At 39.2% G+C, this 57,671-nt stretch carries 54 protein-coding genes (2 of these 54 cut by a window edge); 31 read left to right on the top strand and 23 right to left on the bottom strand.

From position 1 onward, the window contains the following. The 3 genes from A923_RS0102525 to A923_RS0102515 form a co-directional block, all read left to right on the top strand. On the top strand, positions 1-902 hold the final stretch of the coding sequence (locus tag A923_RS0102525; RefSeq protein WP_017220073.1) for a 3-hydroxyacyl-CoA dehydrogenase NAD-binding domain-containing protein. Its footprint begins 1,249 nt before the window's first position; the window shows 902 of its 2,151 coding nt (coding positions 1,250-2,151); its start codon lies off the left edge, out of view; it ends in the stop codon at positions 900-902. Positions 903-1,129: 227 nt separating this feature from the next. Then, complete coding sequence (locus A923_RS22700) at positions 1,130-1,246, top strand: PEP-CTERM sorting domain-containing protein (RefSeq protein ID WP_083849947.1); 117 nt, start codon at positions 1,130-1,132, stop codon at positions 1,244-1,246. 114 nt (positions 1,247-1,360) lie between these two features. After that, complete coding sequence (locus A923_RS0102515; RefSeq protein WP_017220071.1) at positions 1,361-2,218, top strand: PA4780 family RIO1-like protein kinase; 858 nt, start codon at positions 1,361-1,363, stop codon at positions 2,216-2,218. Positions 2,219-2,351: 133 nt separating this feature from the next. On the opposite strand, the gene A923_RS0102510 is transcribed toward A923_RS0102515, so the two are convergent. Next, positions 2,352-2,735, bottom strand: a complete 384-nt coding sequence (locus A923_RS0102510) for a hypothetical protein (RefSeq protein ID WP_017220070.1) — start codon at positions 2,733-2,735, stop codon at positions 2,352-2,354. Between the two features lie 108 nt (positions 2,736-2,843). Next, positions 2,844-3,749 carry a LysR family transcriptional regulator gene (locus A923_RS0102505; protein WP_017220069.1) on the bottom strand — a complete coding sequence of 302 codons (906 nt, stop codon included), beginning with the start codon at positions 3,747-3,749 and terminating at the stop codon, positions 2,844-2,846. Positions 3,750-3,964: 215 nt separating this feature from the next. Between A923_RS0102505 and A923_RS0102500 the strand changes: the two genes are divergently transcribed. The 3 genes from A923_RS0102500 to A923_RS0102490 all read left to right on the top strand — a co-directional run bounded on the left by A923_RS0102500 (position 3,965) and on the right by A923_RS0102490 (position 6,332). Further along, the gene (locus tag A923_RS0102500) at positions 3,965-4,645 is read left to right on the top strand and encodes a type 1 glutamine amidotransferase domain-containing protein (RefSeq protein WP_017220068.1); all 681 of its coding nucleotides are present in this window, start codon (positions 3,965-3,967) and stop codon (positions 4,643-4,645) included. 15 nt (positions 4,646-4,660) lie between these two features. After that, positions 4,661-5,818, top strand: coding sequence for an iron-containing alcohol dehydrogenase (locus A923_RS0102495; protein WP_017220067.1), 1,158 nt, complete (start codon positions 4,661-4,663; stop codon positions 5,816-5,818). A 247-nt stretch (positions 5,819-6,065) separates the two neighbouring features. Beyond that, positions 6,066-6,332: a hypothetical protein gene (locus tag A923_RS0102490; protein ID WP_017220066.1), complete on the top strand. Its 267-nt coding sequence runs from the start codon at positions 6,066-6,068 to the stop codon at positions 6,330-6,332. A gap of 42 nt (positions 6,333-6,374) precedes the next feature. Here the strand turns inward: A923_RS0102490 and A923_RS23060 are convergent, their stop codons facing one another. From A923_RS23060 to dcuC, 3 genes are all read right to left on the bottom strand, one after another. Further along, the gene (locus A923_RS23060) at positions 6,375-6,539 is read right to left on the bottom strand and encodes a hypothetical protein (protein WP_017220065.1); all 165 of its coding nucleotides are present in this window, start codon (positions 6,537-6,539) and stop codon (positions 6,375-6,377) included. A gap of 97 nt (positions 6,540-6,636) precedes the next feature. Then, positions 6,637-7,290: an HAD family hydrolase gene (locus A923_RS0102480; protein WP_017220064.1), complete on the bottom strand. Its 654-nt coding sequence runs from the start codon at positions 7,288-7,290 to the stop codon at positions 6,637-6,639. A 264-nt stretch (positions 7,291-7,554) separates the two neighbouring features. Then, on the bottom strand, positions 7,555-8,922 hold the full coding sequence (dcuC, locus tag A923_RS0102475) for an anaerobic C4-dicarboxylate transporter DcuC (RefSeq protein ID WP_017220063.1): 1,368 nt from the start codon (positions 8,920-8,922) through the stop codon (positions 7,555-7,557). A gap of 245 nt (positions 8,923-9,167) precedes the next feature. On the opposite strand from dcuC, the gene mog reads away from it, so the two are divergent. After that, complete coding sequence (mog, locus tag A923_RS0102470; protein ID WP_017220062.1) at positions 9,168-9,701, top strand: molybdopterin adenylyltransferase; 534 nt, start codon at positions 9,168-9,170, stop codon at positions 9,699-9,701. A 112-nt stretch (positions 9,702-9,813) separates the two neighbouring features. Here the strand turns inward: mog and A923_RS0102465 are convergent, their stop codons facing one another. From A923_RS0102465 to A923_RS0102450, 4 genes are all read right to left on the bottom strand, one after another. Continuing rightward, positions 9,814-10,095 carry a hypothetical protein gene (locus A923_RS0102465; protein WP_017220061.1) on the bottom strand — a complete coding sequence of 94 codons (282 nt, stop codon included), beginning with the start codon at positions 10,093-10,095 and terminating at the stop codon, positions 9,814-9,816. 44 nt (positions 10,096-10,139) lie between these two features. After that, positions 10,140-10,652 carry an aminoacyl-tRNA deacylase gene (locus tag A923_RS0102460; protein WP_017220060.1) on the bottom strand — a complete coding sequence of 171 codons (513 nt, stop codon included), beginning with the start codon at positions 10,650-10,652 and terminating at the stop codon, positions 10,140-10,142. Positions 10,653-10,862: 210 nt separating this feature from the next. Continuing rightward, positions 10,863-13,304, bottom strand: a complete 2,442-nt coding sequence (locus A923_RS0102455) for a YgiQ family radical SAM protein (protein ID WP_017220059.1) — start codon at positions 13,302-13,304, stop codon at positions 10,863-10,865. 155 nt (positions 13,305-13,459) lie between these two features. Further along, positions 13,460-14,116, bottom strand: coding sequence for a pyrimidine 5'-nucleotidase (locus tag A923_RS0102450; protein ID WP_017220058.1), 657 nt, complete (start codon positions 14,114-14,116; stop codon positions 13,460-13,462). 315 nt (positions 14,117-14,431) lie between these two features. Between A923_RS0102450 and fabV the strand changes: the two genes are divergently transcribed. Further along, positions 14,432-15,637 (top strand): enoyl-ACP reductase FabV, encoded by a 1,206-nt coding sequence (gene fabV / locus A923_RS0102445; RefSeq protein ID WP_026006026.1) that lies wholly within the window; start codon positions 14,432-14,434, stop codon positions 15,635-15,637. 209 nt (positions 15,638-15,846) lie between these two features. Beyond that, complete coding sequence (locus tag A923_RS0102440; protein WP_017220056.1) at positions 15,847-16,608, top strand: Nif3-like dinuclear metal center hexameric protein; 762 nt, start codon at positions 15,847-15,849, stop codon at positions 16,606-16,608. A gap of 66 nt (positions 16,609-16,674) precedes the next feature. Here A923_RS0102440 and A923_RS0102435 read toward each other — a convergent pair whose 3' ends face one another. Further along, positions 16,675-17,625: a glycosyltransferase family 2 protein gene (locus A923_RS0102435; protein ID WP_017220055.1), complete on the bottom strand. Its 951-nt coding sequence runs from the start codon at positions 17,623-17,625 to the stop codon at positions 16,675-16,677. 206 nt (positions 17,626-17,831) lie between these two features. Here A923_RS0102435 and A923_RS23305 point away from each other — a divergent pair, with 206 nt between their 5' ends. Genes A923_RS23305 through A923_RS0102405 form a run of 6 tightly spaced genes read left to right on the top strand, consistent with a single transcriptional unit; the run spans position 17,832 to position 24,621 of the window. Continuing rightward, positions 17,832-18,536, top strand: coding sequence for an acyltransferase (locus A923_RS23305; RefSeq protein ID WP_017220054.1), 705 nt, complete (start codon positions 17,832-17,834; stop codon positions 18,534-18,536). Then, on the top strand, positions 18,533-19,717 hold the full coding sequence (locus A923_RS0102425) for a glycosyltransferase family protein (protein WP_017220053.1): 1,185 nt from the start codon (positions 18,533-18,535) through the stop codon (positions 19,715-19,717). Before A923_RS23305 ends, A923_RS0102425 begins: the two co-directional genes overlap by 4 nt. A gap of 49 nt (positions 19,718-19,766) precedes the next feature. Next, entirely contained in the window at positions 19,767-20,249 is a 483-nt protein-coding gene (locus A923_RS0102420; protein ID WP_017220052.1) for a hypothetical protein, read from the top strand. A gap of 2 nt (positions 20,250-20,251) precedes the next feature. Then, on the top strand, positions 20,252-21,703 hold the full coding sequence (locus tag A923_RS21920; RefSeq protein ID WP_237716158.1) for a GumC family protein: 1,452 nt from the start codon (positions 20,252-20,254) through the stop codon (positions 21,701-21,703). Further along, a complete protein-coding gene (locus tag A923_RS0102410) occupies positions 21,704-22,765 on the top strand; it encodes a glycosyltransferase (RefSeq protein ID WP_017220050.1) in 1,062 nt (353 codons plus the stop codon). A gap of 2 nt (positions 22,766-22,767) precedes the next feature. Beyond that, complete coding sequence (locus tag A923_RS0102405; protein ID WP_017220049.1) at positions 22,768-24,621, top strand: sugar transferase; 1,854 nt, start codon at positions 22,768-22,770, stop codon at positions 24,619-24,621. A gap of 21 nt (positions 24,622-24,642) precedes the next feature. Here A923_RS0102405 and A923_RS0102400 read toward each other — a convergent pair whose 3' ends face one another. Genes A923_RS0102400 through A923_RS0102390 form a run of 3 tightly spaced genes read right to left on the bottom strand, consistent with a single transcriptional unit; the run spans position 24,643 to position 30,103 of the window. Then, the gene (locus A923_RS0102400) at positions 24,643-26,010 is read right to left on the bottom strand and encodes a CsiV family protein (protein ID WP_017220048.1); all 1,368 of its coding nucleotides are present in this window, start codon (positions 26,008-26,010) and stop codon (positions 24,643-24,645) included. Then, entirely contained in the window at positions 26,007-29,483 is a 3,477-nt protein-coding gene (gene mfd, locus A923_RS0102395) for a transcription-repair coupling factor (protein ID WP_017220047.1), read from the bottom strand. Before mfd ends, A923_RS0102400 begins: the two co-directional genes overlap by 4 nt. Before the next feature lie 38 nt (positions 29,484-29,521). Then, entirely contained in the window at positions 29,522-30,103 is a 582-nt protein-coding gene (locus A923_RS0102390; protein WP_017220046.1) for a hypothetical protein, read from the bottom strand. Between the two features lie 218 nt (positions 30,104-30,321). Between A923_RS0102390 and A923_RS0102385 the strand changes: the two genes are divergently transcribed. From A923_RS0102385 to lolE, 3 genes are read left to right on the top strand one after another with little or no spacing between them, the layout of a single operon-like run. Continuing rightward, a complete protein-coding gene (locus tag A923_RS0102385) occupies positions 30,322-31,554 on the top strand; it encodes a lipoprotein-releasing ABC transporter permease subunit (protein ID WP_017220045.1) in 1,233 nt (410 codons plus the stop codon). After that, entirely contained in the window at positions 31,547-32,266 is a 720-nt protein-coding gene (gene lolD, locus A923_RS0102380) for a lipoprotein-releasing ABC transporter ATP-binding protein LolD (RefSeq protein ID WP_017220044.1), read from the top strand. The genes A923_RS0102385 and lolD overlap by 8 nt, the downstream gene beginning before the upstream one ends. Beyond that, complete coding sequence (gene lolE, locus A923_RS0102375; protein ID WP_017220043.1) at positions 32,266-33,513, top strand: lipoprotein-releasing ABC transporter permease subunit LolE; 1,248 nt, start codon at positions 32,266-32,268, stop codon at positions 33,511-33,513. Before lolD ends, lolE begins: the two co-directional genes overlap by 1 nt. An 80-nt stretch (positions 33,514-33,593) precedes the next feature. Here lolE and A923_RS0102370 read toward each other — a convergent pair whose 3' ends face one another. Continuing rightward, the gene (locus A923_RS0102370) at positions 33,594-34,112 is read right to left on the bottom strand and encodes a DUF2062 domain-containing protein (protein WP_017220042.1); all 519 of its coding nucleotides are present in this window, start codon (positions 34,110-34,112) and stop codon (positions 33,594-33,596) included. A gap of 28 nt (positions 34,113-34,140) precedes the next feature. On the opposite strand from A923_RS0102370, the gene A923_RS0102365 reads away from it, so the two are divergent. Together A923_RS0102365 and A923_RS0102360 are read left to right on the top strand one after the other, a co-directional pair. After that, a complete protein-coding gene (locus tag A923_RS0102365; protein ID WP_237716157.1) occupies positions 34,141-35,733 on the top strand; it encodes a ComEC/Rec2 family competence protein in 1,593 nt (530 codons plus the stop codon). A gap of 13 nt (positions 35,734-35,746) precedes the next feature. Next, positions 35,747-36,088: a hypothetical protein gene (locus A923_RS0102360; RefSeq protein WP_017220040.1), complete on the top strand. Its 342-nt coding sequence runs from the start codon at positions 35,747-35,749 to the stop codon at positions 36,086-36,088. A 60-nt stretch (positions 36,089-36,148) separates the two neighbouring features. Here the strand turns inward: A923_RS0102360 and A923_RS0102355 are convergent, their stop codons facing one another. The 3 genes from A923_RS0102355 to A923_RS0102345 all read right to left on the bottom strand — a co-directional run bounded on the left by A923_RS0102355 (position 36,149) and on the right by A923_RS0102345 (position 39,826). Then, entirely contained in the window at positions 36,149-37,060 is a 912-nt protein-coding gene (locus A923_RS0102355; RefSeq protein ID WP_017220039.1) for a TIGR01777 family oxidoreductase, read from the bottom strand. A gap of 194 nt (positions 37,061-37,254) precedes the next feature. Continuing rightward, the gene (locus A923_RS0102350; protein ID WP_017220038.1) at positions 37,255-38,748 is read right to left on the bottom strand and encodes an ArnT family glycosyltransferase; all 1,494 of its coding nucleotides are present in this window, start codon (positions 38,746-38,748) and stop codon (positions 37,255-37,257) included. A 7-nt stretch (positions 38,749-38,755) separates the two neighbouring features. Next, complete coding sequence (locus A923_RS0102345; protein WP_017220037.1) at positions 38,756-39,826, bottom strand: glycosyltransferase family 2 protein; 1,071 nt, start codon at positions 39,824-39,826, stop codon at positions 38,756-38,758. 147 nt (positions 39,827-39,973) lie between these two features. Between A923_RS0102345 and A923_RS0102340 the strand changes: the two genes are divergently transcribed. Both A923_RS0102340 and A923_RS0102335 read left to right on the top strand, forming a co-directional pair. Beyond that, positions 39,974-40,651 (top strand): response regulator transcription factor, encoded by a 678-nt coding sequence (locus A923_RS0102340; protein ID WP_017220036.1) that lies wholly within the window; start codon positions 39,974-39,976, stop codon positions 40,649-40,651. Positions 40,652-40,666: 15 nt separating this feature from the next. Further along, positions 40,667-41,920: a sensor histidine kinase gene (locus tag A923_RS0102335; RefSeq protein WP_017220035.1), complete on the top strand. Its 1,254-nt coding sequence runs from the start codon at positions 40,667-40,669 to the stop codon at positions 41,918-41,920. Positions 41,921-41,953: 33 nt separating this feature from the next. Here the strand turns inward: A923_RS0102335 and A923_RS0102330 are convergent, their stop codons facing one another. The 3 genes from A923_RS0102330 to A923_RS0102320 form a co-directional block, all read right to left on the bottom strand. Beyond that, positions 41,954-42,343 (bottom strand): GtrA family protein, encoded by a 390-nt coding sequence (locus tag A923_RS0102330; RefSeq protein WP_017220034.1) that lies wholly within the window; start codon positions 42,341-42,343, stop codon positions 41,954-41,956. Positions 42,344-42,471: 128 nt separating this feature from the next. Beyond that, entirely contained in the window at positions 42,472-42,945 is a 474-nt protein-coding gene (locus A923_RS0102325; protein ID WP_017220033.1) for a LabA-like NYN domain-containing protein, read from the bottom strand. A 50-nt stretch (positions 42,946-42,995) separates the two neighbouring features. Next, positions 42,996-43,451: a YaiI/YqxD family protein gene (locus A923_RS0102320; RefSeq protein ID WP_026006025.1), complete on the bottom strand. Its 456-nt coding sequence runs from the start codon at positions 43,449-43,451 to the stop codon at positions 42,996-42,998. A 123-nt stretch (positions 43,452-43,574) separates the two neighbouring features. Here A923_RS0102320 and A923_RS0102315 point away from each other — a divergent pair, with 123 nt between their 5' ends. Then, on the top strand, positions 43,575-44,888 hold the full coding sequence (locus A923_RS0102315; RefSeq protein WP_017220031.1) for a L,D-transpeptidase family protein: 1,314 nt from the start codon (positions 43,575-43,577) through the stop codon (positions 44,886-44,888). 70 nt (positions 44,889-44,958) lie between these two features. Beyond that, a complete protein-coding gene (gene mepK / locus A923_RS0102310) occupies positions 44,959-45,501 on the top strand; it encodes a peptidoglycan L,D-endopeptidase MepK (RefSeq protein WP_026006024.1) in 543 nt (180 codons plus the stop codon). A gap of 145 nt (positions 45,502-45,646) precedes the next feature. Here the strand turns inward: mepK and A923_RS0102305 are convergent, their stop codons facing one another. Further along, the gene (locus A923_RS0102305; RefSeq protein ID WP_017220029.1) at positions 45,647-46,750 is read right to left on the bottom strand and encodes a right-handed parallel beta-helix repeat-containing protein; all 1,104 of its coding nucleotides are present in this window, start codon (positions 46,748-46,750) and stop codon (positions 45,647-45,649) included. Between the two features lie 191 nt (positions 46,751-46,941). Between A923_RS0102305 and A923_RS0102300 the strand changes: the two genes are divergently transcribed. Beyond that, on the top strand, positions 46,942-48,192 hold the full coding sequence (locus A923_RS0102300) for an O-antigen ligase family protein (protein WP_017220028.1): 1,251 nt from the start codon (positions 46,942-46,944) through the stop codon (positions 48,190-48,192). A 30-nt stretch (positions 48,193-48,222) separates the two neighbouring features. Continuing rightward, the gene (locus A923_RS0102295) at positions 48,223-49,662 is read left to right on the top strand and encodes an oligosaccharide flippase family protein (protein WP_017220027.1); all 1,440 of its coding nucleotides are present in this window, start codon (positions 48,223-48,225) and stop codon (positions 49,660-49,662) included. Between the two features lie 52 nt (positions 49,663-49,714). On the opposite strand, the gene A923_RS0102290 is transcribed toward A923_RS0102295, so the two are convergent. Continuing rightward, on the bottom strand, positions 49,715-50,731 hold the full coding sequence (locus A923_RS0102290; protein ID WP_017220026.1) for an acyltransferase family protein: 1,017 nt from the start codon (positions 50,729-50,731) through the stop codon (positions 49,715-49,717). Positions 50,732-51,019: 288 nt separating this feature from the next. On the opposite strand from A923_RS0102290, the gene A923_RS0102285 reads away from it, so the two are divergent. The 5 genes from A923_RS0102285 (at position 51,020) to A923_RS0102265 (ending at position 57,074) form a co-directional block, all read left to right on the top strand. Continuing rightward, a complete protein-coding gene (locus tag A923_RS0102285) occupies positions 51,020-52,414 on the top strand; it encodes an undecaprenyl-phosphate glucose phosphotransferase (protein WP_017220025.1) in 1,395 nt (464 codons plus the stop codon). A 38-nt stretch (positions 52,415-52,452) separates the two neighbouring features. Then, on the top strand, positions 52,453-53,664 hold the full coding sequence (locus tag A923_RS0102280; RefSeq protein WP_237716156.1) for an outer membrane beta-barrel protein: 1,212 nt from the start codon (positions 52,453-52,455) through the stop codon (positions 53,662-53,664). A gap of 9 nt (positions 53,665-53,673) precedes the next feature. Next, a complete protein-coding gene (locus tag A923_RS0102275; RefSeq protein WP_017220023.1) occupies positions 53,674-54,192 on the top strand; it encodes a polysaccharide biosynthesis/export family protein in 519 nt (172 codons plus the stop codon). Beyond that, positions 54,192-56,495, top strand: coding sequence for a GumC family protein (locus tag A923_RS0102270; protein ID WP_017220022.1), 2,304 nt, complete (start codon positions 54,192-54,194; stop codon positions 56,493-56,495). The genes A923_RS0102275 and A923_RS0102270 overlap by 1 nt, the downstream gene beginning before the upstream one ends. 99 nt (positions 56,496-56,594) lie before the next feature. Continuing rightward, positions 56,595-57,074 carry a DUF1499 domain-containing protein gene (locus tag A923_RS0102265; protein WP_017220021.1) on the top strand — a complete coding sequence of 160 codons (480 nt, stop codon included), beginning with the start codon at positions 56,595-56,597 and terminating at the stop codon, positions 57,072-57,074. Between the two features lie 185 nt (positions 57,075-57,259). Here A923_RS0102265 and cydC read toward each other — a convergent pair whose 3' ends face one another. Further along, a protein-coding gene (gene cydC, locus A923_RS0102260; protein WP_017220020.1) for a thiol reductant ABC exporter subunit CydC crosses the window boundary here: on the bottom strand, positions 57,260-57,671 show its end. Its footprint extends 1,352 nt past the window's final position; only the last 412 of its 1,764 coding nucleotides appear in the window; its start codon lies beyond the right edge, outside the window — the gene reads right to left on this strand; its stop codon occupies positions 57,260-57,262.

Here is a 57,671-nt window from a genome sequence, read left to right as displayed (position 1 = left end):
TCATTGAGGCTGTATTTGAAGACCGTAAAGTAAAGTCTCAAGCTATCACTGAGATATTAGCCGCCGTTGGTGATGATCTAATCATGGCATCCAACACATCGACATTACCGATTTCAAGTTTAGCAACCGCCTCAACAAAACCTGAAAACTTTATTGGTTTACACTTCTTTTCTCCGGTAGATAAAATGCCGTTGGTCGAGATTATTAAAGGCGATAGGACATCAACAGCGACATTGGCTGCCGCTTATGACTTAGTATTGCAAATTGGTAAAGTACCTATTGTCGTTAACGATTGCCGAGGATTTTTTACCTCGCGAATATTCTTTACCTATGTCTCGGAAGGTATGCGTATGTTAAGTGAGGGTATTCCTGCTGAAGTGATTGAGAATGCGGCCATTCAAGCTGGATTACCAGTAGGGCCGTTAGCTATCATCGATGAAGTGAGCTTGTCATTGATTGATAATGTCCGCAATCAAGCTCGCTTAGATTTTAAAGCCGAAGGAAAATTGCGAGTTGATAACCCAGCTGATGCTGTTTTAGATAAGCTTTTGGCATTAAAACGCTTTGGTAAGTTAGCGGGTGCAGGCTTCTATGATTACAGTGGGCAAGGGCCGAAGCAACTATGGCCTGGGTTAGTTGATGTATTTCCAACTCAAGATAATTGGGATATAGACACAGTGAAAGACCGTTTGCTGTTTGTGCAGTCTATCGAAGCACTCAGGGCTTATAAAGAAGGGGTCGTGACAAGTACACGCGATGCTAATATTGGTTCTATTTTTGGATTAGGGTTTCCTGCTTGGACCGGTGGCGTTTTACAATTTATTGAGCATTATGGAACATATAATTTTAAGTGTCGCGCACAACAGTTTTGTGACCAGTTTGGTGATCAATTTAGACTCTAGAATTGGTAACTCATTAGTGGTTTAAAAGGGTGTCATATAAAACAATGTCGATAATATTTACACATAGGTAAAGGTAAATTTATAATCATTAAATTATTATATGAATTTCAATCTATTGGCATCTTGGATCGTTATTAATGGTATATAGCGGTTAGCGCAACGATGGCATGGGTTGACGTTGGTTTTATGGATGTATCATACCTTGATAATACGCGTGGTGGTTTACGGTGGATGACTTCAGTATTAACTCAACGTTAGTCTCTGTGCCTGCGCCAGCAAGCATTGCTATTTTAGCGCTAGGGCTCGCTGGTTTACGCCTTTCTAGAAAAAATAATAATGTTTAACTTCTAAACAATTATAGCGCTAATCATTGGCGCTATTCCAAAACCATTTAACTTAATGTTATCATCCAGTATTCAAATATTTCAGCTAACAGTGAACTAGGGGATAGCGACTGAATGAAAGTACCTCAAAGAATACAACCTCTGGTTGATGACGGGCTCGTTGACGAAGTTATGCGTCAATTAATGAGTGGTAAAGAAGCTACGGTTTATGTAGTGCGTTGTGGCCAGTCTATTCGTTGCGCTAAAGTATATAAAGAAGCAGACAAACGCAGTTTTAAACAAGCTGTGCAATATCGAGAAGGTCGTAAAGTCCGCAATAGTCGACGTGCTCGAGCGATGGAAAAAGGTTCTAACTTTGGTCGAAACGAGCAAGAGAAGGTCTGGCAGAATGCAGAAGTTGATGCTTTATATCGCTTAGATAACGCTGGCGTTCGTGTACCAGAACCTTACGGTTGTTTTGATGGTGTATTGCTCATGGAGTTAATCACCGATGTAAATGGCTTTGCTGCACCCCGTTTAGGTGATGTTGCATTAAGCGCAGAACAAGCTGTGATAGACCATGATAAAGTGATCCATTATGTAAGATTAATGCTTTGCGATGGTCTTATTCATGGTGATTTATCAGAATTCAATGTCCTTGTTGATGAACATGGGCCTGTTATTATTGATTTACCCCAAGCCGTTGATGCATCAGCAAACAATAATGCCAAGTGGATGCTCGAACGTGATGTTGATAATATGACACAATATTATGGACAATATGCTCCAGAGCTACTTGAAACAAAGTATGCTAAAGAAATGTGGGCGCTGTACGAATTAGGTGAACTGACTACGGACGTTAAATTGACCGGTGAGTTTGTTGAAGACACTGAATCTGCAGATGTAGAGGGTATTTTAGAAGAGATTAATGCTGCTCGTGAAGAAGAGCTTGACCGTTTAGCACGGATTCAACTTGCTGATGAGCCTGAATAGTAAATATGAATAGTAAATAACGTTTATTAAACGATGAACCCCTTAGCGATGTTAATTTCTAAGGGGTTTTTTATGATGTTGGAATAAGGATCTTATTATTATCCATGTTTATTAGTAACCTCTCACTTAGGGTCTAACGTGAGGTAACGATATCTTGCTCCATAGTTGTTGAATTTTCTTCTGAAACTAATCTGTTTGGTCGTAAACCAATACAATGCTTAGGTAATTCTTGTTCACGTTCTAAATACAATGCGCAGGCATATAAATTTTTACGTAACTCAGTATCACTCTCTAACTTTTCTTCTCCCCAATAATGTAATTCAAAAATGAGAAACCAAAAGGTCTGCTCTTTTTCACTTGAGACTTTTTCGTCAACGACATCCAGAGATTGCCAATCCTGTAAAACATCCCATACCAAGTTACTTAATACGTTGTAACTTATTTTATGCATGAGAAATTGATTTACGTTGTCAGTTAATAGGGCTGATTTCTCATCAATAAATGCGACTGCTTGCATTGGTTTATCTCCATTTGTTTAAACTAATTTTAAGTCTAGCCTCAAACTTTGCTTTGGAGAGGTTTAGACTTGATTAATAATGCCTAAAAAGTAATAGTTCGATCTCGGTCACATAGTTTTCGCTAAGTGATTGAAATGTTCCTTTAAGAAAGCCAGTAACACCCTATGTTTTTTCGAACCCGCGCTTCCCGGCGGAAAAACACCGTATAGCTCAATGTTTGTTAATTCATAATCAGACAGTAGTCGTTCGAGTTTGTTTGAGGAAATCCTCGGTGCTGCGTCGTAAAGCGGAATTCGCGCAATACCATGACCACCTTCAACAAATGCGGTACGTGCTGCTGCATTATTGGTACTGATGCTCCCTTTGGGTTTAACACTATAAGCACGGGTCCCTTTGGTGAGCGTTAAGGTACTCGAGCTTAATTTATATAATACCCAATTATGTTCGACAAGTTCAGTTGGGGAAACCGGTCTACCATATTTGTTTAAGTAATCAGGCGATGCACATAAGCAGGTTCTCATTGAAATTAGTTTTCGTGCTTGCAATCCGGAATCAACTAATGGAGCGCCCCTGATCGCCAGATCAATTCCTTCTTGCATAATGTTGACGATATCATCGGTCAGCATTATGTCCAATTCAATCTTCGGAAATTGGATCTTGAACATGTTTAAGGCCGGAACAATGATCTGTAATCCAACATTGACCGGACACGTTATCTTTAATAACCCTTCGGGTTCGTGTTTAAAGTTTTCTATTTGTTGATTTGCGGCTTCAGCCTGATGGGCAATTTCTTGGCAATGCTGGTAGTACTGTTGCCCAGCTTCGGTGAGGGTAAAGCTACGTGTGGTTCGGTTAAGTAATTTTAACCCTAACTGTGTTTCTAGTTTTTTAAGATGGTAACTGACCACTGCACGAGAAAGGCTTAAATGCTTTGCTGCAGCAGAAAGTGTACCTTGTTCGACAATCTGTGCGTAAACAACCATACTTTTTAGTTGCTCAAAAGAAACATTCATAAATAGACGCCATATAGATGCAGATACGAAAACCTATTGTATCAAAAAACTGAACAGTGTAGTCAGTTTACTCTGCATTGTTAGGTTTTACTTTGGAGTATAGACTGTCTCCATTCGCTGTTACCAAGTAACGGCAGTTGTTTTAATTACACAGCTATTCATTACACAGCTATCTAGTCACTAGATTCAGCTCACTTAAAGTCAAAGGAATTATCATGATTAAAAATATTTTAGTTGTATTAACATCACATGCAGATTTAGGTAACACAGGCAAGAAAACGGGTTTTTGGGTTGAAGAACTAGCCGCACCTTATTATGTATTTCTTGATGCTGGCATGAAGGTTACCCTAGCTTCACCTGCTGGTGGCCAACCACCGATTGATCCAGCAAGTGCCGATGAAAGCATGCAAACAGATGCAACTCGTCGTTTTGATGCGGATAAAGTCGCACAACAAGTACTTGCAACAACGGTTAAACTTGTTGACGTAAAAGAACAAGACTTTGATGCGGTATTCTACCCAGGCGGTCACGGTCCACTTTGGGATTTAACGAATAACGAAACATCAATTGATTTACTTTCTGCATTCCTTGCCAACAACAAACCTGTATCAGCGGTTTGTCATGCAACAGCGGCACTGCTAAATGTGAAGACAGCTGAAGGTGAGTATGTAATTAAGGGTAAAGCTGTTACAGGATTTTCAAATACTGAAGAAGATGCGGTACAATTGACTGATATCGTACCATTTTTGCTAGAAGATGAGCTTGTAAAGCGTGGCGGTGACTATCAGAAAGTTGCTGATTGGACACCGTTTGCTGTACAAGATGGTTTAATCATTACAGGTCAAAACCCAGCGTCTTCAGCTCTAGTGGCTGAAAAACTAATCGCACACGCTTAATATTAGGAAATAAACATGTTGAATTTCACGTTTCAAAACCCAACTCGCATTCATTTCGGTGATGACCAAATTAAAGCGATAAGCAAAGAAATTCCATTAGATGCTAAAGTACTAGTAACTTATGGTGGTGGTTCGATTAAATCAAACGGTGTTTATGATCAGGTTGTTGCTGCATTATCTGAACATAACTGGGTTGAATTTTCAGGTATCGAACCTAACCCAACATATGACCAATTAATTAAAGCTGTCGATGTTATTAATGAGCATAATGTGGATTACATTCTTGCTGTCGGTGGTGGTTCTGTTGTAGATGGTAGCAAGTTTATTGCTGCAGCGGCTGTATTTGCAGGCGATGATGCTTGGGACATTCTTAGCAAACACGCACCGATTACTAAAGCCTTGCCATTGGGCGCTGTTTTAACCTTGCCTGCAACTGGCTCTGAGTCAAATGGCGGCGCTGTTATTACCCGTAATGGCAGTAAGTTGTCATTTGGTAGTCCACTAGTGCGTCCTAGTTTTGCGGTCCTTGATCCTGCTGTTAGCTTGAGTCTATCTGATCGTCAAATCAGTAATGGTGTTGTTGATGCCTTTGTTCATACGATGGAACAATACATGACTTATAGCATCAACGCTAAAGTACAAGACCGTTTTTCTGAAGGTCTATTATTGACGCTTATTGAAGAAGGGCCAAAAGCATTAAAGCCTGAAACCAAAGATGACTTAGATATCCGCGGTAACATTATGTGGTCTGCAACAATGGCGCTAAATGGTCTTATCGGTGCAGGTGTACCACATGATTGGGCTACGCACATGATTGGTCACGAACTGACTGCCGCACATGGTGTTGATCACGCACGTAGTTTATCTATTGTGTTACCTGCAGTAATGAAAGTCATGCGCGAAGACAAACGCAGTAAATTACTACAATATGCAGAGCGTGTTTGGAACATTACTGTTACTGATGAAGATCAAAAAATCGACCTGGCGATAGCTAAAACAGAAGCATTCTTTAAAGTAATGCAAGTTCCTACAACGCTTACTGATGCGGGTATCACATCTGCTGATATTGATAATTTAATGGCTAAGTTAGAGAAGCACGGCATGGTAGCATTGGGTGAACGTAAAAATATCACTTTGGAAGTAAGCCGTCAGATTTTAGAGACAGCACTGTAAATATTGAGTATAACGTCTTTATTTAAAAAGATAACTAGCAGTAAATAGCATATTGACAGTGAAGGCCAGAATGATTATTCATTCTGGCCTTTTTATTTATTATAAAATGATTATTAGTTAAATATTAACTCTTGCTTAACACTTTTTTAATGCAATGATGTTATAACTTAATGATACTGTTTTTGTAAATAAAAGAGTTTTGAATAAACTATATTATTGTTTTGTTATCTATACTTAAGGAAAAGTTATGGCTGATTTTGACTGGATGCTGGGCGTCATTATGTTATCGGGTTTTTTGTTTGCAGCAATTGCGAGGTTTAATTTACACCGATATGTACAATATAAAAGAGTGCCGGCAGATTTTGATAATCAGCAGTACTTGGAGGCATTAGAATCAAGCTGTCCAAAAACAATTTTAGATGATGGACTTCATCAATTATTCAAATATGTAATGGCTGGTATAATTATTTTTCTTGTCGCTAGTACAACATTAGTCTCTATTATTTTTGATTAAATACGGTTTTCGGTTAAATACTCTGTGAGCGAGCGCTAAACGCTAACGCTCATAACCTGGATCCGTTGGTACTTTCTCTGGTATGTTTTGTTGAGCTTCATCGTATTTTTTGTGTAGTTCGGCAATCAACTCCAGATCTAACTTTGCAAAGAAGATGTCTTCTTCGGCTTGACCTTTTCGACGTACTGTTTCGTTGAATACAGACATGGCATTCACCTCTAATAACCTACTATTGATAATCTTAGTTTATTTTAAGCAGAAGTGTTATTAGAGGGGGATGATTGAGCGATTATACCGCGACGAATTACGCTTGCTTTAATGTTGCTAAGACGTTTGATAAAGAACTGGTTACCGTATGGCCTAATGTTAATATTTCTGCACTGGGTTGTACTAGATCGGGTATTTGAAATGTTTGCATATTGGCACTGACGGCTGCAAGCACACCATTATTGGAATCTTCAAAAGCCAAGCAATACTCAGGTTTAATATTTAAACGGTTTGCGGCAAGTAAGTAAATTTCAGGATCTGGCTTACCGTTTTTAACTTCACAACCAGTCGTAAGGTTATCAAAGAAATGATCGAGACCTGCAAATTTAAGCTTTATTTTAGCTACATCATTTTGCGTTGATGTGGCGACAGCTGTCGGTATATTTTTGTCTTTTAGCCAGGTTAATAACTCAACAACCCCTTCTTTTACCGGGATTGCTTGGTGCTTAACCACTGCGTTGTAGCGTACACGCCATGCTTCATGAAGGACTGGGTAGTCAAGATCGCTACCGTAACCCGCGCGAAGAACTTGTTCAATACCTTGGGCATTTCGACCGATAATATCTAAGTAGACATCTTCTAAAAAAGGAATAGATAATGAGGCGCACGCTTCTTCGAACACACCTTTACACACGCGTTCAGTGTCGAGAAGTAGTCCGTCCATATCAAAAATAGCTGCTTGATAATTCACTTTTTGTTTATCCTCTATTCGCTTCAACTTAATTAATGAGTCAGTATAACAAATCCTATCGAGATAATTAATTTAAGATTGCTTTGACTTTTTCCGCGCTAAAATAAAAGGCTAGGCGATCACCTTATTTACAGTGATGCCTAGCCTTCAAATAATGACGTTATGATTGATTTACTTTTAATGAGTTCAAACTTAACAGTTCAGGTTTGAACGCCTAACTAACCTTAGATAAAAATAAGGTTATATTGACTAGGCATACATTAACTAGGCATACATAGGTACAAGCACCATGGTGCCCGCTATCACAGTGATTAAACCGGCGAGAACAGGTACGGAGGTACGTTTAACCACTTCAAATGGACTGATTTTAGCCATGCCACTTGTGGCAACAATCACGCCAGCAACAGGTGATACTGTACGACCAAGGTTCGATGCCTGTAACATAGGAATGATCAAGAATGCGGGATTTAAGCCCATTTTACCGGCAAGGGCAGGGGCTAATTCAACAAATGCATAGAAAGGTGCATTACCAGAACCAGTCGCAATTGCAGCTGCAACTGTTAGCGCGGTCAACATGAGCATTAATGCAAAACCACCTGCACCGGCTGCTTCAGCAAGACCGATTAAATTATCAATAGCACCAAGAGACATTAGACCTTGCGCAAATACACCGGCTGCAACTAACAACATTACGACGCCTTTAAATGCATCGCCCATACCTTGGTAGCATGATTCTAAATCTTCTAATGTTGCTCTGCCGTTTAAGCGTTTAGTTATAAAGTCGACAATCGCACTAATAAAGATAGAGAACACAACAATGGTATAAATATCGAGCGTTAACCCTTCAATGGTTGAGCCGTTAAATATAAACACACCGAAAATAGGTAAAAATGGCAGGAATGCATAATAATTTGGTGCTGTTACTACAATCTCTGATATATCGGTTTTTTCCATTGGCGTATTTTCTTTTTTATCTAAATAACGATTCCAGAAAAATGCAGCCGCCGCCATCACAATGATTGCGCAGATTGATACAGGTAGTACAGTTTGAACAGCAAATACGTCTAGCGATAACCCTGATTTTTCTGCTGCGATAACAACATCACCAGACGTTGGCGATAGAATGATAGCTGCAGGTGACGCACAAACGGCCACCGCAGCAGGTCGAGATATGCCCATCGCAGTCATCATCGGGAATAAAGTTGCCATTAATAATACACCTAGCCCAGTCGCAGAGCTTACCGCTAGTGACATTAAACAAGCGACGATATAAGCGGCAACAAGTAGGATGTAAGGTGATTTTATAAATGACAAAGGTTTAGAGAATTGTTTAACAACCACATTGTTAGCATCAATTTTTGTCATATAAGCGGCAAAACCACATAACAACATAATTTGCATACCTAAACCGCCACCACGATATTTCAGCATGTATTTAACAAATTCCAATGAATCTGTCAGGATATTCCCGGTACTTGCGACACTTGATGGCAGAATTTGTTTACCGAGTAATCCGGTGATAATGAGTAGTGTGATACCGGCCGTGAGCAATACACCTGCCGCTTTATATTCCTTCACGATGAAGTAACCAACGGCCACCGTGACGATCAAACCAATGAATAACTCTAACATTGAAACCTCTTAATTGTAATGAATTTTGTTAACATTAATTTAACGTTTAAAATAATGTTTTATTACAGCGGAATGTACCTATAAAGTAATGTATGTGCGATAGCTAACCCCAATAATAATGATCTAAATCAGGATTTTATAAACTCTCCCCCGATAGTTTGAGGCAGATCAACTCGTTGGTTTTACACATCAAGGCAGTTCGGTTAAAATTGCTGCATTAATCAAATATGCTATATGGGATAAACATGACTAAAGCTAAAATCGGTATTGTGACAGTAAGTGATAGAGCCAGTGCTGGCATTTATGAAGATCTTTCTGGTAAAGCCATTATCGATGTATTAAACGAGTACCTGACTTCGGAGTGGGAACCTGTTTATGAAGTTATTCCAGACGAGCAAGATGTGATTGAAGCAACCTTGATTAAAATGGCTGACGAACAAAACTGCAGTTTGATCGTAACAACAGGTGGGACTGGTCCAGCTAAACGAGATGTAACACCAGAAGCAACAGAAGCTGTGTGTGATCGTATGATGCCTGGTTTTGGTGAGTTAATGCGTACAGAGTCATTAAAATTCGTACCAACGGCTATTTTATCTCGCCAAACTGCGGGTTTACGTGCGGATTCATTAATTGTAAATTTACCGGGTAAACCTAAATCTATCCGTGAATGTTTAGATGCGGTATTCCCAGCTATCCCTTATTGTATTGATTTAATGGACGGACCTTTCCTTGAATGCGATGAGTCGGTAATGAAACCGTTTAGACCTAAAGCGAAGTAATTGCTCATAAATTTAATACAATACGCATAAGCTAAAAGGCCATGTATTTTCCATTGTTAGGGTGAAAAGACATGACTTTTGTATGCATGATAAATGTGATTTATTACTGCCGTTACAAACGACACATCACTTTATAAATAACGTTGCTTACATCAAGCTTGATATGTAAAGATGCGTCTTGGGCATATACTTCAATATTTTTGAACAACTCGCCAATCATCGTAATGCCGCCGCATTGAATTGTGAGGAATATGTTTGCCGTGATGATATCGATCACGGCTTGTTCGTCAGAGCTAGAATTAAGAGAATCGACCTCTTGTCGCCATTCTGATTGGCCTTTTATTTTAGCTAATGTACTTTCTGAACTCGTGAGCAATGCACTGCTAATCCTCATAATTTAAAGTTCCTCTAGTCGTAAATCTGGATGCTTAGTATATTTTAATGCCTTAACTTACCTTGTCTTGTGTGTTCATGGTGATAGCCACTGCCTGCTTTATTAAAGCCACAACTGATAATTGTTGGGTTAATAAGATCCACTAAATCGACCGTCTTCATCCGAATAGTCTCACTGTGGTCACCCGCATTAAAACTGATATCCTTCTGTTTTAGCAAGGCGTCGGATATAAACACCGGCATGTTAAATAAATGACCAAAGGGTGGCATTGCGCCTGTCTCACAGTCGGGAAACATACCACTAAATTGATGTTCATAAGCTAAATTGACATAACGAGCGCCAATTGAAAAAGCGATATTATCGAAATCGATGGTATAAGGTGCAGGCATGACAATCATAACAAGCCGCGTGTCTGCAGTGATAATGACAGTTTTAGCAAAACACATACCGCTGGTTTTACTTAATTCAGCAACGTGCTGTGCAGTATACCCGGGTGGATGGTGGTCGCTTTGGTAGTTTATATAAGCCTGATCTAAATAGTGGGTGATTTTTTGCATGAGCATAATCCATCTCCCGTATTGGCTAAAGTTACCAATATATTTAATAGGGGGTGCCTAGGAGCTTTAATTATAGTTGCTAATGAGATTAACGCGGCCTTTAACGGGTTATTCTCGATAGGTTTAAAAATAGTGAATAAAAAAGGGTGAAATGCATACACATTTCACCCTTAACCGTTTATATATCGGTGTTACATTATTTAGTCATGTTTAGCGTTTGTTACTACGCTTAGCTTGTTGGCCTTGACCACTATTATTTGCTGACTTGTTTGCGGCGCCTGGACGACTTGCTGATGGTTTTTTAAAACCACCACCCTTAGTGCTGCCATTGGCATTTTTATTCGCACCCGTGTTGTTAGCAGAACTTCCACCCACAGCAGGTTTCTTACGGTTTGGTTTATTACCCGCTTTATTACCGTTTTCGTTAATACCGACACCTTCTTGTGGTGCAAGACCGGTATGTTTCGTTAACGCTTTGGTAAATTGCTTGGTACCTGGTTCAGAGCGTTGCTGCTTAGCGCCTTTATTACTGGTGTTTGGCTTATTCTTACTATTAGCACCACCTTTACCAAGATGCGGTTTCGCATTACTTAGTTGTGCTTGTTTTTCTGCCAAGCTTTCTGGCGGCACAAGATGACGTGGGCTACGACCAATCAAGTTACGATTACCCGTTTTGAGCAGGTATTCGCGAATGATTGGCCAGTTAGCTGGATCATGATAGCGTAATAGTGCTTTATGCAGGCGACGTTGACGCGCACCTTTTGGTACGACAACTTTTTCATCTGTCTCACGTACTTTATGCAATGAATTTAGCTCTGTGTGATACACGGCTGTTGCATTAGCAAGTGGTGATGGATAAAAATTTTGTACTTGGTCAAGCTTAAATTTATTTTGTTTTAGCCACAATGCTAACGTCAGCATGTCTGCATCATTGGTACCTGGATGCGCAGAGATAAAGTAAGGGATAAGATATTGTTTCTTGCCTGCTTCAGCAGAGAAACGATCAAACATCTCTTTAAATTTATCGTAGGTGCTCATGCCTGGTTTCATCATGATATCTAGTGGTGATTTTTCAGTATGCTCTGGCGCAATCTTCAAATAACCACCGACGTGATGTTCTACTAGCTCTTTCACATAACGCGGATCTTCAATCGCTAAATCATAACGTACACCTGATGCAATTAAGATTTTCTTAATACCTGGTACTTTACGTGCACGGCGATATAGGTCAATTGTTGGCGTATGGTCGGTATCCATGTGTGCACAAATCGACGGGAAGATACAAGACAGGCGGCGACATGTCGCTTCTGCTTTGGCACTCATACAGCCTAATTTGTACATGTTTGCCGTTGGGCCACCAAGATCGGAAATAACACCGGTAAAACCTGGTACTTTATCGCGAATTGCTTCCATTTCTTTAACGATAGAATCTTGAGAGCGGCTTTGGATCACGCGACCTTCATGCTCGGTAATTGAGCAGAAAGAACAACCTCCAAAACAACCACGCATAATGTTGATCGATGTTTTGATCATGTCATAAGCAGGGATCTTTTGGTCGCCATAACTTGGGTGTGGAACTCGTGCATATTCTAAGTCGAATACGCCATCCATTTCACCTTCAGCAAGTGGTGATGCTGGTGGGTTTAACCATACTTCGCGTGCGCCGTGTTTTTGAATCAGTGCACGTGATGAAATAGGGTTGGTTTCTTGATGGAATACACGTGAAGTATGCGCGTATAACATTTTATCTTTTTTCACGGTTTCCATATCTGGAAGACGAATATAAGTTTCGTGCCACGGCATTTGCTTAGGCGCTTGCATCACGATTGGTTTTGCTACATCTGCATCCGAGTTATCGATGACGTCGTCAGTACCTTGTGTTGCACAAGTTTCGTCAATTTCAGTGTATGGACTGATGATTGGTTCAATTTTCCCTGGCGTGTCCAATGTACGTGAATCAATACCTTTCCAAGTAGGTAGTGGCTCTTTTAGCATTACGCCTGTACCACGTACATCTTGAATTTCTTTAATTGATTCGCCGTTAGCAAGACGATGTGCCACTTGAATAAGTGGACGTTCAGCATTACCGTAAATAAGCATGTCAGCTTTTGAATCGGGTAATACAGAACCACGTACTTTATCAGACCAATAATCATAATGGGCAATACGGCGTAAACTTGCTTCAATACCACCAATCACAACAGGTACTTCTTTAAATGCTTGCTTACAACGTTGTGTATACACTAATACGGCGCGGTCGGGACGTTTACCACCAATGTCGCCTGGTGTATAAGCATCATCATGACGTAATTTAAGATCTGATGTATAACGGTTAATCATCGAATCCATGTTACCTGAGGTAACACCAAAAAATAGATTCGGACGACCTAATTCTTTAAACGGTTCGACACTTTCCCAGTCTGGTTGAGAAATGATACCAACGCGGAAACCTTGTGCTTCTAAGGTTCTGCCGATAATAGCCATACCAAAACTTGGATGATCGACATACGCGTCACCTGTGACCACAATAACGTCACAGCTATCCCAACCGAGTTTGTCCATCTCTGCGCGTGTCATTGGCAAAAACGGTGCGGGTTCTGTCACCCGATTCTGAAATTTTGGATATGAAAAAAGATCTTTGGCAGTTTGCATAAAGTACTCTTGGGTATTAATTTTAGTGCGCAAAGTTAATTGCGAAGGCTATTTTCACGACTGGGATAAATACAACAAAGAGAACGCCAGTCGTTACTGAGGGCGGATTATAGCCACTTACTACGTGTTTTGCGATTAAAAGTGGCAATAAATATTTAGCTTGTTTGTAACAAATTGAAAAACTGGTCTAAATTATTCGTTTCGTAATCGGCTTTATAGTCTAAATCTGTCACAACTTGTTCTGAACCAGATACCCAGACCGTAGTCATACCAAGGGCTTTCGCTGGTTTAAGGTTACGTAGTTGATCATCAAAGAACACTGTTTTACGGCTATTAATAGCATGTGTTTCACAAAGCTGTTGATAACTAGCTTTGTGTGGTTTTAGCTCATAATTTGCATCTTCTAATGAAAAGATAGCATCAAAACTGTCGATTAAAGCTAATTCATGGAGTATTTTTTTGGCGTAATACTTTGGCGAATTAGTATAAATTATTTTACGCCCAGACAATTGGTTTATCTGCTTGATAATATTTGGTTGTACTTTTAATGCGGTCATATCCACATCGTGACAATAATGAATAAAATCATCGCGGCTAATATCGTGATGCTTTACTAAGCCTTTCACTGTGCCGCCATATTGCTTGTAATAATGATTGGATAACACGGTTGCTTCAGGTAATGGCAGAGAAAGGGCGTTAGCAATAAAATGATGCATCCGCGATTCTACTTGCTTTAAAATACCTAGCGAAGGGCAATAAAGGGTGTCATCTAGATCGAATAGGTAAGTTTCAGCTTGGTTAATGTTCTGCATATTACTCTTCTCTATTTATTAACAATGCATTTGTTGCGTATGAGGATAAATCTAAATGAGCAAGCAAACGTTATAAAGGCTGCATATTAGTGTAAAAGCACCCTAATGCATAGCTTGTTTATATCGTCCTGTTAATATAGCCGATTTATGTAGTCCCCTTGCTCCGTGATGACACAATATTGTGTTTTGTTTGCTCAAATACCCTCTATTTTTTGTGGTTAGAACTCCAACCAGATGAAAAATGGCAAAAAATAGGTGCTTAATTTTCCAGAAACTTTTATCCTGTCTACTGTGTCTCAACATTGTGAAGATAATATGATTATTAAACCAAAAACGCGTGGTTTCATCTGTACCACTACTCATCCTACTGGTTGTGATTTTAATGTTAAAGAACAGATACAGTATAATAAAGAACAAGGCGCAATTGAAAATGCACCGAAACGTGTTCTTGTAGTTGGCTCATCAAGTGGTTACGGACTTTCGTCGCGTATTACTGCTGCATTCGGTGGTGGCGCTTCAACTATTGGTGTATTTTTCGAAAAACCGGCAACAGAAAGAAAACCGGGTACAGCTGGTTGGTATAACAGTGCTGCATTTGAAAAATATGCTGCAGAAGAAGGTCTATATGCAAAGAGCATTAATGGCGATGCTTTTTCTGATCAAGCAAAACAAACTGCGATTAACCTCATTAAAGAAGACTTAGGTCAAATTGATCTGGTTGTTTACTCGTTGGCATCGCCAGTACGTAAATTACCAAGCACAGGTGAAGTTGTGCGTTCTTGCTTAAAACCAATTGGTGAAACATATACGGCTAAAGCTGTTGATACCAATAAAAATACTTTATTTGAAGCAAGTGTTGAAGCGGCGACAGAGCAAGAAACTCAAGATACTATCACTGTCATGGGTGGTGAAGATTGGGAACTGTGGATGTCTGCACTCGCTGACGCTGGCGTCTTATCAGACGGTTGTAAAACGGTTGCGTATAGCTATATCGGTACTGAAATTACATGGCCTATCTATTGGGATGGTTCATTAGGTAAAGCGAAGCAAGATCTTGATCGTGCTGCGCATGCTATTGATGCAGATCTTAAAGCGACTGGCGGCAGTGCTAACGTTGCTGTGCTTAAAAGTGTTGTAACACAAGCAAGTGCTGCAATTCCAGTGATGCCTCTGTATATCGCCATTGCATTCCGCGTGATGAAAGAACATGGTTTACATGAAGGTTGCCTAGAGCAGATTTCACGTCTATTCCGTGGTTCGCTTTATCCGCAAGGTGTGAGCAGTGCGATATTGGACGAAAAAAACCGTCTACGTTTAGATGACTGGGAACTGCGTGATGACGTTCAAGCTACGTGCGTGAAGTTATGGGGCGAAGTGACCGATGAGAACCTGTTTGAAACAACGGATTATCAGTACTACAAAGATGAGTTCTTAGCATTATTTGGTTTTGGCATTGAAGGCGTTGATTACGATGCTGACGTTAACCCAATCGTTGATTTCGAGCCAATTACGCTAGTTTAACTTAGCGATAGACTGTCGCTATATATTATAGTGATAGATTATAGCTATAAATTGTAGCGATAAATCGAACTGGTCTTGTATAAACCGTGCCTGTTATTGGATTTCTGATCTAATTCAACAGGCGCGGTTTTTTTATATTTGCTTCATTGTTTAACTTCAAGTATATCTATAGCCTTATCTTCTGCATTCAACAAATATGAGGAGTGGGCATGGCCTCTCTTAACAATAAAAAACTCGAAAACATCTTAACTGAATTTATGCAACCCCATCGTGTACGTGACTTTACGGTTAACGGCATGCAAGTTCAGGGCAAAGACACAGTGACAAAAGTGATCACGGGTGTCACAGCGTCTCAAGCATTAATCGATGCTGCTGTCGCACACCAAGCCGATGCTATTTTAGTCCATCATGGTTATTTCTGGAAAAATGAATCACCAGCCATTACCGGTATTAAATATAACCGTATTAAAACGTTGATTAAAAATGACATTAACTTATATGCTTATCATTTGCCGTTAGATATTCATCCGGAGTTAGGTAATAACGTCGAGTTAGCTAAATTGCTGGGTATTACAGTACGCCGCGGTCTAGAACCTTGGGATAAAGCAAGTGTTGCTTTGGTTGGCAAATTTGAAGACGAGATCACAACTGCAGAGCTCACGCAGCGTATTGAAGCTCAACTGAGCCGCGCACCTCTTGTTGTGGATGCTGGCAAGCCGATCAAATCTGTTGCTTGGTGTACAGGTGGCGGTCAAAGCTATATCGAACTGGCGATAGAACAGGGTATTGATGCATTTATTAGTGGTGAAGCCTCTGAACAAACAATCCATTTGGCACGTGAAGCAGGCATGACTTTCTTCGCTGCGGGGCATCATGCGACTGAACGTTATGGTGTTAAAGCTTTAGGTGAATGGCTGGCTGAAGAAAAAGGTCTAGATGTTACCTTTATTGATATTGATAACCCAGTTTAATAAATAGGGTTATCAGGCTTAATTAATGAATTGCCTTGTTATGAATAAGCTACGGTCGTCTTTACGCTAAGAACTCAGGTTGTCATCGTTTTTGTTCCGATTAATACTAAGTTTCAAGTCGGTTAATATATTGCGTAAGTGATATGGTGTCGGTTGTTCGCACAAGGCTTTGAAGTCACAGACTAACGCTTGAGTTGGGCATGCTTTTTGGCGATAATATGTTGCATAAGACGCCGATAAGTGTGCATGGGCTAAATGCACTGCGTAAGGATCAATTGTTTTTATCTTATTCTCATAACGTTTGATGATTTGTTCCATGGCCTGCAATTGCTTTATTTGATTACTCATCCCACTCTTTTTACATACACAAGCTGTTAATGGTTTTTTAATACAGCCAATCGCAGTGTGTAATGCGATTTTTAGCCAAAGATCCCAATCTGACACTAATTTTATATTATGATCAAAGCCATCGAGCGCCAAATATAAATCTCGCCTAACGAGTACTGTCGATATACCTATTACATTTTCTGAAAAAATAGCGGCTGCGCCTTTAGGGACAACAAATGCATCTTGGCTATGTTGAAATGCCTGTTGATTGAAATAATTACTACTGGTAAATCGGTCATCAATAACTTCATTTTTGTCATTCATCAGTTCACAATTCGTAAAGCTAATGCCCACTTGTGGATTTTCTTCCATAAATTTTAGTTGTTGCCGCAACTTGTGCTGATACCAAAATGTGTCTGCATCTAGAAACGCAATATAAGTACCACTAGCAAGTCGTGCTGCATGATTGCGCGCTGTAGAGCTACCTTCAGAATCTAATTTCAATGCAATTATGTTATTGTGTTTTCGACACAGTTGACAGATCCATTCCCAGCTTTTATCCGTTGAGCCATCATCAACAATAACTATTTCTATTTTATTCATACTTTGCTGCCAAACACTTTCAATTGCACGAGGTAGGGTGGTAAGGCAGTTTTTACTTGGAATAATGACACTCACGATTGGTTTCATCTTCGTCCCCAATTATCTATAAAGGACACTTTTAAAATAACAGATCCTTTGCATTAGTGAGCTTAGTAGATTTAACTAACATCGGCGATGATGTTTTAATTTTTTGCCCACTTTGGTGGCTAATTATTTTTAAATCTTATTTAACCCATTGTTTTTATATAGTCTATTCTTGGTAGATATTAACCAATTGCAGGGAGTGTCATTATATGGATATGCTTGGTTCATTAAAGTTGTGGTTAAAACATGACGACAGCAAGTTAGCTAAAACCTGTCACCGTTATATCCGTGGGATTATGCACTTTTCTATTCCGGTTATCCCTGTTTTACATCCTTTCATCTTAAGAGCTCATCTCTTTACATCCCAGCTCTTCGCTAATTTTTTAAGAGTTACTTATTGGACCCCCTTATTTAAAAGTCGACTGCTGACGAAACCACATCAATTGTATTTGTATTCGGGGATGCCGTTGGTACTCGGTCATTTAACCATTGAGTTAGGTGATAATTGTCGGGTTTCGGGTATATCAACATTAAGTGGTCGAAGTATGAATGGTAAGCCATCACGCTTAATTATTGGCAATAATGTCGATATTAATTGGCAGAATAATATTGCTGTGGGGGGGAATATCATCATCGAAGATAATGTAAGGCTGGCTGGACGCGTGTTTCTTGCTGGTTACCCTGGTCACCCTATTGATGCTCAAGAACGTGCAGAAGGATTAGCGGAACATGAATCTCAAGTGGGTGACATTATACTCAAACGTGATGTGTGGTTGGCCACGGGGGTAAGTGTGATGGCCGGCGTGACTATCGGTGAGGGCACAATCGTAGCCGCTGGTAGTATAGTGACCCATGATTTACCTGCGGGTGTACTTGCTGGTGGTATTCCAGCTAAGGTAATTAAATTGTTATGAAAAATGGGCAATGGATAGTATTTGGTGAAGATTGGGGACGTCACCCAAGTAGTACCCAGCATTTGATGAAATGTATGGCAACACAACATCAAGTGTTTTGGGTTAACTCAATTGGGTTGAGACGACCAAGGCTGAATGATGGAAAACGTATCATCGAGAAGTTTAAGCAGCTAAAGCGCGCCACACGAAATGATTTTAATCAGGGCGAGACGCCACAGCTAACAGACGCGCAGCCTTTGGGCATTCTTGCTCCGGTAGCAATCCCTTGGCCGGGTAGCCAAATTGCTTATGTGATTAATCGCTTGTTACTGACTTACCAAACACGCGCTTTACTTGCTAAGCATAATGCCACTGCCAAGGACCCAAGGATATTGTGGTTGTCATTGCCAACGGGTCGTTGTGTTATTGGTTCATTAGAAGAAGATTTAGTGGTCTATTATGCAGGCGATGATTTTAGTGCATTAAACGGTGTTGATCATAAACAAGTGAGTATTGAAGAAAGTGAACTCGTTAAACACGCCGATATTATCTTTGCGGCGAGTGACATTATTGCGCGTCAATTCCCACAGGATAAGACTTATTTACTTCCTCACGGCGTTGATTTAAAGCACTTCTCTTCAGATTGTAAGCGCCCGGATAATTACCCTGAATCAGATTTGGTGGTTGGTTATTATGGCAGTATCACCAGTTGGTTAGATTTCGAATTAATCACGTTTCTTGCCCAGTCGAGACCTGATGTAACGTTTTTATTTATCGGTAAAATTGAAATTGCTGATTGTCCTATTTTTGAATATGACAATATTATCCATTTGGCAGATATGCCCCACGAACTGCTGATTCAATATGCCGCTAATTGGCAAGTATCCCTTATTCCATTTGTTGATAATGAACAAATACGTGCATGTAATCCATTAAAATTGAGAGAGTACCTCGCTATTGGACATCCCATTTTAAGTACCCGATATCCTGCCGTGACCCCCTTTGCTGATTGTATCTATGTCGCTGATGATAAATATCAAATGTTAGCACAATTAGAGCTAGCACTGGTGTTGCCAAGTAAGGTGTTAAAACAACTTAAAGATCGCTCTCGGGAAATGGTAGAAACGGCAACTTGGCAAGCCCGTTGTGATCTCGTTACGATGTTACTATCAGAAAAACTGGCAATGAAAAAGGGTCAGTAATATCAACAATCCGTATGTAGAATTAAAAGAAGCGTGTAGGGAGAATATTATGAACGGATTTATGCATTATAAACGTACCCGAGTTCAACTGTTGTTTATGCCATTGTTGTTGCTGTACGGCTGCGCAACTGCTCCCACTGACATGTCGATGAAAATGTCAGGGATGACAGCAGTCACGCCGTCGAATAAAGTAGTTGTTGAACCTAGAAAATTAAATTTTTCGTTTGAATATAAACAAGTTGAACTGACGAAGAGTCAACGAAACCGCTTGCTTTATCTCTATGACTGGCAACATGGTACCGTGATTAGCTATGGTAAAGCGAAAGCCGAGAATGATTACACTGCATTATCTATTGGCCATAAACGCGTGCAATCCATCGTGCAGGCGCTAACAAAAAACCAACAAGTCATTCAGATCAATTTTGATCCATCATTGCCCCTTGATTCCGTATTGATTGAAGAGAAATTATCTAAAAATAAACAGTTAACGAGAAACAACGTTCTCGACCTGCTCGAAAGTGCTCGGTTGTAAATATGGGAACCATTATTTGGGGTAATATTTATAGGTTTATCGAGATAGTATGGCGCCGACGTTATTACCTCGGGGTCTCTATTATATTAGGTATCTGTATTGCTTTATTGATTAGCATTGTCACCCCTAAACGATATGACTCGCACACATCTATTTTGGTTCAGGAAAGTTCATTACTTAACCCATTTCTAGAAGATTTATCGGTGTCTTTTAACCTTGAAGACCGCATGGTCGCGTTACGAGTATTGGTACATAGTCGGCATATTCTATTCACTGTAGCGGAACAAAATGGACTCATAGATAACAATAGTGACTATCGATCAAGGGATTTGATGGTTGAAAAACTATCCGGTGCGATCACATTAACCTTGTCTGGTAAGGACTTGGTCATTATATCGCTGAGTTGGGATAATCCAAGTCAAATGAAGTCGGTGTTAAATTCTGTCAGTGAATTGTTTATTGATAGCTTAATGGCACCAAGTCGAGCTTCAATCATTTCATCAGAGAAATTTTTACTTAAACAATTAGAGTTAAGACGTGAGAAATTAGTTGTATCAGAAGAAAAAATGGCTGACTTCCGTCGTCAACATCTCGGTGTTTTACCTGAATTATTTATTCAAAACAACCAGACATTATTTTCTATTTATCGTGATATTAGAGATAAAGATATCAAACTTTCAGGTGCTTACGGACAGCTAAATAGCTTGAAAAAAAAATTAGCGCAAACTAATCCCGTCATCGGTATTGTCGAAGAGCAAATAGTGTCAATTGAAGCAAAGCTATCATTACTTAAAGCGAGTTATACCCGTAGCCACTCCAAAGTCCAATCTGCTGAATTACAGTTAAATAATTTAAAAAACGAACAAAGTAGATTACTGAGTAAAAATGTTGAATTAACAGACGAGCAACTAAACCAGTTGTGGAATCTAGCTTCTGTTGCAGACAGTGGTGATGGTGAGGGCAAAACGCCATCATTATTATTGTCTCAGTTAGAAAACTTACAATCAGCACAATCACGCGTGATTCAATTAGAAAATGAAATTGCAATGCTACAGCAGCAATCTAAACGTTTAACGTCTAACGTCGCTATGGAGGCTGATGTAGCTAAAGAGTTAAGTGCGCTGGAACGTGATTTGACGGTGAATACTGAATTGTATCACGACCTGCTAAACCGCCATGAAATGGCGAAAGTGACTGGCGAGTTGGGGCGACATGAAGAACCTGAAAAAATCAAAGTGATCGACAGGCCTTTCACCCCTGGTTATCCCACTAATTTATCTTTATTGATATATACCCTTGTTGGCCTGTTTGTGGGTATAGCTTGTGGCATCGGGTTAACGGTGGCCGTTGAATTATTAGATGATACGCTTTGGCATATCAGAAAAGATACCGTGTTTGGAGATATAAATATTCTGGCACGATTACCTTCCATTGATTATGAAAAGGAAAGCTAAATGAAGATCATGGTGGAAATAATTCAGCATCTAAAACCCGGTGGTATCGAGAAATTAGTACTTGATATTATGCGTCTACAAGACGCTGATATCGAAGTGTACATCGTCGCATTAGAAGGTGATAAAACGGTTTGCTTAACGCAATGGCCTGCTCTCAAACGTTATCAAGAGCGGTTGATTTTTTTGGATAAACAACCCGGGTTTAAACTTTCAACGATAAAGCAGTTACGTAAAGTGCTAACGACATTGGATGCCAATATTATACATACTCATCATATCGGCCCCTTACTTTATGGGGTAATGGCGACGTTAAGATCAACCAATATACAGCATATTCATACAGAGCATGATGCATGGCATTTACTCGATAATAAACAATTGCAGATGACAAAGTTAATGCTGCGATTAAATCATATTACGTTAGTCGCTGATGCTGATACTGTCGGAAAGCAATTGTCTCGCGTACTTGGACGCGGCGTTAATCCTATTACGATTTTAAATGGCATTGATACTGAAAAGTTTTCACCGAGTCTCAGTCACCCACGTTATAAGTATAATACAAGGGTATTTAAGATTGGTTGCGCAGCAAGATTAGTAACGGAAAAATCATTAGATATTCTGATTAAAGCGATCGCGGACATTCCTAATGTGCAGTTGTCTATTGCTGGAGATGGTCCTGAAAAGCAAAATTTGACAAAACTAGTGCAAGAATTAGACCTATCAACTAAAGTTAAATTTATGGGCTATACAGATGATATGGTTGGGTTTTATCATCAGTTAGACTTGTTTGTATTAACCTCGTCTAATGAGGGGTTACCGTTATCAATTTTAGAGGCGCAATCTTGTAACGTGCCAGTGCTCTGTAGTGATGTTGGTGGTGTGCATGAAGGTGTGTGTAAGCATACAGGGCATTTAATCAAACTAAATACCGTTAATGAATTTCATGTTGCGATTCAATCGCAGATGAAACGGAGTCGTGAGCATTATCCGCGTGATTTTATTACTAAAAACTTTGATATAAGAATGATGATTAAAGCTTACAATCAATTAATTAAGGAGTAGCTATGGATTGGCTTCTGTTTGGCGTTATCGTATCGGTAAATTTGTTTATTTATCATCATTGGGTTTATCCTCAGCTTTTGCAGTATTATGCAAAAAAAACAGATAGCGATGACAAGATTGATACATTTCAATCTCGTAATTACGTTTCCAATGATGTCGATTGTGACCTTCCAAATATCACGATAGTGATGCCTGTTTACAACGAAGCTAAACATTTAGGTGCTAAACTTAGCAACTTGCTTATGCTCGATTACCCTGCTGATAAGCTTAAAGTGGTGCTTGGTTTTGATGGTTGTACCGACAATTCAGTTGACCTTGCTAGACAACATTTGGCGCAATTTCAATTAAATAACATCACCATTGAACTCGATGTTGCTGAAGATAATCACGGTAAGGTGCACGTGATTAACAAACTGCTGATGCGTCATAAATCGACATCGGATATTTTAGTCTTAAGTGATGTCAGCGCCTTGATTTCGATTGATGCCATGCAAATATTTGCGCATCGTATGGCAGATGAAGGGATTGGTGTTGTCACCGGTGATTATCAACTCTATGAACACGGTTCTAAAGGTGAAACGCATTACTGGGATTATCAACGTAATATTCGTAAAGCAGAAAGTATAACGGGTTCTATTATAGGGCCTCCGGGGGCATTATATGCGATTAAAGCCGCATTGTTTGAAGAGATCCCTGTTGATACCATTAATGATGACTTTGTGTTTCCAATGTTATTAGTTAGCCGTGGTTATCGAGCCGTATTGGATGACAGAATTTCGATTATTGAGATGGAAGCAACAAACGAAACAGATGATTTTTCACGTAGAACGCGTATTGGGGCTGGTAATGTACAACAAGTATTAAGACTACGCGGCTTATTTTCGATGCAAAACGGGCTGACTGGCTTTAACTTTTTCAGTGGTAAATTTCTACGCACATTAATGCCGTTCAATTTGTTAGCTTTATTTATATCGACTTTCTTTTTAACCAATAATAGTTCCATGGTGATTGCAAATACGGCTTGGTTCTTGTGGTTAGGTCAATGTTGCCTGTATGGTGGTTCTGCTCTGTGCTTATTGTTTGACACTGCCCCCGTGAAGCAACCTTGGGCCTCGTTGTACTATATTGCAGTCGGTTACATGGCAAGCTTTTATGGTGCTATACGTTACATTTTTGGTTTAGATCGTGGAACTTGGATCAAGATTAATACCGGGCAACCTACGGTTAATTATCAGAAAAAAAGTGTAGTTATACCAAAGCGTTTTTCAGATGTTGTTATATCGATAGTGGCATTAATTATTATTACGCCCCTTATTCCTTTTATTGCACTGGCCATTAAGTTGAATTCTAAAGGGCCCATTTTTTATCGACAGCTTCGAGTGGGTGAAATTCGCAATGACTATGTTGAAGTGTTTATGTTAATTAAGTTTAGAACCATGGGTGTGGAGTCTGAATCTAAATCAGGACCGGTGTGGGCGCAAAAACAAGATACAAGAGTCACATCGGTAGGGCGTTTCTTACGTCGAACGAGAATTGATGAATTACCGCAACTGATTAATGTATTACTTGGCGATATGGCGATTGTAGGGCCAAGACCTGAACGACCTGTATTTTGTGGTAAATTAGAAGAGAAAATCCCTTATTATTTGGAACGTACGAGTGGTGTTAGACCTGGTATTACCGGATTGGCGCAAATATCGCAGGGTGCAGATACATGCTTAGAAGATGTGCAAAATAAACTGTACTGGGACCATTCATATGCTTTAAGCCTAACGAGTTTCTCACGCTGGCTCAAAGCAGATGTGATGATTATATTAAGAACCTTTTTAACGATGGTGACGTTTAAAGGTAATTAATGGGGTATTACTTCGCTGTTTCTATTGTTGTTCTTCTTCTGTCATTGGCGGCTCATACTTGCGTATTTGAATGAGCATGCCAAACATAGGATGGTCCAGGTAATGAATTTCACCACTGCGAATGACACGAAGTTGCTGCATCGGATAACTATTCAAGAAAGGTAACGTTTTATCTTGAGGTTCGGTAATATCAGTTGCTTCAACGCTAATCACATTGTCATTTTCATCTTCATCACTGGCAGTCACTATGTCTTCAATTAGAAAATCTTCATTTGCGGGTTCGAGGTTAACGTCAGTATCACTAAGTGCGACTTCGTTATGTCGCGTTTTATTCGGTTTTAAATGAATGCCCAATAATTCTAATAGGTCTATGTTTTCGACATTGGTCCCTCTATGTGACGCTTCTAAATCAGCGGCAATGATTTCCTCAGAAGTTATCGTTTTCGTGCCTTCTTTGCGCACAAAAAGGTTGGTTTTGGCATAGAGGTAATGCTCTAGATAAATGGTCAACTCACCATCAATTTTCCATACTGGTGTTACTGGCACAGGAACTGCTTTAGTGAGTAATTCCGTTGCTACCGTATCACTGATTTGATCTTTACTTGTTGATACACTCAGACCCTCATTGATGGATGTTGTGTTATCCAAATTAATCACATTTTCGTCACCAACATTATTGCTAAGCGATCCAGATAATTGAGCTGATGTATCTACTACGCTGCTTGGAGATACAACGGGTACAATTGCATCACCATTTTGCTTGTATTGCTGTTGATAGTTTTGACCTGCAAACAAGCGTATCGGTATTGCTGCATTACGATCTTGTGGCTGCATGCGCCATGCCGAGTGTAATACGACATTATAATTGGCGTGATTGTTGAGTGCTGTAAATTGCTCTGTTAGTTGCAATTCATTTGCCGGTACAATTTGTAGCGTTGGATCTTTGGCATCACTGTTTAAATTAGCCCCATCAATAACCACATTTGTTGTTTTGATAAAGTCTGATTTAATATCACTACCTTGTACCAAAGACTCTTCTCGGTCAGTACCAAAGACAGGTAAGGTTTGGCTATCATCTATAAGTGTTGGCTGTTGGCCAGTCGCAGCGTTATTACTGTCGTTGGTTAACGCTAGATCATTGCTGCTACCGTTCCCATTTGGCGTGATTAAATTATCATCATTGATGAATAATGCCATTGGGTCCTTATTTGTTTGCGAATAAGTTGGATACGCAGATTGATCCCAATGCTCTATTACTTTAGCAGGGTCGATATTGCGTTCGAATAAAATAACTTCGACTTCAAACCAACGCTCTTCATCTGCTGCGTTGGCTGCAAATGAGCTGCCAAGGGATAGACCGACTAATAAACTGATTAATGTCTTTTTCAACGTTTAACTCCTGCAATCTTATTTTTTGCAAATTCCACTAACATGGCTTCAACTAGTGATATGCGATCTTTTGCATCCGGTGATTTGATTGCAAACTTTAATTTCGATGGTCCATCCATGCTATAAACACGAGGTTGTTGCTGGATAAGACGGATAAGATAACCTACATCAACCTGATTATCATCTCCAAAGCTAATATAGCCACCAGCGGGACCTATTTCAAGTCGTATAATACCTAAAGGTGCCGCTTGTAGTTTCAACTCGGTTTGACGGATCAAGTTTTTAGCATTGTCTGGTAATAAACCAAAACGATCAATCAGTTCTACTTGCACTTCGCGTAACTGATCATCATTTTTGCAACTCGCAATGCGTTTATACAGAGATAAACGGGTATTAACGTCATGAATGTAATCATCAGGTAATAATGCCGGTACACGTAATTCAATTTCAGTTTGGCTTTTTAATGCTTCTTCAAGCGAGACTGATTTACCCTCTTTAATGCTTTTCACTGCTTGGTCGAGCATGTCCATATACAGAGAGAAACCAATAGAGCTAATTTGACCACTTTGTTCATCACCTAACAATTCACCTGCGCCACGGATCTCAAGATCGTGTGTTGCTAACGTGAAACCAGCACCTAAGTCTTCTAACGAGGCTATAGCTTCAAGACGTTTTTTAGCATCACTGGTGATACGTTTTGGATGTGGCGTTAACAAATAAGCATAAGCTTGGTGATGAGAACGACCGACACGACCACGTAGTTGGTGCAGCTGTGCTAAACCGAGATGATCTGCGCGGTCCATGATGATGGTATTGGCACTTGGAATGTCGATGCCTGTTTCAATAATGGTGGTACACACTAAAACATTGAAGCGTTGATGATAGAAGTCAGCCATGACAGATTCTAATTCACGTTCTGCCATTTGGCCGTGAGCAGCAACAATACGCGCTTCAGGTATCAACAACGCCAGTGATTCCACGGTTTTATCTATTGAATCAACATTGTTATGTAAGAAGTAAACTTGACCACCACGCATAATTTCACGCATGATCGCTTCTTTTACTACGTTATCGTCATATTGGCGTACAAATGTTTTAACTGCTAAACGTTTAGCGGGTGGTGTTGCAATGATAGATAAATCACGCATGCCATTCATTGCCATGTTTAGCGTTCTTGGAATAGGCGTTGCTGTTAACGTTAAAATGTCAATATCTGCACGTAGCGCTTTTACTTTTTCCTTTTGACGGACACCAAAGCGATGCTCTTCATCAATGATCAGTAAACCTAGATCTGAAAACTTAATTTGATTACTGAGTAATTTATGTGTGCCGATTAGTAAGTCAACTTTGCCATTTTTAACATCTTCTAAAATAAGTTTCTGTTCTTTGGCTGTTTTAAAACGTGAAATAACTTCAACACGTACTGGCCAGTTGGCAAAACGGTCTTTGAAATTCTCAAAATGTTGTTGGGCAAGTAAGGTTGTTGGCACAAGTACGGCAACTTGTTTGTCGTTCATAATCGACATGAAGGCGGCACGCATGGCGACTTCGGTTTTACCAAAGCCCACATCACCACAAACCAGACGGTCCATGGTTTTATCTTGGCGCATATCATCCATGACGTCTTGAATGGCGGTTTTCTGATCGTCCGTTTCTTCAAACGGGAAACCATCAGCAAAAGCCGCATAAGATTCTTTATCGCATTTATATTGGAAACCACTTTTAGCTGCACGCTGAGCGTAGATATCCAACAATTCTGCAGCAACGTCTCGCACACGCTCCATTGCTTTTGATTTTGATTTCTCCCAACTGTCACTACCGAGTTTATGTAACGGTGCTGATGCTTCACCCGCACCACTATAACGGCTGATAAGATGTAAGGCTGACACCGGCACATAAAGTTTCGCGGTATTGGCGTATTCAAGGGTTAAGAATTCAGTGTCCATGCCTGCGTTGGTAATGATCTGGAGACCAAGGAAACGGCCGACACCATGCTCGATATGCACAACCGGTTGACCTATGCTTAACTCTGTCAGATTTCTTACTAATGCATCATTGTTCGCTTGTGTTTTTTTGTCGGTGCGACGACGCTGAATGATCTTATGACCTAGCAGTTCATTTTCACAAATGATAGCGACATTGACGTCGTCAATAATGAAGCTGTTTTCACACTGACTAACCCAAATACCAATCGCTGGTTTGGCTTTTAAGAACTTGGCGATACTAGTGATTGCTTTTGGCTTTAACTTGGTTTTTTCAAGTAACTCTAATAAGGTTTCACGACGCCCTTCAGATTCAACACTAAAGATTATTTTACCGTCAAAGCCATCGATAAATTCAAGTAGCGGCGCAAGTGGCGTTTTCTTTTGATGATTCACTGATATTACGGGTAGTTTACTAAAACCTAGGTTGGTATTACCGGGCTTTTCGCTCAGTGGTGTATTACTTAAGCTGACTTTACTGTACTGACCAAGAGCTTGAAACAGTTCTTCAACAGGTAAGAAGAGTGACGCTGGCGTCAGCAATGGACGTTGAATGTCATGACGACGGTCTTCGTAGCGAGCTTCTACATCTTGGAAGAAAGTTTGAGATGCTTGATGTAATTCGCCTACTTGCGCAATCGTGATTTGCTTAGGTAGATAATCAAATAAGGTCGCTGTTTCGGTTAAAAATAACGGGTGATAATACTCAATGCCCGTTGGTAAGAAACCTTTACTGACTTGCTGATAAACAGATTCAGCTTCACGCGATGGCGTAAATAATGCTCTAAACTGTTGACGAAATAACTCAATGGCTTTCGCATCTGTCGGGAATTCATGTGCGGGCAACAAGTTAATGGCATCAAGAGTCCCTTCCGAGCGTTGTGTCTCGGTATTAAAGCCACGTATCTCTTCGACTTCATCATCAAAGAAGTCGATTCTAAATGGAGAGGGGCTGCCCATCGGGTAAAGATCAAGAATGGAACCGCGGGCAGAAAACTCACCGTGTTCTAATACTTGGGTAACGGCATTGTAACCGCTATTTTCTAACCGCTGGCGCATAGCATGCATGTCAATCTTATCGCCGGTTTTGACGATTAAGCTGTGCTGGTCTAAAAAGCTTACTGGTGCTATACGTTGCATCAGAGTACTTATCGATACAATAATCAGCCCATTTTTCGTTTGTTGAAAACGGTGTAAGGCATGAATACGTTGCGAAATAATATCTTGGTGTGGCGAGAAGTTATCATACGGCAGCGTTTCCCAATCAGGAAACGTGATTAACGGTTTATCATCCGTTAAAAAGTGACGTACTTCTTGTTCAAGTTTCAATGCACTTGGGGTGTCAGCGACGACCGCAAGAATAGGGGTGTTTGTTTGTGAACACAGCTCTGCAAGTGTGAATGCAAGGCTACTGCCAACAAGGTTACCGAAGGCGATCTTGTCGCCTTGTTTTTTTGGTAACGGTAGAGAAAGAATAGCTTTTGATTTCATAGTTTTAAGTAATCTAATCGTAATTGTTGAGGATTTTGTTATTGATCATCTTGCTGCTGCCGTTGTTCGGCGCGTTGCTTAAGTTGTAACTGCTGAATACGTAATGTAGCACGAATCAATATTTCGCGGTCAATATCACGGATGCGTGTATACGACGCCGTGAATTCAATCAGAGTATCATCAGCTTCTTGTACTTCACGTGAAGTGATTACGCCATAGCAGTAAATAGCAGAAGAATCATTGGGTAAGAATATCTTAATGCGTACCGCTTGCTCTAATGTTAAATCGGCATGTGCTAAGAATTTGACTTCACCTGCACCAAACACTGTAGTGTTAAAGCGTGAATCAGGGTTATCTTGCTGCGCTAATACATAGCCCATGATCAAGTTTATTTTATTATTTTGCATCTGTAAAAAATCAGCAAGTGCGTCAGCTTGCTCACCGATATTTCGGATTGAACGCAGGGCATTGCTATCGATTTCAGCAACATCGTTGGCCATTTTAAAGGGCATTGGCATTTCATTTTCAAGCGCCAATCGAGATGTTGGGACTTTATCAATGGAAACAGGTTCAATATTGACAGATAAACTGTGTCTAATAGAAAAATATTGTTGCGTCATTTGCTGTCATCCTTTCCTAGATTGCGAACCCGTCATTGTGGCATATTAATTCCTATTTATCTTCATTAGTTTATGGTATTGCGCTTTTAAGGCGCTGTTTTAAACCAGAATAACTAATCGCTCACAAGTTTAGCTGAAGGTATAATTTTACTTGCTCATTAGTGGTCATGTCTCTAGAATGAATAGCAGTTTTTAGCAAGGTCTTCTTAATTATATTTATGTATTACCCCCTGAGTTTATTAATCGGCTTGCGTTATACTCGCTCGAAGCGCAACAATCGATTTGTATCATTTATTACGTTATTTTCAACTGCTGGTATCACCATCGGTGTGTTAGCGTTGATTACTGTGTTATCGGTAATGAATGGTTTTGAGCAAGATTTAAAAGTTCGCATTCTTGGTGCGGTTCCACATGTCATCGTGACACCTAAATCGGACATGGACAATGTTGATGTTGATGACAGCTTAGCTGCATTGGCTGACGATCCTTTAGTTGCCGCCGTGACGCCTTTTTTACAAGCGGATGCCATGGTGCAAAGTAAAAGCCAGATCCAAGGTGCTCAGCTACAAGGCATCGATCCAACCTCTTATCCGCAATGGGATGTTATTCGCCAGAATATGCTTATTGGTGATATCTCATTATTACAGCCAGGTAAATACAACATCATTATTGGCCGTAGCATGGCCAAATCATTGGATGTTGAACTCGGTGATAAAATAAGACTGATTTCGACCAAAGGCAGTGTCTTTACCCCGATGGGGCGTGTGCCTAGCCAACGTAAATTTACCGTGGTTGGGATCTATTCTGTTGGTTCAGATGTCGAAGCCACCCAAGTATTAGTGAATATTACCGATGCTGGCCGGTTGGTGCGTTTGTCTCCGTCGAGTCCGATGCAGCATCGTGTTTTTGTTCATGACCCATTTTCAGTGAATGAATTAGCAAACCGAGATTACTTCAGTCACTTTGATTCGTTGGATTGGCAAACTGCCCGTGGCGAATTATTCCAAGCGGTAAAAATGGAAAAGAACATGATCGGCTTATTGTTGTTCTTAATCATCACCGTCGCCGTGTTTAATATTTTGTCATCGTTAGTCATGTTAGTGACAGAGAAAGAAACAGACGTTGCTATCATGAAAACCTTGGGCATGAATAGACCGACTATTGTGCAAATATTTATTATTCAAGGCGCTTGGACGGGTGTATTGGGTGCCATGGCTGGTGGCGTTGCGGGCATCGCATTAGCTGCCAATCTTAATGAGTTTATGTCGCTTATTGGTCTTAATTTATTAGCCCAAGCATCTGGCGGCGCACGTTTATTACCTGTTTTATTTGATTGGTCGCAGATAGCATCAATTATTTTCGGTGCGATTGCATTAAGTCTACTCGCAACACTTTACCCTGCATTTAGAGCGGCAAATATAAAACCTGCCGAGGCATTACGTTATGAATAATTCTTTATTAGTTTGCAATAATCTCGAAAAAATTTACCAAGAAGGTAACCTCGATACACACGTATTAAAAAAAGTATCGTTGACGATTGAAAAAGGTGAACTGATTGCAATTGTCGGCCGTTCTGGTTCTGGCAAGAGTACTTTATTGCATTTAATGGGGGCATTGGATACGCCGACATCTGGTTCTGTACTCCTTAACGGTGTCGATATTCACAGCATGTCAGAGAAAAAACAAGCGTCAATGCGCAACCAAAATATGGGTTTCGTTTATCAATTCCATCACCTGCTTAATGAATTTTCGGCATTAGAAAATGTCTGTATGCCGTTATTAATCGCGGGTATGAAAGTGACCTTAGCGAAGCAAAAAGCCTTGGCGATGTTAGAGCGAGTCGGCTTATCGCATCGTGTTGAACATAAACCAAGTGAGCTTTCTGGTGGTGAACGTCAACGTGTGGCTATTGCACGTGCGTTAATTAACGAACCGAATATTGTATTAGCTGACGAACCGACGGGTAATTTAGATCAAAGCAGTGCTGATACAATCTTCAATTTAATTAAAGAATTAAATGAGACGTGTGATACTGCTTTTATCATTGTTACTCATGACGAGCAGCTGGCGAATCGACTAGGTCGTACTTTACATATGGCTGATGGAGTATTGACCCATGATAGCGAAGCAGTGCAGGTGAGTGCTGTGATGGAGGAAGTGTAATGTTTCGTCCGTTAGCAGCTTATATCGGATTGAGATATACCTCGTCTAAACGTCGTAATGGTTTTATTGCCTTTATCTCCGCGTCATCAACAGTTGGTATTGCACTGGGGGTGATGGTCCTGATCATCGGTTTATCGGCAATGAACGGTTTTGAATATGAGCTTAAAAATCGTATCTTAGCGGTTGTGCCAAATGGTGAGCTTGAAGGGGTGAGTGAACCCTTTGATAATTGGACAAATGCACAAAATAAACTTCTCGCGCATCCTGAAGTTGTCGGCGCTGCGCCTTTTATTAAGCTTAATGGTTTATTACAAAAAGGTAATGACTTGAAGGCTGTGCAATTGCGCGCTGTTGACGGTGAAGCGGAAAAACAAGTATCTGAAGTGTATCGTTATGTTGCCCAAGGTAGTTGGGATAGCCTTAATGATCCGATGAATAACAGACAGGTTGTGATTGGACGCGGTATCGCGAAAGAATTGAATCTCGCGCTTGGTGATTCTGTCACGGTATTATTATCACAGCAATCGGGTCAATCCTTTAAAGCGCCACGCCGTTATAACTTTACTGTTTCCGGTATTATTCATCTTAGCGGTCAGTTAGACAACAATCTCGCTTATGTGCCGCTGAGCGCAGCGCAAGATATTCAAGACAAAGCGTTTAAAGCCGATGGCATGAGTATTAAGGTAACGGACATCTTTGCTGCGAATCGCATTGTCCGTGAAGCGGGTAATCAGTTAGATCACTACCTGTACATCCGCAGTTGGATGACCAGTCAGGGGTTCTTATATCAAGATATCCAGATGGTTAAAAGCTTGATGTATGTAATTTTGATATTAGTGATAGCGGTCGCTTGTTTCAATATCGTCACTACTCTGGTGATGGCGGTGAATGATAAGCGAGCTGACATTGCGATCTTGAAAACGATGGGTGCTTCAAATGCGTTATTACGAATGATCTTCATCATACATGGCGGTATCAACGGTATTTTAGGTGTTGTTTCGGGGACGATATTAGGTATTTTAATCTCAGAGAACCTAACGGTTATAATCAAGTTTGTTGAACGTTTGATTGGCCATGAATTCTTGTCTGGTGATATTTACTTTATTAACTTCTTACCGTCACAACTTGTATTAAACGATGTGCTGGTGGTTGGTGGTGTTGCGATGCTAATGAGTGTGATAGCGACAATTTATCCTGCGAATAAAGCCTGTTCAGTACAGCCCGCGCGTGAATTAGGCAATAAATAGCGCGCTTCTTCGTCATATTACACAGATATAAAAAAGGCCACACCACTGATTAAGTGATGTGGCCTTCTCATTTTTAAAATTTATTTTGTGCGTGATGCTGAACGTTTCTTCCAAGCACTGATTATTTTCCAACGCCACAACCAGCGAATACTAAAATAACCGACAATAGAAAAGAATGTAGCAGAGACAAAACAGCCGAGTAAGAATGCGGGGCCATATAAGGATATCGCCTGCATTAACCATTCCATCGTCAACTCAAAAGAGAATGGATGGACGGGTACTTGCAATATCCATGCACCGAGTTCGTATGTGGCATAAAACATAGGTGGCATGGTAATCGGGTTCGATAACCAGACTAATGCGACAGACAAAGGTAAGTTAACTCGAAAGAGAATCGCAAAACCGGCAGCTAACAACATTTGGAAGGGCACGGGTACAAACGCCATAAAAAGACCGACAGCAAACGCACCAGCTGCTGAGCGGCGATTTAAATGCCAGAGGTTAGCGTTGTGTAACAAATCACCAAAGATCTTAAGGTGCTTGTGCTGTTTGATTGATTCAGGATCAGGGAGATATTTTTTAATTAAATTCTTAGGCATAATTCTAATCAAATGTCAGGGGTAATGAATGACCTTAAAGGCCATACTACTTTCAATTACCATATTAATAAGTATGTTCTTTGTAGATATTGAACGCATTCAATTTATCACGATAATGACAGTCGCTGCATTCATCCTTGTCTACGCTAAAGTACCGTCTATATCAGTACTTTTGTTTGCCGTATTAAGCGGGTCTATTTTGTATAAAAACAACGTGATAAATGAAGCCAATACGTTATTCTACAATCCTAGGGCCCAATACAAACAACCATCAATTAAAGTAGCACAAGACCATATCATAACAGCCGAAGTAATAACATTAGTAAATAATAAAAACCTACTTTCGTTTGATGTAAACGTGGTTAAAATCAATAATTCTTTACCATCTTTCATTCACCCCAAATTGGCATTGAAGTGGTTCAACCCTGACTATGATTATCCCGGTGAAGTCGGGATTGGTCAAGTATGGCGTTTTAAAGTTCGATTAAGTAACACTAATAATTCGACGTTGCTATCACGCCATATACGCTATGCAGGTATCATAACGAAAGGCGAGATAATTGAATCTAAGTTTAGTTTACGTGGCAATTTTTACAAAGCATTCAAGTCAGTATTGCCAGATAACCCCAATCCGATGCTGTATGCATTAAGTTTTGGTGACCGAAGTTACATTAACGATAAACTATGGACACAATTTAAGTTGCTCGGTATTGGGCACCTTGTTGCGATCTCAGGTTTGCACATTGGTCTTATATTTGGATTCTGCTATTTGGCCTTAAATCGATTATTGAGGTTGTTTCAAACACCTTATAATCTTGGTATTAGTTTGTCGATTAGCCTGATGGCTGCCATATTTTATGCATGGATAGCGGGCTTTTCTTTGCCTGCGTTACGGGCGATTATTTTACTCAGTCTTCACTGTTTATATCGTATCCAGTATTTCAAGGTTACCTTGGTACAATTGTTTTCAACTATGTTGTTGGTGACTTTGGTCATCGACCCTTTAACTGTGTTTTCCATTAGCTTTTGGTTGTCATTTTCGGCCATGGCGGCAGTATTTATATTGGTGTGGATGAACAAGCAAGAGTCGCTCTCGGGGCACAATCATATGGCAATTAATAATGGGCAACACAAAATAGTAGGTGTGCTCTATAGGGTTAAAATAGCTGTGCAAGGTGCGATGAGTAAAGCAATTTATCTTTGTCAGAGTCAACTATTACTAACATTATTGCTATTGCCAATTCAAGTTACCGTGTTTTCCGGATTTAGCTTAGTGTCAGCATTGGTTAATTTGATTTTTATCCCCATTTTTAGTGTATTGATATTACCGGTATTATTAATGGCTGTGCTGTTATTAGCCATCGCACCAAGTGTGAGTGGTATATTGATTGCTGTTGTTAATTACTTTCTAAATATAATTCAAGGTCTATGGGCAACGTTAACCGCGAGTGATGCTGTTTGGGTGGCGTTCGACCCTCTGTTTAGGAACGTATTGTTCAATAGTATATTGCTGCTGTTTATCCTATTAATTTGTGGTGTTATTGTTAAGCCAATGCGGGTAACATTTCATTCTTTATCGTTGTTATTATTACCGATCATATTTTATGGCTATTTAAATTGAATTTGGAGTGTTTATGAATCTTACAGTTAAAGCGGGGCTGCTATCTGCATTGTTATTTCCGGGGGCAGGTCAATGGTTGTTAAAGCAACATTTAAGGGCCGCTATATTTGCGGTTGCTGCTGGGGTCCCATTATATTACATAATGGATGTGACGGTGACACAAACACAATTAATGGTAGATAAGGTATTGAACTCAGGTAGTAATATCGACATCGTCAATATTACTACATTAGTTAACCAGCAGATGGTAAATATTGATACGCAAGGCGTACAAATTGCCACTGTTGTATTACTTTGTGTGTGGGTGATTAATATTGTCGATGCGATTAGGCTTGCAAAAAAACAAGCCATTTAATCAAACGTTACTTTTAACTTTGTTTATATATCGAGTTCATCAATTCAGTACAGATATTGCCTACTCATCAGCATAGATAACAGAAAATGCTTGATCTAATGAATCAGAATGAAATGTAAAGCCAGCTTCAAGTAACCGACTTGGTAGTACGCGTTGACCATAGATAATGAGATCTGCGCGTTCACCAAGTAACATCCGTAGCAGTAACGTTGGGGTGGTAAATCGCGCTTTCTTACCAAAGCAGCCCGCTAACTGGTTTGAAAATTCACGATTGGTGACGGGATTTGGTGCGGTCAGGTTAAATGCACCGTGTAGCGTGTCATTCTGTAATAAGTAATTTATGGCTGCGACCATATCGGCAATATGTATCCATGACATATACTGCTGGCCTTTGCCAATAGGGCCGCCAAGTCCTAATTTGAACGGCAATTCCATTTTCTGTAACGCGCCCTTGCTTTTGTCTAACACAATCCCGGTTCTTAAAATGACGGTACGTGTTAACGGGCAAGCTGCTCGCGCAATCTCTTCCCAGTGTTCACATAAATGACTTGAGTATTCAGGGTGATGCTCTGTGTGTTTTTCATCAATTCTGGAGTCACCTTGACGACCATAAACTCCGATGGCTGAGCCACTGATAAACACGGCTGGTGATAACGTTTTGGCTGATATTAAATCAACCAACTGCTGGGTTAGTTCCCAACGACTAGCCTCTAAAATATGCTTGTGTTTAGCTGACCACATCTTATCCATAATGGGCGAACCCGCTAAATTGATAATCGCATCAATGTGGATAGAATTTGATAATTCAGACAGGTCAGAAATGAACTTAATTTGATTATTGTTAATATTTGAAAATATGCGTTGTGCATTTGTGATGCCGCGGGTTAATACCGTGAAATCATAATCGCCTTGAAATGTGTTTATAAACGCTTGGCCAATAAAGCCAGTACCACCTGTAATCAATATATGCATAGCTAAAATCCTCTTAATCACCTTGTCTATAGTGTAGGCTATTTATGCTTGTTTTATAACATTTTGTTGACATCTTTTCGTTAATATAAAAGAGCAAGCTAGTGTCGATTACTGGCTTGCTCTGCGTCGCACTTAAATATAAATCTTCAGTAATTATTAACGACGGTTATTTAACGGATATAATTTAAGTCAGGCTATTTAGCATTACAGAATGCCAGTAGCCGTTTCTTTGCACGCTCAACAACGACACATTGAGGTAAACTCGTGATCAGCAGTTCCGTCTCATTAGATTTTCGAATAACAAAATAGGTGTCTTTAGTGATATCTTGTACAGCGACTTCGAGTTTTACTTTACGTTCGACGGCGACGCCGCGTGAATAAAACTGTGCAGAGAACGGACGTTTATCTATATAGACCAACTCTTTATTCTGTGCTTGTGCTGACCATGTTTGCATTAAGCCTTTCTCTGATTGTTTACCTGTTATTTCTGTTCGTAATAAAATAGCAATAATTAGGATAAGTATCGGTGTAATAAAGCCTATTTTATAAACCTTACTTGATAGTGGATTGTTACGTTGATAAACCACCATCAATAGCGCAAATGCCGGTAGGCAAGGCATCACATAGCTAGATAATATATTACCGCTGAATGTGAACAGTAATAAAGGCGCTAATAACCAAGCCCATAAGAAGCTGGTGTAGTTTAATTCTATCGAGTCTTCGTCTTGTTGTGTTTTCGTTTCACCATTTGTTTTTTGTGTCGCTTGTATGCTTTTAACCCATTGATAAATAAATAACGGTGTCCATGGCAGTGCTGAAACTATCGCAAATAGCCAAATTGTTCCTTTCATTTCCTTGTGTGCAGTACCGTATAAATCACCTTGCCAACCACTTACCAAGAAACGCTTAATATGCTCGCCAACAATAAAGTAATTAAGGAAACCCGGTGAAGAGTACTCGGCGATAATGTACCAAGGTAAGCTTGTTGCAAGGAAAAGCGGTATACCGGTTTTCCATGGTAAGCTACGGAACATGCTCATCCAGGTTTTGTTAAACAACGCCCAAATAAACAAACTCATGCCAATAAGCACTAAGGCTAAAGGCCCTTTCGCTAACATACCGATTGTTAAGCCGATGAAAAATAAATGTCCCCATAAAGCAGACTTGTTTTTATAGTTTATCCAAAATGCCGCCATGCTTAAGGTAATGCCAAGTGTCAGCGCTGTGTCAGTCATGACCGCGCCGGTAACAACGATAAATGTTGCTGTTGTAGCGAGAATACCAGCTGCTAACCATGCTTCTTGTTTACGTTCTGAACGACAGCGTGTTGGGATGATGCGATATGCAAGCAGGGCGACGATGAATAACACTAAACCACCAGTGAGTAAGTGTGGCAATCTAACGGCGAACTCACTTAAACCAAAAAGTGTAATACCCGTGGCGCTCATCCAGGTGAACAGTGGTGGTTTGCCCCAAAATGGTACGTCGTAATCAAACATCGGCGTGATCCAGTTACCTGTTTCAGCCATGATCCTTGCCATTTCACCATAACGTGCTTCGGTTGTGTCCATAAGAGGAAAAAAACCCAGCGTAAATAATCTTATTGCTATCGCTGTAATAACAAGGGTTATCGCAATTTTGGTTAAAGAGACATTATTTAATGAGATATCGGTTACTGCTTTAGACATGTTACTACTAGCCTTGTTTAAAATGAGCGTTGTGGGCTTGATGCGTATTTACGTTACTGTTTCTATGCTGGGTTAGATTGAAGCCTTTATTTGGCTCTGCGGTTTGTTCATTCATGACAATAAAGTTGGGACGTTGTTTTGATTCAATAAATAAACGACCGACATACTCACCCATGAGTCCTATTGACAACAATTGAATGCCACCCAATAATAATACAACCGTCATTAATGAAGGGTAACCAGCAACCGGGTCGCCCCAAAATAAAGTTTTGCTCACCAGTACGATAGCCATCATTACCGAAATAACGGATGTCAGCATCCCCGCTGCAGTAGCGATGCGCAATGGTCTGATACTGAAAGAAGTAATGCCTTCAAATGCGAGGTGGATGAGTTTGGTATAATTCCATTTAGTGGTGCCAGCTTGACGTGCGTCTCGATCAAATTGCAGTGTGCAAGTATTGAAGCCAGGCCAAGAGAGTAAACCTTTCATAAAACGGTTACGTTCTGGTAATTCATTAATAACGTCGACAACTTTACGATCTAATAATCTAAAGTCACCCACATTACGCGGCATTTCAATATCAGCTAATCGATTGATCAATTTATAAAAAAGATACGCGGTGGATCGTTTTAGCCAGTTTTCGCCGTGGCGTTCTTTACGCTGCATGTTAACGACATCATAGCCATTTTCCCATTCACTGATCATTTCAGGTATTAACTCGGGTGGATCTTGTAAGTCGGCATCCAATAGTATCACCGCACGGCCGACTGTATTTGCCATGCCAGCTGTCATTGCGGCTTCTTTTCCGAAGTTACGGCTGAGCTTAATGCAGCGCACGGTATGATTGTTCGCGGTAAAGGCGATGACTTGTGACCATGAATCATCATTACTACCGTCATCGACATAAATGATCTCACACGGTTGCTGCAACGTATTTAGAACCGCGACAACACGTTGGTGACAGTCTGTTAGTACTTCATCTTCATTATAAAATGGGATCACGATAGACAATAAAGGCGGTATTGTGCTGCTATTCGCCTCTCTGTGTTCTGTAATGGATGTGATACTGGCTGGCATAATAAATTCCGATTTGGATAACAATGCATACAGTCTAGATTACGTTGTGTGGAATTAATGTTTTCGACATGTTTTTTACATTTTTACATTATTTCGACATCAAATTTGTCATAATGAAGACGTATTTAATTATTGGATTGAAAGGTTATGAAAATATTATTAGTGGAAGATCATCAAGATATTGCCGGTATTATCTTTGATTTTTTTGAAATTAAAGGTTACACCTTAGATTATGCGCAAGATGGTGTGCATGGTTATGAACTCGCTAGTAATAATTTTTATGATTTAATTATTCTAGACATTCAGATGCCACGTATGGATGGCTTGACTGTTTGTCAAAAATTAAGAGAACAGGGTAACGATACACCGATTTTAATGCTCACAGCGCGTGATACACGTGAGGATACACTTGCTGGATTTGATTGTGGTGCGGACGATTATCTTATCAAACCATTTGATCTCGACATTCTCGCAGCCCGTGTTCAAGCGCTACACCGTCGTCGAAGTGGAAAAAATGCGGCCAAAATTTTAACCTTTAATGATCTTTCATTAGACTTGAAAACACATGTTGCTTCTCGCAATGGCTATAATTTTGAATTAAATCCAACGCAGTTCACTATTTTGAAACTATTGATGATGCGCAGCCCTGAAATAGTGACTAAAAATGAAATTATCAATGCGATTTGGGGCGAGGATGAACCCGAAGCTGACATTTTACGCAGTCATATCTACCAGTTACGCAATCATGTCGATAAACCTTTTCAGCACAACTATATTAAAACCTTATCAAAAATTGGTTATCAACTAGTTTCAGTGGACTGTTAAGAGTAGGTAATTATTATGGCTAAAGTACGCTCGGCTAAACAGCTTACATTCATCTATTTTTCAATTGTGGCGTTTGCGATCATTATGATCCACGCGACTGTGCTTGATTCAACACTTGAAAGCATTGAGAAATTAAGTATTCAAAATCGACTATTATTGCAAAAAGAATCGATCGTTGAAAAATCTAAATTAGCCGGTGAAGTGCGTTCGTTTAAAATAGACGAGTTTACAACGGGTTATTTTAATCGCGTTACGTTACCTGAGCCAGTGGATGAAAATCTATATCTTCCTGTTGATGAAGCCATTGAAATTCAGCAGGGTAATTCTTTAGGAACTGAGTTCTTTTTAATGAAACTTGCTACATTAGATAAACAGCATTCGTTTATTTACATTGTTCATCGTGATCCCGCTTTTGAAATGGGTGAAGAAGAGATCATGTGGACACAATCATGGCAGTCGTTGATCTCATTTTTTCTGCTCATTGTCGCTTTATTAGTTGTAATGCGTATTTCAGACAGGCTAACTGCACCAATATCGATATTTGCGCAACAGATTGCGCGTCGTTCACCTGATGATAGCAGTGACATTGAGCTACCCGCGGGTATCGCGACGAAAGAGTTACTACAGCTTGTTGATAGTTATAACAAGAATCAGCAACAGAAAAATGCGTTAATCGAGCGAGAGCGTGCATTTAACCGTATGGCGAGTCATGAATTACGTACACCTTTAATGGTGATGAAAGGCGCGACCAATTTATTGAGCTATAGCAATGAACCTGAATTTATCAAAAAACAACAAGGTCGTTTAGAAAGTGCGGCAAATGAGATGAATGACTTTATCGATGCTTTGCTGTCATTAACTAAATCGGAACAAGACTTAGCACTAGCACAACGCCTGTTGACTGAAGATGAAATCATGGTGAGTGTGAATGCGCACAGTGCTTTACTTAGTTCAAAATCTGTCGTTGTTAATGTGATCATAAAGCAAGCCCCTATGGTCATGATCCCCGAAGTGGCGTTAAAATTGTTACTGGGTAATTTATTTAAAAATGCGTTCGCGTGTACTGAATCGGGTGAAGTGAAGGTGGTCGTTGATTGTCATTCAATTGCTGTGATTGATACCGGCATCGGTCTTTATAAGAAACTGCGCTCTGATGAAGGGCATGGACTCGGTCTATTAATTACCAGAGATATTTGTCGTAAATACAACTGGAAATTTGAACTGAAAAATAATGAAGCTGGTGGCTGTAGCGCGATTATAACATTTTAGATCTATGGGTAACTTTTGCGACTAACTAATAAATCACTTGGCGAATACCCAGCGGTCAGCTAAAAGATAGTTAATGAACATACCAAATATAATACCGGGGATGATGGCTAAAATTGCAGCCGTCCCCGTGAGTGATAAGGCCGACACTAAGAGCCAATAACAAAGTAGATTAGGTATTGCCCCGAAACATGATGAGCACAGAAACTTACTCCATTGTTGAAGTAATCCTGAATCACTGTCTACTTGTTGTGCTTTAAAGGTAAAGCTGCGATTCAGTAGCCAATTACTGTTTACGGCAAAGAAAAATGCCAGTAATCGTGCGGCGTATAAAGGCATTAATGTTGAGAATACTATCATTGCGCTTAAATCGACGATGAAACCAATGCCGCCGACACAAGCAAATTTAATATATTTGTTATTCATGTTTAGTCTTAGCGAGCTTGTTTTTAAATCGTAAAACTAACATCGAACATGTAGAAAAAAAGTGAATAACAATTTATCAGAAATAATCTATCAACCGTAACGTATCAACCGTAGATCATAATCGTTCTTTATAACAAGAAATCTTCATAAATAGGGTTGAATACAGTTGCGCTATTTATTAAGGCATTAGCCGTAAGGGCTGGTACGCCATACACTTCAGCTCTGACTTGATGACGTGTCTTTATGGTATCAAGCAAGATAGCAAAGTCACCGTCACCAGAAAGTAGTACGACAGTATCGACTGACTCTGCAACTTGTAATACATCGATCGTTATACCCACATCCCAATCACCTTTTGCGCTGCCATCACTGCGTTGGATAAAAGGTTTTAGTTTCACATCAAAGCCAATATGTTTGAGTGCGTCTTGGAACTTTCGTTGCTGATCGTCATTTCTGTCAATCGCATAAGCATACGCAGTGACTACGTCACCTTGCAATAATAAATGCTGCCAGAGTTTACGATAATTAAACTGACGACCATAAGTATGGCGAGTGGTGTAATAGATATTCTGTACGTCAACAAATACGGCTATTTTCTGCACGAGCTATTCCTATTTTTATACGGTCTATTTTAAAGTGCCATGATAATGAACTATGCTTTTTTCGCGTATTTAGCGAGGTACTGATCAAGCGCATTACCAAATGCTTGTTTATCTTTTATGCCTAATGCCGCGGGTCCACCGGTCATTTCACCGCTTGCGCGCATAGTATCCATAAAATCGCGCATATTCAGACGCTGACGGATATTACTAAGCGTATACTTTTCGCCACGAGACGTGATGACATGGCCACCTTTTTCGATCACCTCTGCCGCCAATGGAATATCAGAGGTGATAACCAGGTCATCCGCCGACATTTTTAAGACGATATGGTCATCTGCAACATCAAAACCGGAAGGAACTTGGGTCATTGATATATAAGGTGAAGCCGGTACACGTATCCAGTGATTCGCCACAAGTACTAATGGTACTTTCACACGCACAGCTGCGCGAAAAAGAATTTCCTTCATTGGGGTCGGACAAGCATCCGCATCAACCCAAATTGTAATATTATTTTGCATATCACCTTCATACTTATTTAAAGAGGGGTATTTTAACGTATAAGCAGATAAAAATGTTGGTCAGTTGTTATTTATTAGCCATACTTAAATTATGTTCAATAGGAGACGTCTATGTATAAAATGTATCTTTTTAAGAGATTGAAAATTATACAAAAACTATCTATTAACAACAAGTTAAAATCGATGTTATTGTTGGTTATGATCTCATCGATAAGTCATCATGCTTCTGCGTTACCACTTCATCAAGTTTCAATTCTGGGCAGAACGACAGATGTGATCGATAATATGAATACCATCAATAATGAATATTATGCCTACGTCAATCATAGTAATACACAACCAGATAATCTGTTACCAAAAAATCACGCGGTAAGTGACGTACCGGTTTCCAAAAAGACGTTACAGTTTTCAAGCCGTGCGAGTTATCTAAACTGGCTTTCTGTGCAATATAAGTGGGATGAAATAATATTTTCTAATTTATTACGCATCGGCGATCGGGCCCCTATGGTGCATGAAATCCATGCTCGGTTGATATTACTGGGAGATAGCGATGCGCAATTGCATCAATCAAATGTTTACACGGCAGAAATTGCCACAGCGGTGCGTAATTTTCAGCGTCGACATGGATTAACGGCAGATGCCGTCATTGGTCCCGATACACTAAAATGGTTAAATCTAAATCCCCTTCGACGATCTGAGTTGTTGAGTCAAAATATGGAAGAAAAAATCCATTTCATGGCTAATCTTGGTGACCGATACCTGCTTGTCAATATCCCTGCTTATGAATTACTGCTCAGCGATAACGGTAAAATTGCACTGCGCTCTCGTGTCATTGTTGGAAAACCTAAAAAACCAACGCCGATATTAACGAGTGAAATTAAGAGCATCGTCATTAACCCAAGTTGGCGGGTGCCGCGGAGTATCTTAGAAGACGATTTATTACCAAAAGTACAAAAGAATGGCGATTTTTTTGCTCAACGTAATTTTAAAGTGTTTAACTATCAAAACCAAACAATAGAAAAATCTCCTGCAGAGTGGCAGGAACTCGCCAATGGCCAATTCCCATATCGACTTGAACAAATGCCGGGAACAAACAATGCGCTTGGTCGTTACAAATTCTACTTCCCTAATGATTTTAGTGTTTACCTTCATGACACAACCAATACGAACTTGTTCAACAATGCCAATAGGGCGTTATCTTCTGGTTGTATTCGCATTGAGAAAGTAGATGAATTGGCCAATTGGGTTGCTAATAGCTTAGTTGATAATAAAGCATTATGGTCGAACCTTAAATTTACACGAAAAACAACCAAGTGGTTTCCGTTAAATGATGTTTTACCAGTACATTTGGTGTATTGGACTGCATGGATTGATGACAGTGGATTAAGCCAGTATCGTGACGACATATATGCTTTGCAGCAATAAAACTTGATCTAATAGCTTATTGCATATACATTCCACTGCTTCTGTATGAAAAGCGATCAATGGTGGTAAAGTGTCAATAGTATGTTCAACCCGTAGAAAGGTATTAGTAGGTCTTGGTGGATTAGCCGCATGTTCAGTGCTGCCTGTGCAAGCAAGTCAAAGCGTAATAGGCTTGAGAAAATTGGGTTTTTACAACATTCACACAAGAGAACGTGAGCACGGTAGCTATTGGATCGATGGTTTCTATCAGGATGATACTCTTCAAAATTTTAGTCATGTACTCCGAGATCACAGACAAAATTTAGCCGCTCCGATGGACAACCGTTTATATGAGTTATTGTATCAGCTAAATCGAACCTTAAATGTGACAGAAGAGTTTCATGTTATCTCCGGCTATCGTTCACCTAAAACAAATCAAATGCTAGCCAGTAAAAGTAATGCTGTAGCCACAAAAAGCTATCACATGCGTGGTATGGCCATTGATATAGCCATGCCTGATGTGAAGTTATCCCATTTACGTGAAGCCGCTATTTCGTTAAAACTAGGTGGGGTTGGATATTACCCTAAATCAGGGTTTATCCATGTTGACACTGGGCCTGTGAGGCTGTGGTAAGTTTATTCGTTACAGTTTATTTGTAGTTGATAATAAAGGGTTGCTCATGGCAGCCTTTTTAATTTTCCGGCGCAATACTGAGGGTTAAGATTGGATTGTTACCGTATAAGATTACTGCTAGTAGTATGATTTGTTAATGATAAGTCTATTTTATAGTAATAACGGCTTTTAAGTTATCACTGGTACCGCCAGTACAAGCCTCTGAAAAGGGTTTGCCTTTCCCAATAAAACGATTTTTTTCTAAGGTGACCTTGTTCAACTTAGGGTTTAAAAAAGTAGTAAATAAGCATATAGCGACCACTTTAATTTTATCATCAATGATAAGGTTGTCTTTAATGATCGTGTCTCCGTGTCCGACCGCAATACCAATAGGTCTATACCCAGAACGATTAGTGATATCTGTAATTACATTGTTCTCTATTAAATAACCGCCCAGTTCTGCAAATGAAGACTCGGTAGCAACGGTGATCGCAGCATTAAATTGTAAATTAACATTACTAATACTATTCTCGATTATTTTCACGTCATAGGCATTGGCCTTAACATCAATCGCTTCGTTGTTGGTGTGATGAATGATGTTATTACGAATCGTTACATCACTTACCGTATGGCGTATTTTCAACCTGCTCTTATCTTTGGTATAAGCCCCATCACCAATATATAAACCTTCTCCATAACGGGGATGGAGCCGCCCAGTATTAAAAATAATGTTGTCTTTGATAAGATAGTGGCTACCGCCATAATATTTGGGTTTTATTGATATGGCTTGATTACCGATGTCAAATACTCTATTTGATATCAGTGATATATTGGAAGAGTCTTGTACTAATATTGCGCTTAAACCACCCGTGATGATCAGCCCTTGGATAATAATTCCCTTAGAATTCTTTATTGTTAAACCTGTCCCCGTGTAGTGTTTACTTTTTATTGTGGTTCCTAGGTAATGTAAAGGACGGATTATGAGCGGTTTATTACCACTGTCGAAGTCTTCAATCATGATGACGGGTTGATAGCTGTCAGCAAGGCAAATCACGTCACCTTCAATATAGTGTTCTAAAGCAAAACTCAATTTAGTAAACGAAGGTATTGGATATGATAAATTTTTCTTACCAGTGGTGATTAGCTTTGTACAATCTTGTGTCGTATTCGTTAATGCTGAATTGGCAGTATTTGAAAAGGTAGCCATGTGTAAAATGAAAGAACACAGAATTAATTTGTTTCTATATTTAGTGATAACGTCATACGTCATAGAGAACCTTATAACGGGCTAATGTAACTGTATTAATGATAGTGCATGAGACTCGCATTGACATCCAAGGGAATGCCAAATCCTTACCTAACGTCTAATATCATATTTATGCTGAATTAATTGTTATATGACTAGCTAAATATAATCTGTTTGGATTCTAGTTGTCTTCTCTACTTCAAATTGGATTTTATATGAATGTTATTATCTGGCTTGAAAAATATGGTTTATTACTTATGTTGTTGTTTTGTCTTGGCGTTTATACACCGGACTTTACTAATAAGATTAGTATGATGGATCGAGAGTTAGATTCAATTACGAGTGGTCTTGCCCAAAGTAATCTATTCAAACAAGTATTTTGGGTATTCTTATTTATGTTCTTTTCGTTTAGATTTTTTATAAATACTGAGATAAATAAATTAAAACCAGAAGTTATAAAGAAAATATTCATCTTAATTGTCATTTGTACTGTTGCTATACTCAGTGCTAGTTGGTCTAGTTATCCGATGATTGCAATGAAACGAGCCGTGTTTCAAATTCTATTTTGTACCTCGTTAGCGTTAGGGCTTTGCTTTTCATATTATCATCACAGTATCGAGTTAAATCTAAAAGCAGCAGTAATTATATGTATCATTATGATATCAGTGGCTATAGTCCAAGGTGCAGGGTTGAATCAAGATATGCAATTGGCCGGATATTTGAAATCAAAAAATACGATGGGTATTAACTTGGCTGTGTTAATTGTTATAAGCCATATGTGGATGAAATCATTTGATATAAACAGTGTGTTTTTAAATGTAATGTTGGTCATTCTGTTTGTGTTACTTCTTCTAACTCAGAGTAAATCAAGTATTGTGCTGTGTATTATGTATTTCCTAATGACACACATAAGTTTGTTTAAAGTAAAAGTAATAACATCAACGTTGGCAATTTTATTTTTTAGTGTGTTCATTCTTATACCTGGGGTGAGTTATCACATGAATGATTACCAACATATTGCATTATATGTTGATGATGATTTTTTTACTGGTCGAGGGGTTATATGGGATTCACTCTATTATGATCTTACATTTTTTGATGAGATAACATTTGGTTATGGTTATGGCAGTTATTTTGGTGTGGGTATAATACCGTTCGTATTAGATGATAAATACAGTTTTTTGCAATATATATCATCAGCACATAATGGTTATCTAGAGCTGTTATTACAGTTTGGGGTTGTGGGTTCATCTTTTATTTTTGTTTTTTTAATTATTTCAATGTTGAAATCTAACAATTCATATTTCCATGCTGCACTTATTATACCTATTCTTCATAATGTAACGGAATCAACGGTATTTAGAGATGCAAGTATGGCATGGTTGTTAATGGTTGTGATTATAGTGTCATCCGGTATTTACCTCGTCAGACATGCAGAAAATAATCGGCGATCCAGTGCGATTTAAATATCTTGTTCGTGATAGGTATGTATATTTATGAGTAAAATAAACAAAGAATTGAATAAAGGCATTATTCAAAGTTTAATCGGGAAATATTCTCTTTACCTATTGCAAATTATATCATTATCCATTTTAGCTCGATTATTCACACCAGAAGATTTTGGTACCTTAGCGGCGTTACAAGTGCTTATTCTTTTTTTTCAACTATTAGCTACATCAGGACTCGCACCAGCCATTATTCACCAAGATAGTATCGATGTAGATCAGCGTAATGGCATCTTTACTGCGACGTTTATTATTGGTATTTCGCTGTCTTTTTTATTCATTTATCTTACGCCATTACTCGCGAACTGGCTTAACTTAACGCACGTTAGCTTGTTAACCTATGTATTAACGTTGAATGTACTTTTTTCAGCCATAGCAATGTTACCATTGGCTTCGTTACAAAAAGACACCAAATTTATTATTATTGGTAAAGCAGAGGTATACGCAGAAATAATTGCGTTAATTATTTGTATTATATTGTATTTATTCGATTTAGGGGTCGTAGCATTAGCGGTTAAACTATCAATTACACCTGTGGGTCGGTTTGTATTTTATTATCGATTTTCAAAACAGACCGAGATAGGCCAGGCCAAATTGGGGAGCAAGATATCAAGTATTGTCCCATTATTCGCGGTAGCTAAATTCCAACTTGGTTTTAATATACTTAATTTTTTCTCTCGAAATTTAGATACTATATTAGTGGCTAAATATTTCGGTGTAACGACCGTCGGTTTTTATGAGAAAACCTACCAGCTTATGCGCTATCCACTTCAACTGTTTACCTTTGCCATCAATCCCGCACTGCAACCTGTATTAACGCGATACAAAACACAACCAGCGATGATTTTCGCTGCTTATTATCAATTGGTTTACAAACTCGCAGCGTTAGGGATAGTCACTGCGACGATCATGTTTTGGAATGCCGATGACATTATTTTTATATTGTTTGGATCTCAATGGTTAGCTGCTAGTGAGTTGTTGAAAATATTAGCGCTCTCGATTCCGGTACAAATGGTGCTTAGTTCAACTGGCGGTTTGTATCAGGCAATGGGCGCGACCAAACAGATGTTTTATTGCGGTGTCTTCTCATCTATTGTCAACGTTTCGGCCATAATTCTTGGTGTGTATACGGGCGAGATGACCGTGTTGTGCACAAGTTTGGTGGTCGCTTTTATTATTAATTATTTCCAATGTTTTTATGTTTTACATCATAGTGTGTTTAAGATAAAAAAATTACGGTCTTTTACTGTATTGTCTAGTTTGGTCTTGATTAGTTTGGTTAACGTCGTGTTTGAGTCAACGGGTAAAACGCCACATGATTCATTCAGCTACTCAAACAGCTTTTATAATATAGCCAACGTGCTCCTGCCTCTTATCTTTATTGCTGTGATTGCATTAATTTTTAACAAACGTCACAAATTAAAGCGCTAAATTTATAGTTCTAAAGAACAAGGCAGTTTTGTACCCAATTACGGTTTTATTATTAACTGCCAATGAAATAGCGACTTCGCTTACCCAAGGTTTTAATTATACATATTGAAAGTAGTGAACTAATTGCAACAACCAACATAAATTTAATAAATGTTGCTGACCCATCGCTAAGACCATAGCTCAATAATGTTTTGTCAATTGATACCCTTGTTAATAGGATTAGAACATAACCATGTATGAAATAAAGTGAGAATGATATTTTTGCTAGAAACGATAATGGTTTTATATTGAAATTTTCTAGTGAATTAATTGACGTTATAAAAAAAAGTATTAACAATGTTTTTTGTATATACAATAAGTCAAGGCCAGAGAAAACAAATAAATCTTTATGGCTGCTACCAATACTCCCAATTACATGTCCCTGTACATAAGCTAATAATATGGTTGAAAATAAAAACAGGTAATTGTACTTTCTTATTTTATATATTAAATCTCGATGGACAACACAGTAAATGCCAAACAAATAAAATGGGATGTGGTAGATGAACGAATGAAATGGGTTTAAGCCGCCAATAGGGCGGTGGGCTAAGATAGAAAGCAAAGAGAGTATAAGTAAAATAGTCAGTTGTGATTTATTTGTTAATGATGTGAAATGTATGATGATAGGAGCGCTGATGAATAACAGTAAAGCAAAAGGAACATACCAATACGCAGTGATGTGACGTCCTGTGACGATGTTTATTAAGCTACCTTCTACGGTCGTTACATCACCAAGTAACGGATGGAAATCACCACTTAACGCTATATTAATTAATGCCGGTGCAGAACAGATTAAATACGGTAATATCACAAATTTAAATTTTCTTTTTAAATATAGTGGGTAGTTAAAAACACCTTTTTGTAAATGTTGAAACAAGTAACCACTAATGAATACAAATAATGCGGTAGACCCTGAGAGTAGATTAGTAAAGATCGGGTTGTCAATTTCGACATTGCCCACATGAACGTGGGCGGCAATAATAAATAATATTGCTATGCCTCTAAAATAGTGAAAAGAAGTTATAAACATATTAACCCTTTCGCTTAACCTCACACATTAACATCATAGTTTATTATTTAAATATATAAAATATTTGTTTCAGTGTTAGCCCCAGTCAATTGCGGCCATAAATAAAATGACTGCTATAGTTAATGGGATATTTAATGAGTATCTACATGGAAACTAATTTTCGTGTTGAAATTTAAATTAATTAACGGATTATCAATAACATATTCAATGGATGAGCGGGTTGTTTGTGTAACTCAGTAGTTCATTTATTAAAATGAGTCTACTTTAAATTTGTTAAGGAATCTTGTTTTGAAACCTGTTAATACATTTAAGGTAAGTTTCGCTAATTATTCTTTTGTTTATCGTTTTTTAGATTTAAGTTGTGTTACGTTTTCTTTAGTGATTGTAATTAATAGCTATAATCTTCAAATGACGCAAGAGTACATTATCGTGGTGCTAACCGCTTTGGTGGTGTTTTTGTATATTGCTGAAGCGCTGCATTTATATCAAGCGTGGCGCGTAGGCCGATTCATGACTGTGCTTATGACGGTGCTGGCAGTATTCACATCTTCATTTCTCATTCTCTTCGCCATTGGCATATGGCTTAATACTGCTTTTGTTTTCCCTAGTCACGTATTAAACATATGGTTTTTTGTCGCATTTTTAAGTTGTTCCGCATGGCGAGTAATCACACATCAATGGTCTGTAGTACGCAGTAAACTAGGTATTAACCTGCGAAAAATGGCGATATTGGGGGCTACTTCAACAGGCGCAAATTTGTATCATGAAATTAATCACTGTGATGAATTAGGTTATGATTTTGTCGGTTTTTTTGATGATAGAAAAACAGACCGATTACCTGAAGGTTTAACGGTCATCAGTGATATATCAAAATGTATCCATCAAGCCAAAAATGGCGATATTGATATTCTGTTTATCACATTACCAATTTCGGCTGAGAAGCGCATTGCTGAGATCATCAATTTATTATCTGATACCACCGTCGATGTATACGTTGTCCCTGCGTTTATGCTTTCAGATGTCATGCAGGGACGCGTGACGCATATAGGCAAAATTGATGCGCTTAGTATTTTTGAGTCTCCTTATTTAGGTTCCAAGATCTTGTTAAAAAGATTTGAGGACATCGCTGTCAGTCTCATCGCGATAATACTGCTTTCTCCTGTGTACATCCTCATTGCGATAACACTTAAGATTACATCGCCTGGTCCGGTGTTATTCAAGCAAAGTAGATACGGATTACGAGGTGAGAATATATCTGTATATAAGTTTCGCAGCATGACAGTCATGGAGTCTGATGGGCAAGTTACGCAGGCCACAAGAGGTGATAAACGTGTCACGCCATTTGGTGGTTTTCTACGTCGTAGTTCTCTTGACGAGTTGCCTCAGTTTTTTAATGTGCTGATGGGCGACATGTCCGTTGTAGGGCCGCGTCCTCATGCCGTGTCACATAATGAAGAGTATCGTAAACTTATTCAGTTTTATATGTTACGTCATCATGTAAAACCTGGGATAACGGGGTGGGCACAAGTCAGTGGCTGGCGAGGAGAAACAGATACATTAGACAAGATGCAAAAACGTATTGAGTATGACCTTTATTACATTTTGCAGTGGTCAATCTGGTTTGATTTGAAAATTTTGATGTTAACCGTACTGACCTGTTTAAAAAGTGAGAACACTTATTAGCAATTTGTAGAGGTAAATCATGATACAAGCTCAAATTTTTGAAACTCTGGAGCGCTCAAATGAAAGCATATAAAGTCAATGTTTATTGGTTTAGTTTCGCTTTATTGAGTGATGGTGTATTTGCTTACATACCAGATACACACATTACTGATGGCGGTTTATTTATTAAACCATCTTTAGAGATAGGCGTTGCCTACGATGATAATATTTATAACCAACAACACGCTGGTACTAGCAGCGGTATCATGACGCTCATGCCGGCCATCAATTTCAAAATGGATGATGGTGTCAATTACTACAGTTTCGATATGAATGCAGAAAAAGGGACTTACGAAGCCAGTGGTGAAGATGATTATACTGATGGTGAGTTAGGGCTGAAAGCACATTTAGAGCCAAATGATACCCATCGAGTCGATGCTAGTCTAAAAGGTGAATGGCTAACTGAATCACGTGGGACAGGAAAATCGGAAGGTAATTTCGATCGGACAGACGAACCGATTAAATACGGTAAAAATACCTTCGCAGCATCGTATGAATATGGTGCGTTACAGACCAAAGGTCGACTTGCTTTCGATCTTATATTTTATGAAAAAGAATACCGAAATTTCGATGATATAACGAGACGCAGCAATTATGACTCCATCTTGCTTGGGTCTACATTTTATTATGCAACGAGAGCAAATACCGATGCCTTCATCGAAATTAACGCAGAGAAAATTGGATACGATTACAATGCTCCAGGTGAGCTTATTCGAGATTCGGATGTATACACTGCCTTTGTCGGTATGCAATGGGAAGCATCTGCTATTGTTCGTGGCTTTGTTAAAATAGGTGGCCAAGCAAAAGAGTTTGATGATTCTGGGCGGGAAGATTTTACCGGTTTTAGTTGGAATATTGGGGGTGTTTGGCGTCCTCTGACCTATTCGAAGCTGACATTTTCGACCTCACAAGCCACAGACGATCCAGATGTCGATGGGGATTATGTACTCGAAACAAAATACAACATCGACTGGAAGCATGATTGGACATCATACTATTATTCTTCGGTTGGTATATACAAATATAAAGATGATTACAGTGGTATTTCACGGGTCGATGATATCTATGGTTTGACGCTAAAATTTAATTATGACGTAACTCAGAATATTGCGGTTGCAGTATTTGGTGAGTGGGATAGAAATCAATCTACAGAAGCCGTGTTTGAATATGATAAAAACGTTGTGGGCTTAAGTTTCACGTTTACGCTCTAGGTGGCTAACATGATTAAAAAAATAACTATTGGTATATTACTCGTTTTTATGAATTTCACGGTTTTAGCTAACAGCTCATATATTTTGGGGCCGGGTGATAAGGTCGAAATTAAAGTCTTCGGTCAAGAAGATCTCACTGTTGAAACATTATTAAGTAATAGCGGCCAAATTAATTATCCATTTTTTGGTGAAATAAAGGTCATTGGTCTGACGGTTAAACAAGTTGAGAAATTGATCTATAAAGGCTTGAAAGGCAATTATTTGGTTAACCCAAATGTCTATGTCCACGTTGTCGAATACAGACCATTTTACATTCATGGCGAAGTGAATAGACCAGGTGGTTACCCCTACCAGCCTGGTCTGACTGTAAACCAAGCGATAGCGTTGGCGGGTGGACTAACCGAGAGGGCATCTAAAGATAAGATATATTTGTTTAAAGAAAAAAACAAAAAAACGCAAACAAACGCAAGCTTAACGTACAAAGTTAATGCTGGTGATACCATTTTGATTAAGCAAAGGTTTTTCTAATGGATAAACTTGAACAGAATCTCAATAACTCGTCTGCCAATAATGACATTGTGTTACCTTCACCGCATTGGCACGTTATCCAACGTTATAAATGGCGGGTCCTCATCGTGGCGGTGCTGGTCTCTATCTGCACCGCATTTTATCTTTCAAATGAGTCACCGTTATACCGTGCTTCTGCAACCTTATTGATCGAAGCCGATCAAGTACAAGCTGTCGCATTTGATTCGGTACAAGGACTTGATTCGAATAGAAAAGAATACTATTTAACGCAATTTGAAATTCTTAAGTCATATTCAATCGCTGAAACTGTTTACGACCGCTTGAATCTACAACAACAACCTTCATTTCAAAAAAGTGAAAGCTGGAAAGATATGGTGGTTACTTATCTTATGGAAGCCACGCCATTATTTAACTACTTTGTTATGGATGACAACGTTGATAGTGAATTTAGTGAAAATATAGGTGCAGGTTATATCAATGGCGTACCGCAAGTAGGCAGTGAGATAAGCACTGAAGAATTACAAAGCCAAACGCAGAAAAGGGCACGTTTAAGACAGTTTTCAAAAAGCTTAATTGTGACACCTATAAGAAAAACCCAACTTGTTAAGTTGTCGTATGACAGTGAAGATCCCGCTTTGGCTGCCATGATCGCGAATGCTGTAGGTGAAGCTTTTATCGCCCAAGACCTGGCGGTAAAATCGTCAATCAATAAAAATGCTGCTCACTGGCTAAGAGCGAGGCTTGAAGATTTACGGACGAGCCTTGATGCCTCTGAATCCCGTTTACAAGTATACCGTAAAGAACAAAATATCATTGATTTACAAGATCGTGGGGGCAGGGGCTTGACGGGGTTGGTGAGTAACGAACTTGAACAAACATCACGCCAATTGCTCGATGCCAAAAATGAAGTGAATCAATTACGCAGTATTGTCCGAGCCGTTGAGGAATTCGGCATTAAGGACATGAATAAATTAGAATCAATACCTGAGATAACATCACACCCAGTGATTCAGAACATTAAAACATTAAAAGTTAAAGCTAAATTAAAGGTATCTGAATTATCACAAATCTATGGACGTAAACATCCCGATCTTATTGCGGCTAAATCTGAACTTTATACTATCAACAGACATCTGACTACTCAGATATCTAAACTGGTAACAGGTATAAATAGAGATCTAAAAACCAAGCAAAGTAATGTAGCGGCCTTAGAAAGGGAATACAGTAAAATTCAAGGACAATTTCAGGATGTCATTGGTAAGGATAATGAATACCAGAAATTAGTACGCGACGTAGAAAGTAACCGTAAACTTTTCAATACGTTTTTAGAGCGATCTAAAGAAACGGCTTTAACGAGCGACTTTAATGCAGCCGTCGCTCGTTTTACCGACAGAGCACATACGCCAAGTAAACCGATTACTTTAAGTACTAAAATACTCGTATTAATCGCTTTCGTGTTGTCGATTATTTTACATATCACTTATTTGTTGGTTAAAGAATATTTCACTGATAATTTTAACTCGGTCGGTGATATAGAAACCAAGCTTGGACTACCGGTATTAGGAGTATTACCTAAGATTGCTAGAAAACGTAACCAAGATTTGGATCTGCATTATTTCTTTGACGAAGAAGGACGTCAATTTTCTGAGTCAATTCGTACATTGCGAACTAGTTTTTTATTAGCTCAAGGGCAACAGGTTAATCAGGTTATTGGGATCATCTCCTCACAACCTAATGAAGGTAAGTCCACAACGGCGACGAATATTGCTTTCTCGTTGGCTCAGATTGAAAAAACAATCCTAATTGATGCTGATATGCGCAAACCGAGTCTAGCAAGTAATTTTAACATACCAAAAGACAAACCAGGACTGGCGCAATTGATCCGCGGAGAAGCGAATTTATCGGATTGTATTACTGTAGATAAAGCATCCGGTACACATATTATGACGTGTGGTCCAACACCAAAAAATGCCCAAGAGTTATTGTCGTCCAAACGCTTCAAGCTGTTGATGGAAAATTTAAGGCAGTCGTATGACCGAATTGTTATTGATACACCCCCAATTCAGGCCGTGAGTGATTCATTGATTATATCTTTACATACAGACGCCATTATTTATGTCATTAAAAGTGAAGAAACACGCGTGCGGTTAGTTCAAAATGGTGTCCGCCGATTAGCTAAAGTTGATGCTAACCTTGTCGGTATTGTGATGAACCATGTTAATACGGACGGTGTTGCTGACTCTGATTATTACTATGGGTATTACAGTGATGATGAATACGCTGAAAAACCAGCTAAGTCATAGTCGGGGATAAAAGCAGGTATTTATTACGAGATAACTGCTTGCTGTTTATTGCATTTTTTGGTTAAATTACGTCAGTGGTTAATAGCTTAAAGGATTCAAATGTTTACGTCTCGTGTATATACCCGTTCTACATTCATACTAACGTGTAGCTTAGTACTTACTGCATGTACTGGTGCTCGTCCTTATAATTTAGGGGTTGTTAATTCAACGTTAACGCCTTGTCCTGATACTCCTAATTGTGTATCAAGTGACAGCTTAGACGAAAGTCATTATGTACCAGCATTTAAACTAGAAGCGAGTTCTGAACAGGTATGGTCTGAAATTAAGCTATATTTGGATTCGCAAAGTAATATGGTAATCGTCAGAGAGCTAGATGATTACTTATATGTTGAAAGTACGAGCATGTTTATGCGCTTTGTTGATGATTTCGAACTTCATCTGCGTGAAGAAAACGGTATTATTGCAGTAAGATCCGCTTCTAGATATGGCAAATCTGACTTTGGTGTGAATAAAGAGCGTGTTGACGCTTTGTATTTATACTTGAGTGAGAAGGGGTTAGTGAGCGAAGCTATTCGTTAAGTGAAGAGTACGTACTAACTTGAGCTGTTTTATTTAGTAAATCCTCTTTTTATGTGGAATACATCATGTAAAACAAGCTCATGAAAAAAGAACGAATAAAAAAGGGTAATACATTTTTGTATTACCCTTTTTAGATTGTCGATATCATCACAGTTGTAATGCTATAAATCTAGAACGTTAGGCGTTTAGAAATAGTTAAGTAACTTGCGATAGTAATCATTGGTTTCAATTAAGGTTTTATGATCCCCTTGTGCCACAATAGTCCCTTCATCCATGACCACAATCTTATCCATTTTCTGTAACATTAATGGCTTGTGCGTTATCAATATTAAACTTTGTTGTGATTGTTCAAGCTGCTCGAATAAGCTGGCTATCACCGTTTTTTCACTGCGACGATCTAGGCCTTTGGTTGGCTCATCCAATACTAATACTTTCGCATTTCTTAATAACACTTGGGCTAAACATAAACGTTGTTTTTGACCACCGGATAAACCAGAGCCTGTTTCACCAAGCCACGTTTTAAAACCATTTTCTAACTCATCAATGAAATCAAGTAGACCAGCGGCTTTACACACTTCACGCATCTCTAACTCTGTT

Source organism: Moritella dasanensis ArB 0140 (genome assembly GCF_000276805.1).
Classification (GTDB): Bacteria; Pseudomonadota; Gammaproteobacteria; order Enterobacterales; family Moritellaceae; genus Moritella; species Moritella dasanensis.
Note: the sequence above shows the minus strand (reverse complement) of the source record. Positions and strands in the feature narration are given on the sequence as shown.

Bases quoted from the DNA above. Each gene is read 5' to 3' on its own strand.
- A923_RS0102515 (WP_017220071.1), top strand. From the start codon at position 1,361: ATGAAAGTACCTCAAAGAATACAACCTCTGGTTGATGACGGGCTCGTT.
- A923_RS0102510 (WP_017220070.1), bottom strand. From the start codon at position 2,735: ATGCAAGCAGTCGCATTTATTGATGAGAAATCAGCCCTATTAACTGAC.
- A923_RS0102505 (WP_017220069.1), bottom strand. From the start codon at position 3,749: ATGAATGTTTCTTTTGAGCAACTAAAAAGTATGGTTGTTTACGCACAG.
- A923_RS0102500 (WP_017220068.1), top strand. From the start codon at position 3,965: ATGATTAAAAATATTTTAGTTGTATTAACATCACATGCAGATTTAGGT.
- A923_RS0102495 (WP_017220067.1), top strand. From the start codon at position 4,661: ATGTTGAATTTCACGTTTCAAAACCCAACTCGCATTCATTTCGGTGAT.
- A923_RS0102490 (WP_017220066.1), top strand. From the start codon at position 6,066: ATGGCTGATTTTGACTGGATGCTGGGCGTCATTATGTTATCGGGTTTT.
- A923_RS23060 (WP_017220065.1), bottom strand. From the start codon at position 6,539: ATGTCTGTATTCAACGAAACAGTACGTCGAAAAGGTCAAGCCGAAGAA.
- dcuC (WP_017220063.1), bottom strand. From the start codon at position 8,922: ATGTTAGAGTTATTCATTGGTTTGATCGTCACGGTGGCCGTTGGTTAC.
- mog (WP_017220062.1), top strand. From the start codon at position 9,168: ATGACTAAAGCTAAAATCGGTATTGTGACAGTAAGTGATAGAGCCAGT.
- A923_RS0102465 (WP_017220061.1), bottom strand. From the start codon at position 10,095: ATGAGGATTAGCAGTGCATTGCTCACGAGTTCAGAAAGTACATTAGCT.
- A923_RS0102460 (WP_017220060.1), bottom strand. From the start codon at position 10,652: ATGCAAAAAATCACCCACTATTTAGATCAGGCTTATATAAACTACCAA.
- A923_RS0102455 (WP_017220059.1), bottom strand. From the start codon at position 13,304: ATGCAAACTGCCAAAGATCTTTTTTCATATCCAAAATTTCAGAATCGG.
- A923_RS0102450 (WP_017220058.1), bottom strand. From the start codon at position 14,116: ATGCAGAACATTAACCAAGCTGAAACTTACCTATTCGATCTAGATGAC.
- fabV (WP_026006026.1), top strand. From the start codon at position 14,432: ATGATTATTAAACCAAAAACGCGTGGTTTCATCTGTACCACTACTCAT.
- A923_RS0102440 (WP_017220056.1), top strand. From the start codon at position 15,847: ATGGCCTCTCTTAACAATAAAAAACTCGAAAACATCTTAACTGAATTT.
- A923_RS0102435 (WP_017220055.1), bottom strand. From the start codon at position 17,625: ATGAAACCAATCGTGAGTGTCATTATTCCAAGTAAAAACTGCCTTACC.
- A923_RS23305 (WP_017220054.1), top strand. From the start codon at position 17,832: ATGGATATGCTTGGTTCATTAAAGTTGTGGTTAAAACATGACGACAGC.
- A923_RS0102425 (WP_017220053.1), top strand. From the start codon at position 18,533: ATGAAAAATGGGCAATGGATAGTATTTGGTGAAGATTGGGGACGTCAC.
- A923_RS0102420 (WP_017220052.1), top strand. From the start codon at position 19,767: ATGAACGGATTTATGCATTATAAACGTACCCGAGTTCAACTGTTGTTT.
- A923_RS21920 (WP_237716158.1), top strand. From the start codon at position 20,252: ATGGGAACCATTATTTGGGGTAATATTTATAGGTTTATCGAGATAGTA.
- A923_RS0102410 (WP_017220050.1), top strand. From the start codon at position 21,704: ATGAAGATCATGGTGGAAATAATTCAGCATCTAAAACCCGGTGGTATC.
- A923_RS0102405 (WP_017220049.1), top strand. From the start codon at position 22,768: ATGGATTGGCTTCTGTTTGGCGTTATCGTATCGGTAAATTTGTTTATT.
- mfd (WP_017220047.1), bottom strand. From the start codon at position 29,483: ATGAAATCAAAAGCTATTCTTTCTCTACCGTTACCAAAAAAACAAGGC.
- A923_RS0102390 (WP_017220046.1), bottom strand. From the start codon at position 30,103: ATGACGCAACAATATTTTTCTATTAGACACAGTTTATCTGTCAATATT.
- A923_RS0102385 (WP_017220045.1), top strand. From the start codon at position 30,322: ATGTATTACCCCCTGAGTTTATTAATCGGCTTGCGTTATACTCGCTCG.
- lolD (WP_017220044.1), top strand. From the start codon at position 31,547: ATGAATAATTCTTTATTAGTTTGCAATAATCTCGAAAAAATTTACCAA.
- lolE (WP_017220043.1), top strand. From the start codon at position 32,266: ATGTTTCGTCCGTTAGCAGCTTATATCGGATTGAGATATACCTCGTCT.
- A923_RS0102370 (WP_017220042.1), bottom strand. From the start codon at position 34,112: ATGCCTAAGAATTTAATTAAAAAATATCTCCCTGATCCTGAATCAATC.
- A923_RS0102365 (WP_237716157.1), top strand. From the start codon at position 34,141: ATGACCTTAAAGGCCATACTACTTTCAATTACCATATTAATAAGTATG.
- A923_RS0102360 (WP_017220040.1), top strand. From the start codon at position 35,747: ATGAATCTTACAGTTAAAGCGGGGCTGCTATCTGCATTGTTATTTCCG.
- A923_RS0102355 (WP_017220039.1), bottom strand. From the start codon at position 37,060: ATGCATATATTGATTACAGGTGGTACTGGCTTTATTGGCCAAGCGTTT.
- A923_RS0102350 (WP_017220038.1), bottom strand. From the start codon at position 38,748: ATGTCTAAAGCAGTAACCGATATCTCATTAAATAATGTCTCTTTAACC.
- A923_RS0102345 (WP_017220037.1), bottom strand. From the start codon at position 39,826: ATGCCAGCCAGTATCACATCCATTACAGAACACAGAGAGGCGAATAGC.
- A923_RS0102340 (WP_017220036.1), top strand. From the start codon at position 39,974: ATGAAAATATTATTAGTGGAAGATCATCAAGATATTGCCGGTATTATC.
- A923_RS0102335 (WP_017220035.1), top strand. From the start codon at position 40,667: ATGGCTAAAGTACGCTCGGCTAAACAGCTTACATTCATCTATTTTTCA.
- A923_RS0102330 (WP_017220034.1), bottom strand. From the start codon at position 42,343: ATGAATAACAAATATATTAAATTTGCTTGTGTCGGCGGCATTGGTTTC.
- A923_RS0102315 (WP_017220031.1), top strand. From the start codon at position 43,575: ATGTATAAAATGTATCTTTTTAAGAGATTGAAAATTATACAAAAACTA.
- A923_RS0102305 (WP_017220029.1), bottom strand. From the start codon at position 46,750: ATGACGTATGACGTTATCACTAAATATAGAAACAAATTAATTCTGTGT.
- A923_RS0102300 (WP_017220028.1), top strand. From the start codon at position 46,942: ATGAATGTTATTATCTGGCTTGAAAAATATGGTTTATTACTTATGTTG.
- A923_RS0102295 (WP_017220027.1), top strand. From the start codon at position 48,223: ATGAGTAAAATAAACAAAGAATTGAATAAAGGCATTATTCAAAGTTTA.
- A923_RS0102290 (WP_017220026.1), bottom strand. From the start codon at position 50,731: ATGTTTATAACTTCTTTTCACTATTTTAGAGGCATAGCAATATTATTT.
- A923_RS0102275 (WP_017220023.1), top strand. From the start codon at position 53,674: ATGATTAAAAAAATAACTATTGGTATATTACTCGTTTTTATGAATTTC.
- A923_RS0102270 (WP_017220022.1), top strand. From the start codon at position 54,192: ATGGATAAACTTGAACAGAATCTCAATAACTCGTCTGCCAATAATGAC.
- A923_RS0102265 (WP_017220021.1), top strand. From the start codon at position 56,595: ATGTTTACGTCTCGTGTATATACCCGTTCTACATTCATACTAACGTGT.